Raw genomic sequence first — 56,516 nt, forward strand, 5'->3', positions numbered from 1 at the left:
ACGATCTCCGTGAGGCTGCTCTCTCTGCACTCGACCGGGTCGAAATCCCAGATGTGTTCACGTATTTATGTCCGTGAGTATCAGGAGGTACGTCGAGAGCGCCTCGGTCGACGGCAGCGAGACCGACGACTCGAGCAGTATCGGCGCGAGGCGCCTGATGCCGCTGACCGCGAGCGCGACGACCGCGGCGACGACGGGGGGGAGGGCTGCCGTGCGCATGCCCGAGAGGCGACGCCGAGTTCACTTATAAAATCCGATTCGAGGGGGTATCGGGCCCGACGAAGCTCATAAGCCTCGGCTTCGCGTACCGCTCGGCGTGCAGGTCGTCGGCTACGAGACGGATGTCGCGCGCGACTCGGCCGAGCCGGGGGCGGACGGCGCTCAGACGGTCGAGACGAGCGGCCCGATCGGCGGCGGACTCTACGTCGCGAGCGGCGGGAGCGTCGAGTACGTGGACGCGAGCCCGGGCACCGAACTCGCGTTCGGGCTCGGCGAGCGCCGCTGCGCGGGAACGGTCCACGATGGCGACCACGTCGCCTGCGACGCCGCGGACGCACCGTACTGCGACGACCACTCGGGGGTCTGGGTGTGTGCCCGGTGTACCGGGACGTGTCTGAAAGACGAGATGGACTGCCACGAGACGCACGCGATGTACCTCGCGGCGTTCGCGCCGGACGTACTGAAGATCGGCGTCACCCGCGAGTGGCGGCTCGGGACCCGCCTCCGGGAGCAGGGCGCGGACCGCGCGGCCCACATCCGGACGTTCCCGAACGGCCGGATCGCGCGCGAGGTCGAGGCGGAACTGGCCGCTGGGGACAACCTCGTCGACCGCGTCCGCGTCCCGACGAAGCTCGACGGGTTCGGGCGCGCGGTCGACGAGGCGGCGTGGGAGGCGCTCCTCGACCGGTTCGACCCGATCGCGCGGTTCGACTTCGACTACGGGCTCGGCCTCGACGACCGGCCCGTCGCCGAGACGATGGCGGCGGGGACCGTCCGCGGCTGGAAGGGGCGGGTGATCGTACTCGACCGCGGCGGCTCCACGTACGCCGTCGACGCGCGCGACCTCGTCGGCTACGAGCTGACCGACGCCGTCCCGGAGCGCGAACTCCAGTCCAGCCTCGGGGCGTTCGGCGGATGACGGGCGGCGCTCTCGCGGTCCTCTTCGGCGACCCGTTCGCGGTGATGAACACGGTCGGGCTCGTCGCGTTCGCGCTGGTCGGCGCGAGCAAGGCGGTCCGCGAGGAGTTCGACCTCTTCGGCGTCGCCGTCGTCGGGCTGGCGATGGCGTTCGCCGGCGGCGTCACCCGCGACCTCCTCGTCGCGCGCGTCCCCCTCGCGCTGCGCTCGCCGACGGAGATACTCCTAGGGCTGATCGGCGTCGCCCTCGCCGTCGGGCTGAGCGCGTGGCTCGCCTCGCCCGACGAGCACCCGGTGACGGTCGTCGCGGACGCGGTCGGGCTCGCCGCGTTCGCCACCGCCGGCGCCATCGTCGCGACGGACGCCGGGGTGTCCGCGTTCGGCGTCGTCGCCGTCGCGACGATAAACGCCGTCGGCGGCGGCGCGCTCGCCGACATCCTCCTCGACCGCTCGCCGTTCATCCTCTTCGAAGACTTCTACGCGAGCTGCGCCGTGTTGGGCGGCGCGACGTACTGGGCCGTCGGCACGCTCGGCGGGCCCGCGGGACTGGCCGCTGCGGCGTGCGCGGCGGTGACGGTCGGCCTCCGACTCGTCGCCGTCGCCCGCGGCTGGCGGCTCCCGACAGCGAAGCGGTTCGGCGATCGCTTCGCCGACTGATCGATTCGGGGGGCGGGCCGCACAACGGGCCGAGCCCGAAGCGATCCGCCCCCTCAGCGTCCGAGCCCGTCGACCGAGACGACGCGGCGGACGCCGAGGTACGCCGCCGCGGCGATGGCGGCGTACGCAACCACGAGGACGCCCGTCGTCGCGCTCGCGCTGTCGATCGCCAATCTGGCGACCGCGTTCGCGGGGCCGCCCGCCATCGCCGTCGCGCCGCCGAACAGCACGAGGACCGCGACCGAGTAGAGCAGCTGCGCCGCCCGCCGGTCGGGCGCGACCGCCGCGATGCCCACCGCGACGGCGACGACCAGCGTCGTCAGCGCGGTCATCAGCGCCAAGATCGGGCCGACGTTCGCGACCGCGGTGCCGTTCGCCTCCAACAGCAGGAGCCACAGCAGCGCCTGCGCGGGGGCGATCCCGATCGCCGCGGCCGCCTTCCCGTCGACGATCTCGGCGAGCGTCACGGGCGCGACCCGGAGCAGCTCCATGGTCCCTTGATCCAACTCCTCGGTGATCGAGTCGACGACGAGCGAGCCCGAGATGAACACCGGGAGGAAGACTAAGAGCGGGATCAACACGGTGTAAGTGAATGTGAAGTACGGGCTAGTGTCGCTCCGGTCGGGCAGGGGCAGCGGCGACTCCTCTAGGTACGAGGCGCGGCGCTCACGCTCGTTCAGCTCGTAGGTTCGCAGCAGCTCGCGCAGCTGTACCACGATCACGGTCGTCTCAACGGTGGCGTCCGGGGCGGTGACGGCGGCGGACACCCGTCCCGACTCCGTGCGAGTCGCGACCACCACCGCGTCGGCCGCGTTCCGCTCGAAGGCGCTTCGCGCGGCGTCAGCGTCGTCGTAGGGCGTGACCGAGGCGCCGGGGACCTCGCTCGCGGCGCGCTCTAGGTCGTCGACCGCGTCGCCCGCGGCCGCGACTTCGATCTGCGCGCCGTCGAGCGCGCCCGGGTCGTACATCGAGACGAGCCCGACGACGAGGAACGACGAGAACGCGGCGATGAACAGCTGGATCCCGATCGCCAACAGGATCGTCTTCTCGGCGCGGAGCCCCGCGAGCTCCCGGCCGGCGATCGTCACGCGGCTATCCAAGGCTCACCACCCCGACGTTGTACGCGGCGTGCCCCAGCGTGGCCAGCGTCAGCGCCAGGGCGTAGGCGGTCCGGCCCCTCCTCGCGCCGAGGCTGGCCGCGCTCGTCGCGGTCACGTGGAGGACGAGCGGGGCGAAGAACAGCGCCACGAGCGCGATCGGCGGCAGCCCGGAGAGCCCGGCCACGTCGGCGAACGCGGCGCGGCCGAGGAAGAGCTCGGTGAGCCCGACCGCTTGGACGACCGCCGTGGCCTTCTCCGCGAGGAAGAAGCCGGTCCCGGACGCGACGCCGACTGCGAGCGCGACGCGGTCGCTCCGCTCGAAGACGCCGCGCTCGAACCCGGCGTACAGGGCGACGCTCTTCGCGACCTCCTCGATGAACGCGATCGTCACGAGCAACACCGGGATCGACACGGTGACTGGCAGCGCGAACAGCACCGCGACGGCCAGAAGCTCCGCGACGAACACGAAGGGAATCGTACAGGCGGTGAGGAACGCGACCGAACCGAGCGCGCGGAGCCGCTCGCGGTCGAAGAGCGCGCCCCCGACGCCGCCGGGTCCGCCGCCGGTCCGCACCGCCGAGAGCCGGACCGCGAGCGCGTCGAGGAATTTCCGCGTCACGGGCTTCTGGGAGAACATGTCCTCCTCGCGGTAGACGCCGAGCCCGAGGCCGAAAAGCAGAGTCGCCCCGACCGCCATCGGCGCGGTCGAAAAGAGAACTTGGCCCGCCGACACCGCCTCGCCCTGAAGGTCGAAGACAACGAGGGTCAGTGGCGAGACGAGCGCGACGGGCGTCACGTTCGTGAAGATGGCCGGGACGAACGCGTAGGTCGTCAGGAGGACGCTCACGCCAACCGTGACGAAGGTGAGTTCCTTGAACGACCGCGCGAACATCGCGCCGACGAAGGTGGCCCCGAGGAACGTCGCCGCGACGGGCGCCACCGCCACCACGGAGAGCGGTCCGCCGCCGATCACGAGCGCGATGAGGGTCGTGACGACCGCGGCGGCCGCCGCGTACGGAAGCGTCTTGCCCGCGACGATCTCCGCCGGCGCGAGCGGCGTGACGAGCAGTGGTTCTCCGCGACGGTTCGTCCGCTCGTCGAGGATAGAGGAGCCGTACGCCTGTATCAGGAAGTTCATCGGTACGAGGAAGGCGAACGCCAAGAGCAGCGAGGTGAACGGGAACGGCGGCGTGATCGAGGCGGGCGAACCGGTCGTGTCCGCGCCGAACGCCCCGCCGCCGATCGACGGGATCGCGAAGCCGCCCTCCCCGTCCGATCCCGTCTCGCCGCCATCAGAGCCCGGGTCGGCGGTTCCGCCCGCTCCCGAGTCGGGAGCGGACCCGCCGCCGGACTCCCCGTCGGTCGACGCGTCTCCGGAGGAACCGTCGCCCGAGTCGGCCCCACCGGAGTCGCCGGCGGAGTCCGCGTCCGACCCGGAACCGCTCGTCTCCGTGCCGTCGCCCTCCGTTCCGCCGTCGGCCGCGGTGCCGCCGTCGTCCCCGTCGCTCGCGCTGCCGCCGCCCGGATCGCCCGTCCGACTGCCGTCGCTCCCGCCGAGCGTCGCGCCGTCGTCGAACCCGGTCGTCCTGCCGACGTACCGGAGCGTAACGGTGACCGGGAACGCCGCGGTCCGGTTCGGCTCGGCGCGCAGCAGCCGCTCGTTGTGCGCCTCGACCGCCTCGCGAACCGACGCGGCGGCCGCCTCGCCCTTCCGCGTGTCGGTCGCGCGGACGACGACCGAGTCGACGTCCGCCGGATCGATCGCCCCGTCGTCGACGGAACCGGGCCGCACCACGGTCACCACCACCGCGTCGGCGGAGTCGCCGAGCGACGCGGTCTCGGCCGGGACCGGTCGCAGCGACGCTTCCTCCTCGATCGCCTCCGCGTACGGCGAGCCGGCGTCGACGCCGACCCGGTACACGTCTTGGTCGACGTCGAGGCCGGCGACGCCGGTGGCCACGCCGACCCCGACGACGCCGCCGGCGACGAGAAGCAGGGCGACGCCCGCGGCGAGCGTCCGGCGGTCGACGCCGCCGGACGCCCGCGCCGACTCCCACTTGGCGACGCGAAGCACTCGGCGGCCGGCGACGGCGAGCCGTCGACCGAGGCGACGCAGCCGGTCGGTCACTCGGTGGCCTCCGTCGCGGTCGCCGCCGTCTCCCGCTCTGTTCCGTCGGTCGATCGGTCGTTTTCCGGCCCGTCAGGCTCTTGCCCGTCGACCTCGCCGTCGTCGAGCCCGTCGCCGGTGTAGCGGCCGGGCATCGGCCGGCCGACGATGTCGAGGAACACGTCCTCCAAGCTCGGCTCGCGGCTCCGGATGTCGACGACCTCGCCGCCGGCGTCGGCGGCGGCCTCGCGGACGGCCGCGACCGCGTCCATGCTCGGGACCGCCGTGCGGTACCGGTCGCCGACCTCCTCGGGCGTCGCGTCGAGGTCGTCGAGGGGCGGCGTCGCGGTCGGCTCGACGTCAGTGAACACGCGGTAGGTCGTCTCGCCGTGTCGCTCGCGGATCCCGTCGACGCTCCCGCGGGCGACGATCCGCCCCTCGTTCATCACCACGACGCGGTCGCAGACCGACTCGACGTGGTAGAGGTTGTGCGCGGAGAAGACGACGGTCTTCCCCGTCTCGCGGAGTTCGCGGGTGAACGCCAGCACAGAGTTGGTCGTCACCGGGTCGAGCCCGGACGCGGGCTCGTCGTACACCAGCACGTCCGGGTCGTTGACCAGCGAGCGCGCGATTGCGACCTTGCGTTTCATTCCCTTCGAGACGTCGCCGAGGCGACGCTCCCGGTGGTCGAGTTCCAGCCGGTCGAGCGCGGCCTCGATCCGCTCGTCGGCGACCTCTCGGGGCACGTCGTAGAGGTCGGCGAAGAAGCGGAGGTACGACCGCGCGGTCATCTCCTCGTACAGCGGCGAATCCTCGGGCAGGAACCCGAGGTGGCGACGCATCTCGGGGTCCGAGGCGTCGAACCCGGCGACGGTCACCTCGCCGTCGGTCGGTTCGACGAGACCGGCGATCACCTTCAGCGTCGTCGTCTTGCCGGCCCCGTTCGGGCCGACGATCCCGAACACCTCGCCGTCGTCGACGGAGAAGTCGCTGTCGACGACGGCCGCGAAGTCACCGTAGGTCTTCCGCAGCCCCGACACCTCGATCATGCCTGCGCCTCCGCCGGCGCGTGGGTTAAAGCCACGCCCGCGGTTATCGGCCCCGAGAACGCGGCGACGGCGAGGACACCGGAGGGCGAGCGAGCGCGACGAACGACGGTCGGCCGAGCCCCCGACTCCGTTCGGTAGTCGATCGCTCCGTCCGGTAGTCCGTCACTCCGTGTAAGGTTTCTCGACGTTCCCGTCGCCGCTGATGTACGCGTTCATCCGACGGGTGATCCCGTCGAACAGCGTACTGAGCGGCGAGAGGACGCGCTCGACGAGTCGGATCGGCGACGAAGGCCGGGACGGGCCGGCCCGACGAGAGAAAACGGTCGACTCGCGCTACTCTTCTTCCTCTTCCTCGACCGGTCCTCGCCCTCGTTCCCAGACCGCGTCCGCGGAGGTGTCGTTCGGTGCTGTGTGCGAGACGTCTTTCATGGTGTCGCGATTGCTTGCCATATTGACTCCCAATACCCCGGACCTCTGTATTAACCCTTCGTGGAAAGAGATAATGAGTCCTCATACCATATAAGGTATTAATATGGCTCTGTGCCACGATAGCGCAAAAAGTGGACGAATTGCGTATTGCCTCTGTTTTATGCCCCAGGTATCGGATGTGCGTTCGGATCTGAGCGGAGGATCACAGCGATGAGGGACGCCGCCGCCGGAGGACGCGACGTGTTGGGAGATTCCGATCGCGACAGCGAAACCGCGGTGGTCCGAGAGGGGACGACGCTCGCGGTCGGCCGCGACATCGACGCCCCGCCTGAGCGGACCGCGACGGCGCTCCGCGACACGCGACGGTGGCCCGACTGGAGCCCGTCCGTGGGGGGCGTGGAGAGCACCGATCGGTACGTCGAGACCGGGACGACCGGACGGGTCCGGGTCGCGGACGCTTGGGTTCCGTTCCGGGTGACGGCCGCGACGCGCCTCCGCTGGGACTGGCGGGTCGCCGGGGTTCCGGCCACGGGCCACCGGGTCGACCGCTATCCGGAGGATCCGGGTCGGTGTCGAGCGGTGATCGAAGTCCCGCTCGTCGCGGCCCCGTACGTCCCCGTCTGCCGACGCGCGCTCGACAAGTTCGCGGCGCTCGTCGAGGGAAGGTGATCCGGGCGGCGCCCGTGCCTCAGTTCTCGTAACCCGCTTCGAAGGGGTCGATGACCTCGCCGCCGGGCTCGTCCTCGTCGCGGGTGACTCCCGGCCCTCGCGTCGCGAGTTCGAAGACGAGCCCGTCGGGGTCGGTGAAGTAGACGCTCTTGAAGTAGGTCCGGTCTTTCACCTCGGAGACGCGGACATCGTGGGCCTCGAGGTGTTCCCTCCACTCGCGGAGCGTCGCCTCGTCCTCGACGCCGAACGCGAAGTGGTGGCTCGCGCCCGGGCCGGGCGTCCCCTGCGAGTTCGGGTACTCGAAGTAGGTGACGTTGGTGCCCGGCTCGCCCTCCGGAGTCGACGAGAAGTAGTAGTGCGGCGTCCCGGGGTCGTCGTAGTTCTGCGTCCGCTTGACCGTGTGCCAGCCGAGCACGTCCTCGTAGAACGCCGCGGTCTCCTCGATGTCGGTACAGATGTTCGTGACGTGGTGGAGTCCCGTCGTCGGCGGCGCGTCGGTCATGGTCCGCGTGATCGGTCGTCGGGAGAGTAGTTAGTCGTACTGGGGGTTCGAAACGCGGATACGCCAGTCGCCGGACGATTCGGTTGGGGGTCGGCTCGGTCAGTCGGTTCGAACGGCGCTCAGAACAGCCCGACGCCGACCGCGTACGGCCACGCGGCCCCGCCGACGGCGAGCAACGCCAGCGCGGCGCCGGCGCCGTAGACGTTCTTCAGGAAGCTCGTCATCTCATTCTGCCGCTCTTCGGGGTCGTCCACCGACCAGAAGTCGTGCATCGTCACGGCGGAGACGAGGAGGAAGAACGCGAGCGAGCCCCCGGAGAGGACCGGGAACGCGCCCGCGGCGACGGCGAGTCCGCCGAGGACGAGGACGGCGCCCGAGGCGATCACCGAGAACTGCGGCGCGGGGAGGCCCTTGAACTCGGCGTAGCCGGCCATCGTCTCGAGGTCGGTGAAGTGGTTGAGCCCCATGAACGCGAGCGTCGCGCCGAACAGGATCCGGCCGAGCAGGAAGAGTTCGCCCGCGAGGGGTGTGTCGAACTGGAGCGGTAACGTCGCGGTTTCAGCTAACATCGTGTAACCTGCTATACGGACGTAACCTATTTATCGTTTCCCGGACAATAGAGTTAGTAGGTAACACCGATGTCATCACAGGACCTTTCCGCGGCGGAGTCGGCGGAGACGGCGGATTCGGGGGCTGAAGCGGCTGGCGAGGCGACGGCGCCCGAGACCCCATGCCCCGTCATCGACTCCATCGAACAGATCGGCTCGCAGTGGCGGCTCGTCGTCCTCCACGAGCTGTTGAACGGCGAGGCGCGGTTCAACGAGCTCAAGCGCGAGACCGACGCGAACGCCCGGACGCTCTCGCGCGTGCTCGACGACCTCCAAGAGACGGGCTTCGTCGACCGCCGGTTAGAGGAGGACGCGCCGGTGGCGACGTACTACAGCCTGACCGCGAAAGGCGAGTCGCTCGCCCCCGTCTTCGAGGAGATCGACGAGTGGGCCCAGGAGTGGCTCGCCGAGTGCGACGCGTAAGCGTGCGTTAGCAGGAGTGGATTTCGTTTATAAACAGACATCCGTTCCCAGGCTGTTTGTTTATAAACTACCAACAGCGAATCGTCGATGAAGGCCTCCAAAGCCCCAGCCGCGAGGGCGGCGCACGCTCGCTGCGCTCCTCGGTCGCTCGCTGCGCTCCTCGGTCGCTCGCTCCCTGCGGTGCTTGCGTCGCCTGCGCTGCCCTCGCGACTGCCCCTTTGAGTCCCGCCCCGTACAGCACCGCAGCCTCACACCTCCCCAGCCTCGTCGGCCGGCCTCCGCTTCGCTCCGGCCCGCCGACTCCCTCGCGCGTGCTCCTCGCGTCCGTTGGACGCTCGGAGGCACGCGCCACCGCCTCACAAATCGATGAGCGGCGCTGGCAGGCACATCGGTTTGTAAATCGTGCCGCCGCGTCGCGCAGCCGCTGCGTCGCTCTCACACGTACTTTCGCGCGAACGCGTACAGGTCCGGGATGATGTACGCTACCCCGCCCACCGCGAGAGCGATCACGAGCGGGACCCCCCATGGGGTGTACCCGTCGAGTCGTATCGACCACCTGAGCAGCCCGGCGGCCTCCACGAGCGGCGGCACGAGGTACACGCTCGCACCGACCGCCGCGGCCGCCGGCGCGTGGACCGCCGAGACCCGATAGCCGTAGGCGCTGCCGGCGATGAGGGCGAGGCCGAGAGCGATCACGAAGGCGGCGTAGATGAGCGCGCCGAACCCGCCGAGCGGACCCGGTCCGTAGAGCGTGAACTCGTAGACGCGCTCGTCCGCGAACACGTAGTACAGGCCTCCCTCCTCGGGAGCCTCCTCGATGTCGATCCCGGTGTCTCCCGGAGCGACGTCCAATCCCGAGGGAACCGGTTTCGAGATCGAGACGCTGCCGTCGTCGGAGTCCGCCGCCACCGTGAAGAAGCGCTGTCCCCGTTCGGAGAGGTCCTCGTATTCGAAGGCGAACCCCTCGCAGTCGGCGAACGCGACGCTGACGTCTCCGGAGTCGGCGTCGTCCGTCGGGAAGAAACACGCCAGTTCGCCGCCGTCCCTGACGAAGTTCCAAGCCCCCGACCGGAACTCGGACGGGAGGTCGTCGACGGCGACCTCGTCGCGATCGCCGGCAGCCTTGACGGAGGCTTCACCGCGATCAGAGCCGGCGTCGACGACGTCCCGCGCCGCCCCGGAGAGGTCCGCGTAGCGGTGGACTTCGCTGTCCGTTCGATCCACCGAGTACGTAACCGGGGCCGGGTCCGTCGCGCCCGCGACAGCGCCGGTGACGACCCCGACTCCGACGACGAACAGGCAGAGGGCCGCGAGGAGTTCGGGTGACGGGCGATTCATCACCTGTTCCGATCCTCCGACGGCGTATGTGTTTTGTGTGACCTCGATTCGGCGACGGCGCTCCCGGCGCGGGCGGAAAGTGCTTCGCCGCCGAAACGCACACCATTCTCCGGCGCGTACGTGACGCCGTGTACGCCGGACTGAAGAACACTCCCTGTTGCCTGTGCGGCCGGGACGACACCCACACCCGGATCGCCGTGCCGCCGCGGGCGCTCCGGCTCATGGAGAACGGCGAGCCGATCGCGTGGCGCGACGTGGTCGGCACCGTGACGCTCCGCTTCTGCGCCGACGACTGGGACCTCGTGAGCGACCTCGCCGTCGAGATGGACGCGCACCCGCTCTCGCGGTGTAACGCGGCGCACGTCTCCCTCGACCTCCGCGAGGACCACGAGGCGCTGCTGTCGGCGACGAAGGCCGAGACGGACCAGACGGAACTGGAGACGCGACTGGCATCCGAGGCCGAGGCGACGCTCGACGCGGTCGACGATCCCTACACAGAGGAGCGCGACGTGGTCGAGGCGATCGTGGTGTTGCGCGCGCTAGAGGAGCTCGGCGTCCGGGAGCCCCCCGGCGACGCCGCCGCGCTGGCGCGCGACGACTGAGACGGTCGGGCGGCGCCGACGCCCGCTCACCGCCTGACCTCGAACCCGTCTTCCCCCTCCGGCGCGCCGTACTCGGCGTCCACGTCGCCGACCTCGGCGGCCCGGCTCCCGGTCTCACACCACGCCACCATGTCGCGAACGGCTCCCTCCGGACCCTCGAAGACGGCCTCGACCCGGCCGTCGTCGAGGTTCCGCACCCAGCCGTCGACGCCCTTCTCGCGGGCGGCGTCGCGGGTGCTCGCCCGGTAGTAGACGCCTTGGACGCGGCCCGAGACGAACACGTGCGCTCGAACGCGGTCGGTCATCGGTCGGTGGTGCGGCGCGCTGCCTGTTAAACGACCCGCCCGCGACCGACCGGCCGCCGACCGACCCGCGCCCGCAACCGACGCCTACTAACTCCCGCGCGCCGACGTGGGCGACATGGACCTGTTCGGAACCGCCGGGATCCGCGGCGGCGTCGAGGACCGCGTCACCCCGTCGCTCGCGCTCGCAGTCGGGCGGGCCGTGGGCGCCGAGATCCGATCGCGTACCGACGATTCGACCGCCGCGTCGACGCCCGAGCCGACGGTCGTCCTCGCCCGCGACGGGCGGGTGACCGGCCCGGCGCTCGCGGCCGCGATGGAGGCCGGTCTCTCCGCCGGCGGCGTCGCCGTCCGCCGCGCCGGGCAGCTCCCGACCCCGGCGCTCGCGTACGCCTCGCGGGGGCGCTACGGCGTGATGCTCACCGCGTCCCACAATCCGCCGACGGACAACGGGATCAAGCTGTTCCGCGACGGGACGGAGTTCGACCGCGACGCGGAGCGCGCCGTCGAGTCGCGGGTCGCCGACGAGGAGCCGGTCGCTCCGTGGGACGAGTGGACCGAGCCGACTCGAACCGACCCGCTCGGCGACTACCTCGCCGCCGTCCGCGAGTACGCCGCGGGGTTCGGCGCGCCCCTCGACGGGCTCCGGGTCGCGGTCGACTGCGGAAACGGGATGAGCGCGCCCGCGACGCCGACCGTCCTCCGCGAACTCGGCGCCGACGTGGTCACGCTCAACGGGAACGTCGACGGCCACTTCCCCGGCCGCGGGAGCAAGCCGACCCCGGAGACGCTCGCCGACCTGCGCGCGTTCGTCGCCGACGCCAACGAGGGCGTCGAGGACCCCGGACGGCCGACCGACGACGGGAGGGGAGCGGGAGGCGACGGCGACGCGGACGAGACCGAGGGGTTCGCCTTCGGTATCGGTCACGACGGCGACGCCGACCGGATCGTGATCGTCGACGCGGACGGCGAGGTCGTCCACGAGGACACGGTGCTCGCGGTGCTCGCGGAGCGGTACACCCGCGCGAGCGACGCCGCTGACCCCGTCGTCGTGACGACGCCGAACGCCTCCGGTCGGATCGACGAACGCGTCCGCGACGCCGGCGGGCGCGTCGAGCGCGTCCGGCTCGGCGCGCTCCACGAGGGGATCGCCGCGGTCCGGGAGGACGCCAGCGCGGCCGGCGCCCTCGGCGAGGCCGGCACGGTCGGCGAGGCGGGCGCCGCGGGAGAGGTGGGCGCTGACACGCGCGTCGTCTTCGCGGCCGAACCGTGGAAGCACATCCACGTCGCGTTCGGCGGCTGGATCGACGGCGTGACCTCCGCGGCGGTGCTCGCGCGCCTCGTCGCCGACGAGGGGCTCGACGCGCTCCGCGGCCCGGTGACCGAGCGCCCGTACCGAAAGGTGAGCGTGGCCTGTCCCGACGACGCGAAGGAGCCGGCGATGGACCGGTTGGCGACGGCGTTGCCGGACGCGTTCCCCGACGCCGCGGTGGACACCGACCACGGCGTCCGCCTGGAGTTCGACGACGCCTCGTGGACGCTGGTTCGGCCCTCCGGCACCGAGCCGTACGTCCGCGTGTACGCCGAGAGCGACGACGTCGACGCCCTCGTCGCCGAGGTCGAAGCCGTGGTCGAGGACGCGGTCGCGGACGCGTAGGGCCGGCCGGTCCGACCGCCGACGCCCCGTCGCGGACGCGTCGGCGACCCCGCGTCACCCCGTTCGGAACCGTGAGAGATTCGGGTTCGTGGATCAGACGGCGGCGATCGGGCGACTGATACCCCGGAATCGGGCCGCTTCTCTCCACGAACGTGCCACCTCGACACCGCGAGAACGACGAATTTATGCCGCGTTCCGACGGGGGTACGAGTGAGATGGCATCCGACTTCGATCGGCGGCGGTTCATCAAGGCGGCAAGCGCAGCGGGCCTCGTCGGCCTCGCCGGGTGTAGCGGCGGCCCGAGCGGTGACGGGGGCGACGGGGGCGACGGCGACGTGCCGGCGCGGATCGGCATCGTCTATTCCGACGGCGGACTGGGGGACAACTCGTTCAACGACGCGGCCCAGCAGGGGATCTTCCAGGCGGAAGAGGAGTTCGGCATCGCGTACGACGAGTCGGAGCCCGACGGCGCCGGCGAGTTCGAGCAGTTCCAGCAGCAGTACGCCGGCTCGACCGACCCGGCCTACGACCTGGTCTGTACGATCGGGTTCAATCAGGGCGACTCGCTCTCGCAGACCGCGCCCGAGTACCCCGACCAGGACTTCATGATCGTCGACACCGTCGTCGACGAACCGAACGTCGCGAACTACCTGTTCCGCGAGCACGAGGGCTCGTTCCTGATGGGCGTGCTCGCCGGCCGCCTGACCGAGACCGAGTTCTCGGCCGGCGCCGGCGAGACGGACCCGGACTCGACGACCGTCGGGTTCGTCGGCGGCGTCGACAGCCCCGTCATCCGCCGGTTCCAGGCCGGGTTCGAGGCCGGCGTCGACTACGCGACCGACGACGTCGACGTCACCACGAGCTACGTCGGCAGCTACGCCGACCCCACCGGCGGGCAGGAGGCGGCGCTGTCGATGTACCAGAGCGGCGCGGACGTCGTCTACCACGCCTCGGGCGCGACGGGCGTCGGCGTGTTCCAAGCCGCACAGGAGGAGGGGCGGTTCGCCTTCGGCGTCGACCAGGACCAGTCGGTCTCCAACGAGTCGTTCTCGGACGTCATCCTGGCGTCGATGGTGAAACGCGTCGACACCGCGGTGTACGAGTCGATATCGAACGTCATCGACGACAATCACCAGGGCGGGTCGACCACCGCGCTCGGCTTGGAGTCCAACGGCGTCGAGTGCGTCTACGGGCAGGAGATCGGCGACCAGGTCCCAGACGAGATCGCGACCGCCGTGGCCGACGCGCGCGACGAGATCATCGCCGGGAACATCGAGGTCCCGGAGACGACGAGCAACTGAACGCGGCGCCGCCGACTCGGAACCGAACCTCGCCGGCGGAATTTTTGTTTCCGGTCGGGCGACGGAGTGTCCCTCGTTCCGGTCGGACGACGAACAGGACCGGGCGCAGTAGCTCAGAATCCGGGCGCTTTTAGGCTCCGGCGCGGAGTTACGGGTGAATGAACCCGGCGGTCCACTTGGACGGTATCACGAAGCGATTCCCCGGGGTCGTCGCGAACGACGACGTCGATCTCGCGGTGGAGCGCGGGAGCGTCCACGCCCTCCTCGGCGAGAACGGGGCCGGCAAGACCACGCTGATGAACGTCCTGTACGGTCTCTACCGACCGACCGAGGGGACCGTCCGGCTCGACGGCGAGCCGCGGTCGTTCGACTCGCCGCGGGACGCGATCGACGCGGGCGTCGGCATGATCCACCAACACTTCATGCTCGTCGACCCGATGACGGTGTGGGAGAACGTCGTCTTAGGCAACGAGCCGACGACTTGGGGCGGACTCCGCGTCGACAGGGAGGCGGCGCGGGAGGCCGTCGTCGAACTGAGCGAGCGGTACGGCTTCGACGTGGACCCGGACGCGACGATCGCGGACATCTCGGTCGGAGAGCAGCAGCGCGTCGAGATCCTGAAGGCGCTGTACCGCGGCGCCGAGGTGCTCATCATGGACGAGCCGACCGCGGTGCTGACGCCGCAGGAGGTCGAGGAGCTGTACGGCGTCTTCGAAGAGCTCACCGAACAGGGGAAGACGATCATCTTCATCTCGCACAAGCTCGGCGAGGCGCTGTCGGCGGCCGACGACATCACCGTCCTCCGCGACGGGGTCAACGTGGGCACCGTCGCCGCGGCCGACGTGACGCGCGAGGAGCTCGCGGAGATGATGGTCGGCCGGGAGGTGCTGATGGACCCCGCCACGTCGCCCCGAGAGACGGGCGAGCGCGTGCTGGAGGTGACCGACCTGTGCGTCGAGGACGACCGGGGCGTCGAGGCGGTCTCGGACCTGTCCTTCGAGCTCCGGGGCGGGGAGATCCTGGGGATCGCGGGCGTCGACGGCAACGGACAGTCACAGCTCGCCGAGGCGATCACGGGTCTGCGCGAGACGGCGTCCGGGGAGATCCGCTACCGCGGCGAGTCGATGGTCGGGCAGACCCGCCGCGACCGGATCGACCGCGGGATGGCGTTCATCCCCGAAGACCGACAGGAGCGCGGCCTGGTGATGTCATACGACCTCACCGAAAACGGGGTTCTAGGGAGCCAACACGACCCGCCGTTCGCGCGCGGCGGACGGCTCGATTGGGGCGCGGCGCAGGACCACGCCGAGTCCGTCATCGAGCAGTACGACGTCCGGCCGCCGGACGCCGACGCGGAGGCCGAGTCGCTGTCGGGAGGGAACCAGCAGAAGTTCATCGTCGGGCGGGAGTTCGAGCGCGACCCTGAGCTGGTCGTCGCCGCCCACCCCACCCGCGGCGTCGACATCGGCTCCACGGAGTTCCTCCACGACCGGCTGCTCGAACTGCGCGCCGAGGGGAAGGCGGTCCTGCTCGTCTCCTCGAAGCTCGACGAGGTACAGGGGCTCTCCGACCGGCTCGCGGTGATTCACGAAGGAGAGTTCACCGGAGTCGTCGACCCCGCGACCGTGACCGAAGAGGAGATCGGGCTGCTGATGGCGGGCGAGTCGCTCGACGACGACTCGGTCGAACGGGCGGCGATCCACGACGCCGGCGGCGCGCCGGACGAGGTCGACGGCGGGGCGGCCGACGACGAGGGGGTGGACGCGTGAGCGATTCGGCGCCCGACGGGGACCGTACGGAGTCCCTCCTCGCCCGCGTGGTCGCCCCCTTCGTCGACCGGAGCGTCGCCGAGCGGCTCGTCATCAGCGTCGCCGCGATCCTCCTCTCGATCGTCGTCGGCTTCGCGCTCGTGCTCGTCTCCGGCCGGATCGCGCAGTGTTCGACCGCGGCGTGGACGATGCCGCTCACCGGGATCGGCTTCTGTTACGACCCGATCGAGGTGTACGTCGTGCTGTTCAACGGCGCGCTCGGGTACCCGTTCGCCGTCGGCGACCCCGGGCTGTTCAACCCCGCGTGGACGCCGTTCAACCTCTCGTTCGGTCTGACGCTCTCGGAGACGACGCTCCTGATCTTCACCGGGCTCTCCGTCGCCGTCGCCTTCCGCGCCGGCCTGTTCAACATCGGCACGCAGGGGCAGCTCGTCGTCGGGGCGCTCTCGACCGCCCTCTCGGTCCTCGCGCTCGCGCCCCTGCTCCCGGCCGGCCCGGTCGCCGGTGCCGTGCTGATCGTCGTCGGGACCGCGGCGGGCGCGGTCGGCGGCGGACTCTGGGGCGCGATACCCGGCGCGCTCAAGGCGTACGCCGACGCCAACGAGGTGATCACGACGATCATGCTCAACTTCGTCGCCGCGAACGTCGCGTACGTGCTCGTGTTGGAGGTGTTCCGCGCCGAGGGCTCCTCGGTGGTCGCCACCCGCTACGTCCCAGAATACGCGCAGTTCCCGTCGGTGCTATTCCCCCCGTCCACCGACTTCGCGCTGCTCGCGCTGGCAGGGGGCATCGCCTTCATCGGCGCGCTCTACTACTTCGTCGAGCACACGTCGCTCGGGTACGACCTCCGGACGAGTGGCGTCCAGGCGGCCGCGGCCGAGTACGGCGGTGTGAACGCGAAGCTCACGACCGTGCGGGCGATGACGTTGTCCGGCGCGCTCGGCGGTATCGGCGGCGCGGTGTGGGTGCTGATGTCCGAGGGGCGGTGGATGGCCTCGATCCCGGACCTCGGCTTCGACGGGATCACCGTCTCGATCCTGGCCGGGAACAACCCGATCGGCGTGCTGCCGGCGGCGTTCCTCTTCGGGGTCCTGAAGGGCGGCGCCTTGGAGATCGGCTTCCGGACCGACGTTCCCACGGAGCTCGTCGCCGTGCTGCGCGGGCTCATCATCCTGTTCGTCGCGATGCCGGAGTTCTTCCGGATGATCGGTCGATACACCGGCGTCGGGGGGACTGCCGGCGGCCCGGGCGGCGCGGCGTCGGCGGAGTCAGATGCCTCCGCCGGCGGCGACGGGGGTGAAGCCGATGCGTAACCCGCTCTCGCCGGCGTCGCTCCTCGAAGGCGCGAGCGAGTCGGGGTACGTCCGTTCGCTTATCGCCGGCACCGTCGGAGTGCTCGCGCTGCTCGGCGTGTCCGGGCTCGCGTTCCCCGACTCCGTGGCGGGCGACCTCGCGGGCATCGTCTTCTCGACGAGTACCGCCACGTCGACGGCGCGGCTCGCGGCGCCCATCGTGCTCGCCGGACTCGGCGGCATCTTCGCCGAGAAGTCCGGCGTCATCAACATTGGCCTAGAGGGGCTCCTCATCATCTCGGCGTTCGTGTCGGTGTACGCCGCGTCGGTCGTCGGCGTGGGCAACGCCGTCCTCGGCGTCCCGGCGCTCGCGATCGCGTTCCTCGCCGGCATCGCGGCGTCGACGTTCCTGTCGGCGGTGTTCGCGGTGGTCTGTATCGAGTTCAAGGCCGACCAGATCATCGCCGGGCTGGCCGTCTGGCTCATCGCGTTGGGGCTCGCGCCGTTCCTGTCGACCGTGTTCTTCGGCGGCGTCAACACGTCGAACCTCGGCGTGAGCGTCGGGTGGCAGTACTCGGCGACGATGGTGGTTTTCGCGACCGCCGGCTCGTGGTGGCTGTTGAACAAGACCGCGTTCGGCAAACACCTCCGCGCGGCGGGCGAGAACCCGAAGGCGCTCGACACGGTCGGCGTCTCCGTCTCGAAGGTGCGCTACGCCGGGGTGCTGCTCTCGGGCGTCCTCTCCGGAGTGGGCGGCTCGGCGCTGGCGCTGTCCATCGGGCAGTTCGTCGGCTCCGGCGAGACGATGGTCCAGGGCAAGGGATTCATCGCCATCGTCGCGTACCTGTTCGGCAACTACAATCCGCTCGGGACGCTCGGCGCGGGCGCGCTGTTCGCCGGCCTCGACGCGATACAGATCCGGCTCCAGCAGCTCGGGTACGCGATCCCGGACACGCTGGTCCAGACCATCCCGTACGTCGTCGTGATCGTCGTCCTCACGCTGGTCGGCCGGACGCAGATCCCCGAGGCCGCGGGCGAACACTACGAGACCGAGGAGTAGCTCGCGCCCGCTGACGACCTCCCGGGTCCGGACGGTCAGTCCGACGCCTCGGTCTCCTCGGTCGGCGAGGGCAGTCGCAGGTCGGCGAACGCCTCGGTGTCGCCGATCCCCGTGACGATCTTGACCTCGTCGGTGATCGGGACGCCGACGCAGGAGAGGCGGGCGTTCGCCCCGCGGATCTGCTCGTCGGAGAGGATCGACTGCCCCGGCATCGCCACGTCGCCCTTCACCACGACCACGGCGCAGTTGGAGCAGGCGCCGCCGCGGCAGGCGTACGGCCACGACCGGCCGCCGCGCTCCGCCGCTTCCAGGATCGACTCGCCGGGCTCGACGAGGAAGCGGCCGTACTCCGGGAGGTCGAGGTCGGCGTCCGCGGCCTTCTCGAAGAGGTCCTCATCGTCGAGCGACCAGCCGTGCTCGGTCAGCGCGTCGCGGTCGAGGTGATAGACGGTAGACGGCGACCCGGTGCGGACCGGTTCGACCGACCCCTCCGCGTACCGCCGAACCACGTCGGCCGCCTCGCCGACCGGCTCGTCGCCGAGGTCGTCGAACCAATCGCGGACCGTCGCGGGCGCGAGGTTCGACTCCGCGGCGACCGCCCCGATGTCGACCCCTTCGAGCCGGGCGACCGTCGAGACGAGCCCCGGCGAGTCGAGGGCCGTGATCGTCTCCTCGACCCACTCCTCGGAGCGGTCGTACCACGAAGCGAGTTCGGCCGTGCCGATACCTCGGTCGTACGCGACGGCGGTCATCAGCGCCGCGGTCGCCTCCGCCGACCGGACCTCCGAGAGCCACGCCCGGAGCCGGTCGGCGTCGACCCGTTCGAGTTGCCCCATGTCCGTATCGTTCGTTTCGAGGCCGTTAAACGACGAGCCTGAACAGTTAGGCTCCGGACGCGCCCCGGCTCGCCCCGGCCATCGCGAAATTCGTCGGCGCGCGGCCGACCGAAACGGGAGCAAAGAGTTTTGCCCGGCGCACGACACGGTCCGGTAATGGATATCGACGAGTACGACGTCGTCGTGGCGGGGGCCGGGACCGCCGGCTGCTACGCCGCCGCGACGATCGCGAACGAGGGGCTCGACGTCGTCATCGTGGAGCGGAAGGACGCCGAGGAGGCCGGCCACATCGCCTGCGGCGACGCCCTGAAGGGCGCCGACGCCTTCCCCGAAGCGATCCCGAAGGACCGACTCGAACCCGCGTTCACGAACACCGGCGTCGACCACGGTCGCTTCGAGATCCCGCAGGAGGACACGGTCCTAGAGATCCCCGTCCCCGGTGAGCTCGCCGTCATCGATCGCTGGGAGTACGGCCGCCAGCTCATCTCCGGGGCCGAGGACGCGGGCGTCGACTTCCACTACGACACCGTCATCAACGACGTGAGACAGGACGAGAGCGGCCGCGTCACCGGTATCCACGCGGTGCGGAAGGGCGACCCGCGGACGTACGAGGCGGACGTCGTGATCGACGGTGCCGGGTCGCTCTCGCTGCTCCAGGACAAGGCGGACTTCGAGGGGACGACCTTCGACACGAACGTCCGGTACTCGCAGTTCTGCTCGGCGTACCGCGAGATCGTCGACGTGCCGGAGCCGGTCGAGTGGGACGACGCGCTGGTGTTCAAGGCGACCGACCGCGCGGCGGGCTACCTCTGGTACTTCCCGCGGACCGCGAGGGAGATCAACGCCGGCCTCGGCTTCCAGATGACGGAGGAGCCGATGAAGCTCGTCGAGTCGCTGAAGAAGGACCTCCGCGACCGCCCCGAGTTCGAGGGCGCGGAGGTCCGCGACAAACTGGGCGCCGCCCTGCCCACCCGACGCCCCTACGACTCGGCGGTCGCGCCGGGGTACATGGCGGTCGGCGACGCGGCGGGTCACGTGAACCCGACGACCGGAGGGGGAATCGCCGGCGCGGCGTACGCGGGCAAGTACGCCGGCGAGCAGGCCGTGAAGGCCGTCTCGGACGACGACGTGAGCGAGGAGAACCTCTGGCGGTACAACACCCGCGTGATGGACCACTTCGGCGGCCGGTACGCCGGCCTCGACGTGTACAACGTCCTCGCGACTTCGGTCGACGTGGACAACCTCATGGGGCTGCTCGCGTCGCTGCCGGGCGAGAAGCTCGCGGAGGCGCTGTACGAGGGGTCGACCTCGATGTCCTTCGGGCTGAAGCTGAAGGCCGCGGTCAAGTCGTTCGGCTACTGGGGGACGATCCGGAACTTCTACCAGACGAAGTCGCTGGCGGACGAGCTGATCGGCCACTACGAGGAGTACCCGACGAGCCCCGCCGCGATGGCGAACTGGACCCGCCAGCGCGACGACATCATGGACCGCGTCTACGAGACGACCGGCGCCGACGCGAAGTACTGAGGCCGTGAGCGGCTACCGGCTCACTACCGTCGAGACGGTGCGCGAGCAGGGCTCGTGGGCGTTCACGGCTCGTGAGGGCGACGAGGACCGCGAGGTGTTCCTCGTGCCGTGCGCGGACGAGTCGGATGAGCGCGACGACGAGGACCCACCGGTGCGTGCGTGGATCAACCGCTGTACCCACGAGGACCAGCGGCTTCACCGCGAGGCGGTGGGCGCCGTCACCCGCGGCGGCTCCGTCGTCTGCCCGAAGCACGGCTCGGCGTTCGACGCGTGCGACGGCGGCTGCGACAACGGCGAGGCGGCGGGCACGACGCTCCGATCGGTGGACGTGACCGTCCGCGACGGCGCGGTGTTCCTGACCGACGACGACCTCAGCTACCTCCGCGAGGGGTTGCCGGACGAGGACGACGACGACGGCGCGGGGCCGTCGTCGAGCTCGCACCTCACCTTCTGAACGGGGCGAGATTCGGCGGACTGGCGACGTCTACGGCTGCGCCTCCGCGACTCGCCGGATCGCGCCGGCGATCACGTCGATGCCGAGCGACAGGTCGTCCTCGACCACGTCGAAGTCGGTGGTGTGGTGCCCGCCCGGGTGGTCGGTTCCGACGCCGAGGTAGCAGGCGAGCCCGCCCTGATCTTGGACGCGGTTCATCAGGTACGTAGCGTCCTCGGAGCCGCCGAGGTCGTCGCTGTCGACGATGTTCGTGACGCCCTCGACGTCGCCCGCGGACTCCCGGACGAGGGCGGCGAGCGCGTCGTCGCTCGTCGCGCTGGGCGCCTCGCCGAGCGTCGACACCTCGACCTCGCAGTCGTGCATCGCCGCGGCGGAGTCGAGGATGCGGTCGGCGTGGTCGGACATGTACTCGGCGAGCTCCGTCGTCTGTCCGCGGAGCTCGCCCTCGATGTGCGACTCCTCGGGGATGATGTTTGTCGCGGTGCCGCCGCCGACGAGCCCAGCGTTCACGCGCGTGGGGCCGTCGGCATGCCGCGGGATGGCGTAGAGGTTCTGGACCGCCGCCGCCATCGCCTGAACCGAGTTCCGACCCTGCTCGGGGCGCGCGCCGGCGTGCGCGGGCTCGCCGGAGAAGTCCGCGAGGAAGTGCCGCACCGCGAGGAACCCCTCGACGCCGCAGACGACCTCGCCGGACGGGTGATCGAGGCCGACGTGGACCGCGTAGAGGTAGTCGACGTCGTCGAGGTGGCCCGACTCGGCCATCGGCTTCCCGCCGGCGACCTGCTCCTCGCCCGGCTGGAAGAACACCTTGAGCGTGCCGGAGAAGTCGGAGTCGAGGACGGCGTCGAGCGCGCCGAGCCCCATCGTCGCGTGGGCGTCGTGGCCGCAGGCGTGCATGAACCCCTCGTGCTCGGAGCGGAACCCCTCGGCGGCCGGGACGTGCTCGGCCGACTCAGACTCCGTGATCGGGAGCGCGTCGATGTCGACCCGCAGGCCGATCACGGGGCCGTCGCCGCGCTCGACGACCGCGACGCAGCCGGTGTAGCCGCCCGAGAGCCGGTCGAGGATATCCGGGTCAGCGCCCGCCTCGCGCGCCTGCTCCTCCCACTCCGAAAGCTCCTCGTCGTCGGGGACGTTCAGTCGCTCGTCGGTCGCCAGCGCGTCCGGGCCGACGTGGAGCTCCGTCAGGTCCCGCTCGCGGAGGGCCTCGACGATGCGGGCGGTGGTGTAGAACTCGCGCCACGCGGGCTCGGGGTGGCGGTGGAGGTCGCGGCGGAACGCGCGGTACTCGTCGTCTTCGAGAACGCTCATACCCGTGGGTGGCCCGGGGACAGGTTAAAACGTCGGCTGCCGGAGAGCGACGGGGACCGCATCGGAGCCGACCGCGGGCGGCTCACTCCTCGGCCGTCCCCATCCGCTCAGAGTAGTCCCACGCGTGGATCCGCTCCGGTTCGATCCGGATCTCGACCTCCTCGCGCTCGGATCGCAGGAGCCGGTCGGCGGTCGGGTTGTCCGTGCCGCCGAGGTACTTCGTCAGGAGCGACCGCAGGAGCCGCTTCCCATCGTCGGGTCGGACCGTCGCTCGGCCGCGGCCGCGGACCCCCTTGTACGGCGGGTCGTTCGTCGACACGTCGAAAGAGACGCTGTCGTCGTGGTCGACGAACTCGACCAGATCGGCGTTCGCGCTCGTCGCACAGCGGATCGCGCCGGGCGGCCGCGCCGCGCCGTCGCCGTCGTCTCCACCGTCGGCGCTCCCCCCGTCCGGGTCCCACGCGAACCACAGCGAGACGATCCACGGACGGTCGCCCGGGGTACGGCAGCCGAGGCGGACCGGGACGGACGCGGCGGCGAGGAACTCGTCGACGCGGTCGCGGTCCCACGGGCCGGTCGGGTCCATACCGATCCCACGCCCGCGCCCCGCCTAACAGTTGCGCCGCCCGGACTCGATCGAGGTCGGCGGCCGAACCACTCGGAGCCCGGCGGCTCCGGAACACAAGAGAATTGACGGTCCCCCCGCGAGAGGTGGTATGACCGACTACTTCGAGGTCCACGAGCGCGACGGCGCCGCCCGGCTCGGGGAGGTCCGCCTCGCCGAGCCCATGTCCACGCCGGCGCTGGCGGACCCGTTCCTCGACGACGGCGGAAGTCTTTGGGCCGGTGACCGCGAGGTCCCAGACGGCGACGAGACCGCGCTGACGGTGCTTCCCCACAGGGCGTTCCCCGCGGGGACCCGCGACGAGGTGCGCGAGTCGTTCGCGGTCGACCACCCTGGCGTCGCGTTCCCCTCGGCCGCGGTCGTCGACAGTCGGAGCGCCCGCGACCTCGGCGCCGACGCGTACCTGCTCTCGGACGCGCAGGGGTTCGTCGGCCACGGCGAGGCGTTCCGGGACGCGATCCTCCGCGCGAAGTCGGCGCTGCCGCCGGACGCCGCGCTCGGCCTCTCCGGCGTCGCGACCCCGCGGAACGTCGCGCTCCTCGCGTACGCCGGCGCCGACCTCGTCGACGCGACGCGCGCCCGGACGAAGGGGACGCAGGGGATGTACCTCACCGCCGACGCGGAACACTTCCTCGAAGACTTGGAGGAGCTCCCCTGCGCCTGCCCGGCCTGCGCGAAACCCCGAAGCGAGTTCACCCGGGACGACTGCGCCGACCACAACGCCAACGCGCTGCGGGCCGAGCTTCGGCGGGTCCGCGAGCGGATCCGGAGCGGCCGCCTGCGCGATTACATCGAGGCGCAGGCCCGCCACGAGGGGTGGCTCACGGCCGCGTTCCGCGAGTTCGACGACCAGTGGGGGTACTTGGAGGAGCGGACGCCGCTCATGCGCGACGCGGAGGTGACGGCGGCGTCGGCGGAGACGCTCGACCGCGTCGAGATCCGTCGGTTCGCCGACCGCGTCACGAGCCGCTACCGGAACCGGTTCACCGACCAGCCGCTCGTGTTGGTCCCCTGCTCGGCGACGAAGCCGTACAGCGACTCCCAGAGTCACCGCCAGTTCCACGACGCGATCAAGTGGCGCGGCCACACCGTCTCGATTACCTCCCCTATCGGCGTGGTGCCGCAGGAGCTCGAGACGACCTACCCCGCTCAACACTACGACTCGGTCGTCACGGGCGACTGGAGCGAAGACGAGATCGAGTTCGTCGCGGAGGTCCTCCGGCGGTATCTCGAACGCAACGACTACTCGCGCGTCGTCGCGCACGTCCCCGAGGACGGGTACCGCGAGATCTGCGAGCGCGTGGAGAGCGACCCCGCGATCGACGCCGACTTCGAGTACACCTGCGTCGACCACCCGACGACCGACGAGTCGCTCGGCGAACTGAACGCCGCCCTCCAGGGCGAGCCGGCGTACAGCAAGCGGGAGCGCGAGCACAACACGGTTCGCGCTATCGCCGATTACCTGCTCGGCGACGGCGCGGGCGACGACCTGTTCGGCGGTCTCGGCGCGAGCGGCGGAGGCGACCGATACGGCGGCGAGGCCGACGTCCGCACCACCGGCCGCTACCCCAAGCTCCAGGTGTGGGGCGACGAGCCCGACGCCGGCCGCGAGGGCGAGCCGGGCGAACAGCTCGCGACGATGGTCCCGCAGTACGGCACGCTCTCGTTCACCCTCGCCGGCGCGCGCCGCTGGGTCGAGAGCGACGCGCCGACGAAGCGGGTGGAGATCGATCAGTTCGTCCCGCGTGGCTCCGTGCTCGCGCCGGGCGTCGTCGACGCGGACGACGATATTCGGGTCGGCGACGAGGTCGTCATCGAGGGGCCGAAGGCGTTCGCGGTCGGCCGCGCGGCGATGTCTGGCCCAGAAATGGCGGGATCGACCCGCGGCGTCGCCGTCGAGGTGCGGCACGGAGAGGAGAAGTAACTGGACGGCTCCGGTGAACTCCTCGGCGGACGATCGCCTTCAGTTGTCGCGCCGGACCCGGAGCCCGTTTCGATGTCGGCCCGCTACGACTCGGGAGCGCTCCGCGAGAAGTTCCCCGAACTATCGGCGTTGCGAGCGCTTCACTCGTCGGCCTCGGATCCCTCCGCGCCGCCGAGTTCGGACAGTTCGGTTTCCAATTCCTCGGAGTCTTCGAGGAGCAACCCCGTCCCGCCCGCGGCGATCATACCGACGCCGATCGCACGGAGCTGCCGGAGGTACGCCGGCTTCGCTTCGAGTTCCGACGCGTTGTCGAAGTTCTTCCCGATCATCTTTTTGCTGAGCCTGACGCTCGCCCGCGGGAAGAGCGCGGTGACGACCCCTTGGACGAGTATCATTGCGGACCCGAATAGACGGCCTTTCTCACAGCCTTTCATACACGGTAGTACGTCTCGCCGCCGGATAACTATTGCCCCTAACACGCAATACCACCCCGTCAGTTTTCTTCAGATGCGCATTTCCAGCAACTTCCTCCGTATATATTGTGGACTATTTACAACACTATGTTTATCCGTAGGGCGCCTGTATACGACCTATGATGAGAGACGCTGAGGCGGCGGACCGATGTTGTGGAACCGCCGTCGCTGCGACCGCGAAGCAGCGCCCGACAGACTCGCCGCTCGGAGCCGACACCCCGTCGCGCGTCGGGCCGTCCCCGGACGGGAGGTCGGCATGACCGCACGGAATCCGATAGCCGCTCGGACGCTCGCCGTCCGCGGGGCCGGGACGTTCCTGATCGGGGTCGCCGTCAATCTCGCTCTCGGGTGGATCGCGTTGACCGGGGGTCTCGTGGCGTCGACGGAGTTCTTCCGGTACCCCCCGATCGTCGTCTGGACGCTGTTGGGAACGATCGGTGCGGCCGTTATCTACGGGGCGCTCACGCGTTTCTCCGCGACGCCGGACCGGACGTTCGTCCGCGTCGCCGTCGCCGCGCTCGTCTTGTCGTTCGTCCCCGATGTCGGCCTGCTCGTCGCCGTCGAGGGCGTGACGACGAGCGAGGCCGTCGCGCTGATGGCGCTTCACGTCCCGCCGGCGATCACCGCGATGATCGCGCTCCCGAACACTCCGTTCGGGCGTTAGCCAGCTTCCGGAGTTTACACCTTCGCGAGGCCGGCCGAACCCGCACTCCTCAGTCGTCGGCGGTCGCCTCGGGTCGGTACGCCTCGCTAATCTTCTTCCACTTCCCCGACCGGAACCGGAGGTAGTTGATCGCGGCGGGGATCGTCGTCTCGGCCATGAACGCGAAGTAGAGTCCCCACAGCCCGATCGCCGGGAGCGCCACCTCGGGGACCGTGAGGCCGACGAGCGGGAGGTCGATCGCGGGTGTCGCGTCGTGTGCGCCGACGTACGCGAGCGGGATCGACACGCAGAACATCCCGAGGAACTGGCTCGCGAAGGGGATCTTCGTGTCGCCGGCGGCGTCGAGGGGGCCGGCCGCCCCGCCGGAGACGCCTTGGAAGATCACCGCGGCGCAGGCCGCGTACACGAGGTTGACGGCGATCGGTATCTCCGGGCTGTCGGGCGACTCGGCGAACAGCGAGACGATGTCGGTGGCGAAGACGGCGATCAGCACCGCGGAGACGGCGTACGTCGCCACCGAGAAGCGGATGATGTCGCGGGCGTACGCCTCCGCTTCGTCCGGGCGCTCGACGCCGAGCTCCTGCCCGACGAGGCTGGAGGAGGCGAGGCCGAACCCCCAGCCGGGCGTGTTCATGATCCCCCAGATGCGGCGGGCGATGACGAACGCGGCCACGGTGTTTTCCCCGAACACGTCGAGGATGGCGAGCATCGGGAACTCGGCGGCCGTCCACACGAGGTTGCGCGCCCCGACCGGGACGCCGATCTCGACGAGGTCGCGGAGCATGCCGGGGTTCAGGTACGAGCCGGTCGGGTCGATCGCGACCGGGAACTCGCCGATGAGGGGGGCGCTCCCGCGCACGAGGCCGACGGTGAAGCCGCCGACCGCGAGCACGTTCGAGAGGACGGTGCCGACCGCGGCCCCCTCGACGCCCCAGCCGAACCCGAAGATGAACAGCGCGCTGAGGGCGATGTTCGCGACCGCGCCGCCGGCCCGGACCTGCATCGCGGTGTAGGCGTCGTCGCAGCCGACGAGGATGCGGCTCCCGACGAGGTTGAGCGCGGCGAACGGGACGCCGAGGCCGACGACGCGGAGGTAGTCCGCGCCGTAGGCGATCGCCGCCTCGTTGCTGCTCAACACGTCGATGAGCGCGGGGGCGAACAGCCAGAACGCCGCGCTGACCGGCAGCGTGATCGCCACCGCGAGGAGGACGCTGGAGCGCACCGCGTCCCCCAGTTCGCCGAACGCCTCGGCGCTGTACCGCTGGGAGACCAAGGCGATCGTGCCGCCGGCGACGCCGCCGCCGAACGCGAACGCGAGCCCCCAGTAGGGCCCCGCGAAGCCGACGCCGGCGACGGCGCTCGTGCCGACCGCGACGCCGACCATCGCGACGTCGACCGCGTTCTTCGACATCCGGGCGATCCCGGTGACGATCCGGGGCCACGCGAGGTCGGTGGTCCGCACCACCCGGTGACGGTCGATCAGCCCGGCCCTCGCGAGGGCGAAGCCGATGTAGAGGATCAGCGCGCGGAAGGGGTTCGGCAGCCGAGAGATCAGCTCGCGGAGGGAGTTCGGAAGGCGAGACACGGCAGATGCCCGCCTTTTCCGCTGGCGGCTAAAGGAGTTTCGTCACGCGGCAGGCGGTTCCGGATCGAGCGGGGGTCGCGGGCCGAGCCGTCGCCCGATCAGGCGCCCGAGACGAGGTAGACGGCCGCGGCGGCGAAGACGATCCCGAGCCCCTTCCGAGCCGTGAACGACTCGCCGAGGAAGAGGAAGCCGATCACCGACGAGAAGACGAGGAACATCGCGAAGATGGGCGTCACGACGCTCACCGGACCCGCGGAGAGCGAACGGTACAGTGCGAGGATCCCGATACCGAGGAACACGCCCGCGGCGAGCACGTGCGCCAGCTTCGGCGAGGCGAGGTGGCCGGTGAACTCCTGTCCGGTGTACGCGATCACGCCGAGCGCCATGGCGACGAGCAGCGTGTTCGAGACGACGACGGCGACGTCGCTCGGGATCGCGTTCGGACCGGTCGTGGCGACGCGCATCAGCGGCGAGACGAGCGCGTACGCACCCATGGCGAGCAGCGCGTACGGGAGGTAGGTCGTGGCCGTAGCGTCCATACCACGGGGTCACCGCCCGGAGGCAAGTGCCTATCGACCCGCGTTCGGCGGCGGCCCCAGCGGGGCCGACTCGTCGGCCGACCGCGAGTCGTCGGGAACGTCGCCTTCCCGGTCGGCGTCCGAACCGCCCCGGTCGTGAACCGGGACGCAGACCGTCACCGCCGTCCCCCTCGGCTCGCGCTCCGCGAACGATATCCGGCCGCCGAGGTGGTCGACGCCCCACTTGACGATCCACAGGCCGATCCCGCTCCCGTGGCGCAGCGGCGTCTCGGTGCCGCGGTCCAACACGTCGTACTCCGCGGGGTCGATGCCGGGACCGTCGTCCGCGACGGTGACCTCGACCCAGCCGTCCTCGACGAGGGCGTCGATCCGGGCCCACGGCTCGTCCGCGTCGTTGTGTCGGACCGCGTTCGAACAGAGGTTCTCCAAGACGACCCGCAGCACCACCGACACCGAGACGGACGGCACCGTTCCGACCTCGATCCGCGCGTCGGGATCGATCTCCCGCGCGTCGGCGACGGCCTCGTCGACCACGTCCGGCAGCGGCGCCGACCCGGACTCCTCGGTCGGGGCGAACAGCTCGCCGGCGGTCCGGGTGCGCTCGCTGCGTTCGAGCATCCGCCCGGCGCTCTCCTCGATGACCGAGAGCGCGCGTTCGTCCGTCGGGTCGGTCCGGAGCCGCGCGGCGTACCCCTGAATGAGGTTGGTCTCCGTCCGCACGTCGTGACGGAACACGCGGTTGAGCACGTTGAGCCGCTGCTGTTGGCCGAGGTACGCGCCGACGTCGTGGAAGGGTATCACTCGGGCGGTGGTGCGGTCGTGGTCGTCGGTCACGTCCCTGACAGTCGCCTCGTACGGTCGCCGCCCGTCGCGGCCGACGATCGGGACCGCTCGCGGCGCGTCACCCTCGGCGCCGTCTGGCTCGCTGACCGTCTCGTACTTCGGGACGACCGCGTCGGCGGGCTCGCCGATCGCCGCGCGCCGGTCGACGCCGAACGTCTCGGCCGCGCTTTCGTTCAGGTCGACGACGAGCCCCTCGGTGCCGACGACGAAGACGGGGTCGTGGAGCTGCTCGAAGACGAGCTGTGGCGCGCGCGGCGGCGCGGCGCGGGCGCGAGCGTCAGCAGTCGGAACCGCGACAGCGCGAGGAGGTATGCCACCCCCGAGACCACGAACACCAGCGGGGTCGGATCGAGCCCCGGGATCGGAATCGCGCCGGAGAGGTAGGCGACGCTCCCGGCCCACGGCGCCGCGGTCCCGACGAGCAGCGCCGCGCTCTGCCCGCGGAACGGGCGCGCGTCGTCGCGGATCAGCTGGATAAGTGGGACCGAACCGACGGCGCCGAGGAGGTAGGTGTACCCCGCGATGACGTAGTACAGCGGACCGGGGACGACGTCGAGGAACGTTCCGACCGCGGTCTCGCGCACGAATCGACCGACCGTGAGGAGGTTCCCCGGGTCGTCCGCGGCGGCGACCGCGACGGTGGCGACGGGCACGACCGACACCAGCGCAACGGAGAACGGCGTCACGTAGCGGTCGTAGCCGGTGTACGCCAGCGCGAAGAAGAGCCAGCCGACCGGGATGGCCACGACGCCGACCCACTGGACGTCGTACCACAGCGCCTTCGCCGGCAGCGTGGTCGCCTCCAGTTCGAAGACGAGGAACGTCGCCCACCAGACCTGCCCGGCGAGCAACACCGCGAGCCACGTCGCGCCCGGCTCCGGTCGCTCCCGCCACGCGAGGATCGCCGCCGCCAGACCGACCGTCACGGCGACGAGGAGAGCGACGGAGAGCGGGCTCAACGCGGCCATGCCGTTTTTTACACAGATCGGATTTATAACTCATCGGGTCTGTTCACCTAATTGAAAATTCCGGCGTCACCCGGCCGAACCTACCGGTGGGCGCCGCCTCACCCGCCGAGCGCGAGGAGCGCGACGCCGGCGACGAACGCGCGGTGAACAGCGCGCCCGCGTCGAACGCGGCGACCCGTCCGAGGGACCCCGCGGCGGGGGTGGTTGCGCGCGGACGAGACTGCGCTGCCGTGCCGTCTGGCGTCGACGGCCTGATCGGTTCGTTTGCCATGGAGACGTCCGCCGCAGGTCGGCGACGGACGTGCGTCGTGGGGTATCGATCTACACTTACCCACGCCGTGAGGCGTTAACAAAACGCGAGCGCTCGCGGTATCAGCGGGCTCGGTCGAACGACGCGGGCACCTTCGGGGTTCAGTACGCTTTTGACACGAGCGGCCGATAACTCGCGTATGGACGGAACCTTCGATCACGTGATGATCCGCGTCGAGGACTTAGAGGAGAGCCTCGACTGGTACCAGACCCACCTGAACTACGAGGAGAAGGGCCGCTGGGAGGCCGACACCTTCACCAACGTCTTCCTCGGTCCCGAGGACGTTCACGAGGACGGCGCGCTCCTCGAACTCACGTACAACCACGACGGCCGGAGCTACGAGCTCGGCGACGCGTGGGGTCACATCGCGGTTCGCGTCCCCGAGGACGCGCTCCAGGAGTCGTACGACCAGCTGATGTCGGAGGGCGTCGACGACTACCGCGACCCCGAGTCCTGCGGGAACCGCTACGCGTTCGTGAAGGACCCGGACGGCCACGAGATCGAGATCGTCAAGCGCGACCACGGCGCGAAGTGGAGCATCGACCACACGATGGTCCGCGTCGAGGACGCCGACGAGGCGCTCGGCTACTGGACCCGCAAGTTCGAGTACACCGAGTACCCCGGCCGCTGGGAGGCCGACACCTTCTCGAACTACTTCGTGGCGCCCGAGGACGCACCGGAGGAGGCGATGAAGCTCGAACTCACCTACAACTACGACGGCCGGGAGTACACGATGGGCGACGCGTGGGGCCACGTCGCGGTCCGCGTCGACGACCTCGACGACGCGTGGGACGCGCTGATGACCCGCGAGGCCCCTGACTACCGCGACCCCGCCTCCTGTGACCACAACTACGCGTTCACGAAGGACCAGGACGGCCACGAGGTCGAACTGGTCACGCGGGACTGAGTCCGCCGCCGTCCGACTCCGTTTCTCCTCCGCGGTCGCCGTCAGTCTGCCGACTCGACCCCGGTGATATCGAAGCGCGCCCCCCCGGCCTCGCTCTCGACGGCCCGCACCGACCAGCCGTGCGCGTCGGCCACCTGCTCGACGATCCGCAACCCGAATCCGGTCCCCGACTGCGATGTGGAGTAGCCGGCGTCGAACACCGTCCCGCGCAGGTCCGGGTCGATCCCCGGGCCGTCGTCGGCCACGTAGAAACCGTCCGGCAGCGATCCGACCGTGACGGTCAGGTCCTCGCCGCCGTGTTCTATCGCGTTCCGGATCAGGTTCTCTAACAGCTGTTTGAGTCGCCCCTCGTCCGCGACCACCGTCCCCTCGACTTCGGTGCGCAGCGTCGCGTCGCTGGTGTCGACGGTCCGCCAGCAGGCGCCGACGACCCGTGCGATGTCGACCGGCTCGGCGTCGGTCACGGGGTCGCCCTCGCGCGCGAGCGTGAGGAGGTCGTCGATCAGCGCGGTCATCCGGTCGTGGGCGCGCTCGACCGCCGCCAGGTGTTCGCTGTCACACTCCTCGCGAGCGAGTTCGGTCCGGCCCCGCGCGACTTCGAGCGGGTTCCGGAGGTCGTGTGACACGACGCCGGCGAACTCCTCTAGTCGGTCGTTCTGCCGCTCCAACTCCGCAGTCCGATCCGCGAGGCGACGGGTGCGCGCCTCGGCCTGGAACGCCGTCTCGGCCGCGGTCGCCAGGATTCCGGCGAGGTACTCGTCGACGCTGCCGAGCATGCCCGGCTCCGTCTCGCCGATCGATATCGTCCCGAACTCGCCGATCGGAACGATGAGCAGGCTCCGGAGCGGCGTGTCGACGTCGAGCGCGTCGGTCGTCCGGATGTCGTCGAACTTCCGGAGCTCGCCCGCCTCGAACGCCGCCCAGTTGAGGCTCCCGCCGTCCGGCGTGAACGTCTCCCGCTCGGGCAACACCTCCGTCGCGCGGTCGGAGACGGCGACCGGGACCAGCCCGCCGGCCGCCTCGTCGTAGAGCCGGACGGTAACGATCGAGAACTCCAGGACGTCGGTGGCGGCCGCGACGGCCTGCTCGGCGATCGCTTCCCGCGACTCCGCGCGGACGAGCGTCCGCGTGGCGCCGTGGAGCCGCTCGACGCGGCTCTCGCGCTCGATCCGGTCGAGCGCCGCTTCGAGGTGGTCGGTGAGGATCTCCGCCACGAGGACGTCGGTGTCGGTGAACTCGTGCGGGTCCGGGGAGGAGACGACGAACAGCCCGTGGTCGCCGATCGGGCCCAACACGAGGCTCTCCGCCGGCGAGGGCTCGTCCAACCGATCGGACGACGAGAGCTCGTCGATGACGACCGACCCCTCGCCGCGGAAGGCGCCCCACGCCAGCGCCGCGCGCGATCCTGCCGGCGCGTCGCGGTCGTACGACGGCTGCTCCTCGAACAGCATCGGCACAGAGTCGCCGAGCGCGGCCGGCTGGAGGCTCTCGCCGTCCTCCGAGAGCAGGTGGATCCCGCTCAACCCGGCGTCGATCAGGTCGTCGACCGCCTCGACCGCCAGCTCGGCCGCCTCGTCGGTGGTTCGCGTGTAGTTGAGCTCCCGCGTCCACTCCCGGAGGCTCGCGAGCGTCCGCTCGCGCTCCTTCCGCTCGGAGATGTCGCGCGTGGTGACGACGTACCCCTCGATGCCGTCCGTCTCGATCCGGTCGCTGCCGACGGACTCGAGCCAGCGGTAGCCGCCGTCGGTCGTTCGGAACCGGTACTCGGCGGTCGGGGGGTCCCCGTCGCCCTCGAGCGCGCCGAGCGCCTCACTCACGGCATCTCGATCCTCCGGGTGGATGTACTCCAGCGCCCGCTCGCCGAGGAGGTCCGACGGCGCGTAGCCGATCACGCTTTCGCACGACGGACTCAGGTACCGGAATCGCCAGTCGCTCGACAGCACCGTGACCACGTCGCCGGCGTGTTCGATGAACGCCCGGTGTCGCTCGCGCTCGCTGTCGTCGCGGACCACGCCGACGAACCGCCGCTCGCCGTCCGCGGTGAACTCACCGTACGAGATGGAGACGGGGACCTCGTGGCCGTCGCGGTGGAGCGCGTTGAACCGGACGTCTGACCAGTCGACGCTCCGCTCGCCGTCGGCGAGATACCGATCGACCGCCTCGAGGTGGTCGTCGCGGTGTCGTTCCGGTATCAGCGTCGTGAGCGGTTCACCCTCCAGATCGGCCGGTTCGTACCCGAACATCGGCTCGACGGCGGCGTTCGCGAACCGGATCACGCCGTCGGTGTCGACCGACAGGATCGCGTCCGACGCCCCTTTTGCGACCGCGCGGAACTGTCCGACGGCCTGCTCGGCCTCCCGCTCGGCCCGCCGCTGCTCGACGGCCTCGACGATCCGGTCCGCCAGCCGCTCGCACTGCTCCGTGTCGCCGGACTTCCGCATGTAGTCGGTGACGCCCGCGGATATCGCCTCGCTCGCGACCGCCTCGCTCCCCCCTCCGGTGAACAGGATGAAGGGAAGGTCCGGGTCGCGCTCACGGACCTCGTCGAGGAGATCGAGGCCGTCTCGACCGGACAACTCGTAGTCGGAGACGATACACTCCACGTCGCGCTCCGACAGCGTCTCGAGTCCGGCGGCCGCGTCGGGCGCCGTCTCGACCGCGATCCGGTCTCGCTCCTCCCGTAAGAACGACGCGACGACCGCACGCAGGTCCAGGTCGTCGTCGACGAGCAGGACCGGGATGCGGTCGGTCATACACTCGGATTACTTACCATTCGGGTATAACGGTTTTGCCCCGCAGGCGTCGAGCGGTCGGCTCCGTCCGAGCGGTCAGCGGTCGCCGGCCGCGATCGCCCGGGGCTCCCGAACCGGTCCGTCAGCCCGCCGCTCGCGGCTCACTCGTCTTCGGCCGGGGTCTCACCGGCGGCCGGACGGAAGGCGACCAGCCGCTCGCCGTCGGTGGCCCGCTCGCCGATATCGACCGTCACCGCGTCGCCGATCGCGACCGCCGGGGCGGCGTCGTCTCCGTCTCGCTCCGCGTCGCCGTCGCGGACCACGCCGGTGAGCCGCGTCGGGCCGAAGTCGACCACCGCGGTCGCGTACGGCGCGTCGTCGGCGAAGCGCGGCGAGGGGACGTGGACGACGCTGTACGTCTCGACGGTCCCCGTCTCGTCGAGGGGCTCCCGCGAGAGTTCGGGGGAGCCGCACTCGGGACACACCCGCCGCGGGGGAAGGGAACCGTGCCCCTCCGGGCAGACGACCGCGAACCCGTCCCCGTCTGCGAGCGCGTCGAGCCACTCGGCGTACTCTCGGTCCGTCGGCGACGAGGCGTCCGCCGCGTCCGCGCCGTCGTCGCTCATTCCGCCACCTCCAGCACGTGGACGACCGCGCTCGCGACGGTCCCGCCCGCATTGTGCGCGACGCCGACCTCGGCGTCCGGAACGTGGTCGCTGTTGGGGTGGTCGCCCCGCAGTAGGCGGGTCAGCTCCGCGATCTGCGAGCCGCCGGTCGCGCCGACCGGGTGGCCCTTCGCCTTCAGGCCGCCGGAGAGGTTCACCGGGAGGTCGCCGTCGGCGGTCGTGACGCCCTCTCGGGCCGCCGCGATCCCCTCACCCGGCTCGAACAGTCCGAGCGACTCCAGCGCCAGCACTTCGGCGATGGTGAAGCAGTCGTGGACCTCCGCGACGTCGACCGTGTCGGCACCGATGTCGGCGTCGGCGTAGGCCGCGTCGGCCGCGTCGTCCGCGGCGGGCGTCCGCGCGAGGCTGTCGCGGTCGCCGAGCGCCATCCGGTCGGTCCCCTGTCCGGTCCCCGTCACCGCGACCGGCGCGTCGAGGTCCCGGTCGGCCGCGTACTCCTCGGAGACGAGCACGAGCGCGCTCGCGCCGTCGGTGATCGGACAGGCGTCGTACAGGTGGAGCGGCTCCGCGACCGGCGGGGCGTCCATCGCCTCGTCGACGGACACCTCCTTCCGGTACTGGGCGTACTCGTTCGGCACCGCGTTGGCGTGGTTCTTCGACGCGACGTGCGCGAGGTCCTCGCGGGTCCCGCCGTAGGCGTCGAAGTACGCGTTCGCCATGAGCGCGTACGCGCCGGGGAACGTCACGCCCGACCGGACCTCGAATAGGTCGTCGGCGGCGATGGCGAGCCCCTCCGTCACCTCGTCGGTCGGGAGGTTCGTCATCCGTTCCATTCCGCCCGCGAGGACCACGTCGACGTCGCCGGCCGCCACCGTCCGGACCGCCTCGCGGACCGCGACCCCGGCCGACGCGCAGGCCGACTCGTAGCGCGTCGCCGGGCAGCGGACCCCGGCGGCCTCGGCCATCAGCGGCGCTTGGTGGCCCTGGTGCTCGGCGAGCGAGCCCATGAAGTTCCCGTAGTTCAGCTCCTCGACGTCGGACCGAGCCACTGCGGCGTCCTCGAACGCCCGGAGCGCGGCCTCCGCGAACAGATCGCGGCCGGTCCGTTCAGGGTGGCTGCCGAAGGGTGTGAGCCCGACACCGGCGACGCGTACCTCAGACATACACGAACGATGATCGGGGATGCGGTTTAGCTCTGCCGGAAGCGGGAGTCCCGGTCGGCGGACGGCGGAGCAGCGCGTGGGCGAGGAAGAGAAAAATTGCCGGACTGCGTCGAGGGTCTGCCCGCGCTCAGCCGATGTACCGGAGGTCGTCGTCCGGCACCGCCGGCCCCTCCTGCATCTCGCGGATCTTGCCGACGACCTCCTCCATCTCCTCGGCGCGGTCCTCGAGGCTCTCGTAGTCGACGCGCAGATCGAGGACGGCTTCGAGGACCTCCAGCACGGCCCGCGCGCTCTTCGGGTCGACGAGGTAGCCGCTCGTCTCGCCCATCAGGCACGTGGCGTCGAAGCCGCGGCGACCGCCGAGCCCCAGCACGAGGCCGGAGACGCCGACGATGCCGCCGGCCGGTTCGTCCGCGCGGAACTCGACGCCCGCGTCCTCCAGGTCGGCGGTGAGGTCGCCGTCGGAGACCGCGCCGAGGACGGTGTACTCCTCGACGAGTTCGCCGGTCGGGACGCCCCCGAGGGCGAACGCGCGCTCGGCGCCGAACTCCGCGGCGACGTCGAGGAACGTCGAGGTGAGCCGGTAGTGGCCCGCGTTCGACCCGGCTTGGTGGTCGCCGGTCAGCACGAGCAGGTCGGCGCCGTCCGTCTCGACGGCGTGGAACTCCGCGCAGGTCAGCTCCGCGACCCCCTCGTCGTCGACGCTCACCTGCGGGGGGAACTCCGTGGCGTACACCCGGCGGACCAACTCCCCGTCGAACTCCTCTAAGATGTGTTCGGCCGCCAGCTTCCCCACGTGGCCGACGCCCGGCAGCCCCTCGATCAACACCGGGTCGTCCAGCTCCGGCGTCGCGACCTCGTCGATCTCGATGTCCTCCATGTCCCGTCCGTCCGGGCGGCGGTCACAAGAGCGTGGCTATTCGCGCGTCGGTACCGTCCTCGCGACCGACCGAGGGGTCACTCCGTCCGTCGTCGCGCCCGCCGCCGGTACTCGCCGTACGGGTCCTCCGGCCCGAACGGGGCCGGCGCGCTGTTCTCGGTGGGACCGTCGCACTCCGGGCAGCGGTCGCCGAGCGCGTACACCGGTCGGTCGTGGACGCGCTCCCAGTTCGCGCAGACGCGGATATCTGATTTCACGGATAGAAGGGTCGTGTTACGGGAAAACGGTCGTGTCCTCGGCCGATCGGCGCTACTCGTCGTCTTCGCGGCGCTCGCGGTGGAACTCGCCGGCGCCGCCGGCGGCCTCGATCGACTCGCGGGCGCGCTCGGCGGCGGCCTCGAGCTGCGACTCCGCCGTCTTGTAGTTCGGCGCGCGGACCTTGATCCGGTACTCTGGTGAGCCGACGTAGCCGACGTCGAGGTCGACACCGTCCGGGATCTCGCCGTTCCCCTCAGCCGCCGCGAGGGCGTCGCGCACGTCGTCGACGCCGTCGGGGGCCGCGGACTCGAGGTCGACGTACCCGGTCACGTCGACGTACGGGACGGAGACGTTGTTGCGGGCGGCCGTGACGATCGCGTCGACGGTGTCGCCGTCGACGTCGACGTCGTCGAGCGCCTCGTCGCCGCTGATCGCGGCCGCCTCGAAGGCGTCGTAGAGGCTCTCGTACTCCGCGAGGAGGGCGTTCGCGACCGTCGTGTAGCGGTCGTCGTCGACGTCCTCGCCGAGCGCGATCAGCATCCAGTTGTCGGCCTTCTGGGCGTTCTTCCAGTCTTGGATCGTCTCCTTGCGCTGGTGTTCGTTGACGTCTTTGATCGAGAGGTCGATCTGGTTCGACGACTCGTCGATCTCCAACACCTTCGCCACGACCGTCTGTCCCTCGCGGACGTGGTCGCGGACGTTCTTGATCCAGCCGGAGGCGACCTCGCTGATGTGGCAGAGGCCGCGCTTGTCCTCGTACTCGTCGAGGTCGACGAACACGCCGAAGTCGGCTATCTCGTCGACTTCGCCAACCACTAGTTCGCCGGGGTCGGGCCAGCCGCTGTACTTCATGACGGAGATGCGAGGCGGTTACCGCGCCTCAACGGTTTCGACGATCTCGCCGTGAAGCTCGGCCTCACCGCCGGTCGGGGTCGCGAGGGTCGTGCCGCAGACCGCACACGACACCGTGGAGGAGGCCTTGCCGAAGACGACCTGTTCGTTCTCGCAGTCGCCGCAGGCGACGCGGTGGAAGTCTCCCGCCATGCTTACTCCTGGAACGTGAGACGGCCGGCGCGCCATCCCTCGCGCATGTGAGCCTTCCCGCAGTCGCCGCAGCGGTACTTCAGGTGGGTCTTCTTCGTCGGCTTGTCGCCACCGGGCACCTTCGAGTACCCGCCGGCGTTGCCGATGGTCGCGAGCGCGCGGCGTCGCTGCCGAGCGTCGCGTTTCATTCCGGTCGCGCGACCCGATCGAACCTTCTCCACCTCGTGCTCGTGGTGGGAGTCACAGTGGGGGCAGTACGTGTTGAAGCGGCGTGGCATTTCCATGGATATCGACCTTGAAACGCGGTTCGTCGCCGACGCTTAAAACGGGTTTGGTCTGGGGCGCCGGCGAGACGCCGCCCCTGACCGAGCGTTCGATGCGCCGCTCAGTCCGCCCACTCTGCCACCGCGCGCACCGGCGACCCGTCGGCGCCGCGAAGGCGGAGCGGGAAGGCGTACAGCCGAAACCGCGACGGGAGGCCGTCGAGCGCGCGGAGGTTCTCGACGATCGGGAGCGAGTCGCCCAAGAGCGCGTCGTGAGCGGGGGTCCCGTCCGGCTCGTTCCGTTCGGACGACCGCGCGTCGGCCGCGCCGCTCGCCGCCGGCGTCGGATCCGGTCCGAAGGTGTCGAGGCCGACCCCGACGCCCGCGGCCCGACAGCGCTCGACGGCCGCCGCAGTGAGGTACGGGTGGTCGCGGTACCGGTCGCTCCCCCAGTGAGACGCCCAGCCGGTGCGGAGGACGAGGAGGTCGACGCCGGGGTCGAGGTCGCTCGGCTCGGGCAGCACCTCGGGCGGAATCGCCGCTCGCGGTTGCAGCGGTCGAAGGTCGACGAGGCGCGCGTCGAAGGCGAACCGACCGACCGGCTGGTCGTCGATCGCCTCCCCCTCGGGGAGCGTGTGACGAGGCGCGTCGACGTGGGTTCCCGCGTGGGTGCCGGTCCGGAGTTCGCTCGTCGCGTACCCGTCGGCCTCGTGGGTCGCGTCGGGCGCGAGCGTCACGTCGGGGTCGCCCGGGTACGTCGGCATCCCCGTCTCGGTCGGTCGCGAGAGGTCGCGGAACACGGTCGGCGGTCGGACCGCGGCGCGGTTAAGTCGGTCGCCGTCAGTGCCCCCGACACGACGGGGTCGGCCCGCCGTCGTCCGCGGGGTTCCGCGGCCCGAACGTATTTCCTGCGCCCGCCGCTGGGTGGTTCCATGTCGGAACTGCCGCTCGACGCCTACTACGACCTGACCCAGATCGGCGAGGTCGCCGTCTCACCGGCGGGCGACCGCGTCGCCTTCACCGCGACCGAGTACGACCAGGCCGCCGACGAGGCGGTCTCCTCGCTGTTCGTCGTCCCGACCGACGGCTCCCGCGAGCCCCACCGCCTGACGAGCGCGTCGGGCGCCGCCTCGCCGACGTGGGGACCCGACGGCGACCGCCTCGCGTTCGTGGCCGCCCGCGATCGCGACGCCGAGAAGCGGGTCGGCTGGCGGGACCGCGACGATGAGGACGCGGGCGACGCGGAGGGCGACGCGAGCGAGGACGACGCGGACGACGAATCGGCCGACGGTGAGGGCGAGGACCACCTCGGCGGCGACGACGGGCCCAAGCCGCAGGTGTGGATCTTCGACCTCGCCCTCGGCGGCGACGCGCGACAGGTGACCGAGCGCGACGAGGGCGTCGCCGGGTTCGACTGGTCGCCCGACGGCGACCGAGTGGTGATCGAGTCGCGCGACCCGACCGACGAGGAGTCCGAGTACCTCGACCAGGTCCGCGAGGAGGGCGGCCCGATCGAGACGACCCGCCTTCAGCACAAGGTGAACGGCGCCGGGTGGACCGACGACGTGACGCGGTACCTCTTCGTCGTCGACCTCGACGACCCCGAGACCGACCCCCGGCGGCTCGACGACGCGCACGGCGGCGGCGCGTTCGAGGACGTCGCCGGCATGGACCCGACGTGGGGGCCGGGCGACCGGATCGCGTTCACCTCCTGTCGGCTCGACCGCCCCGACGACACCACCGTCCGCGATCTCTACGCGGTGTCGGCCGACGGGGGCGACGCGGAGCGGCTCACGGGCGGCGACCTCGCCCACGGCGCGCCCGCGTGGCACCCGGACGGCGACCGGATCGCGACGACCGCGAGCGACCCGGACGACCCGCCCGCGCCGGCGGTGGTGTACCTCGTCGACGCCGCCGAGCGGGAAGGCGACGACCCGGATGCCGACGACCGCGACGCCCCGACCTCGGTCACTGCCGCTCTCGACCGGACGATCGCCCGCGGCGGCGGGGTCGAGTGGGTCGACGGGTCGATCTACACCCGGATCGCCGACGAGAGCCACACCCGGTTGGTCCGTGTCGAGACCGACGGCAGCGCGGAGCGCGTCTTCGAGGCGCAGGGCCGCGACCGGGCCATGGTCGGGTTCGACGTCGCCGACTACGGGGCGACCGCGGTGACGGTCCTTTCTGAGCCGGAGTCCGGGACCGACCTGTACGCGGTCGACGTCACCGACCTCGACGCGGCCGCCGAACCCGACTCCCTTCGCCGCCTCACGAGCGTCAACGAGTCGCTGACCGACGAGTTCCCGATGCCGGAGGCCCGCCGCGTCGAGTGGGAGTCTGACGGCTGGACGCTCGACGGCGTGCTCTACCACGGCCCCGACGTGGATCCGGACGACGGCGACCACCCGCTGGTGGTGGCGATCCACGGCGGCCCGATGTCGTACGACGAGCCGGTGTTCAGCTTCGGCCACGCCGCCCTGACGAGCCGAGGGTACCTCGTGTTCCGGCCGAACTACCGCGGCGGTACCTCCCGCGGCCGGGAGTTCACCGCGGAACTGAGCGGAAAGTGGGGCACCGCAGAGGTCGACGACATCGCGGCGGGCGTCGAGTCGCTCGCGGACCGCGGGTGGGTCGACCCGGACCGCGTGTTCGGCCACGGCTTCTCGTACGGCGGCATCGCGCAGGGGTTCCTCGTCACGCAGGAGCCGGACCTGTTCACCGCCGCGGCGCCGGAGCACGGCATCTACGACCTCCGTTCGGCGTTCGGCACGGACGACACCCACGTCTGGCTGGAGGCGGAGTTCGGGCTCCCGTGGGAGGACCCCGAGGCGTACGCGTCGTCGACGGCAATGTTGGACGCCGGGAACATCGAGACCCCGCTGCTCGTGATGGCCGGCGGCGAGGACTGGCGGTGTCCGCCCTCCCAGTCGGAGCAGCTGTACGTCGCCGCCCGCAAGCAGGGGGTCGACGCGGAGCTGGTCGTCTACCCCGACGAGCATCACAACATCGGTGACCCGGACCGCGCGATCCACCGGCTAGAGAAGATTCTCGGCTGGTACGAGACGCACGACTCGGCGATCGAGGCGGCGGACTGAATCGCGGCGGCTCCCTCCGGCGGAACCGCTCTTAGTGTTCGACGAACTCGACGAGGACGCCGCCGGTGGACCGCGGGTGGCAGAACGCGACCTCGTGGCCCCACGCCCCCGGGCGCGGTTCCTCGTCGACGAGGTCGATACCGAGGTCGCGCGCGTGGCCGAGCGCCGCCGGCAGGTCGTCGACCGCGAGCCCGACGTGGTGAACTCCCGGCCCCTCGCGGTCGAGATACTCCGCGATCGTCCCGCCAGCGTCCGGTTCGAGCAGCTCGAAGTACCCACCGCCGTCAAGTTCGAGAAAGACGATCCGCATGTCGTCGAACGTCTCCTCGTGGGCGACCGGGGCGTCGAGCAGGCCGCCGAACAGGTCGGCTAAGTCGGTCGCGTCGCGGGTCGCGACGCCGACGTGGTCGAAGCGCATACGGTTCAGTTCCGGCGGCGTCGACTTATAATGACCGCGCGGTTCCCGGTCGCCCTGCCCCTATCCCAAGGTTTGGGTGCGTCCCTGCCGTACCCCGCATCATCACCCAGCCGTGAGCGACTCAGAGACAGGCGGCTCGACGGAGCAGATGACCTCGCGGAACATCCTCGGGTCGCTGCTCAAAAGCGGGCTCCACGAGATGAACCGCGAACGGTCCGGGCTCCTCCTCTCGGGACTGTCCGCCGGGCTCGACATCGGGTTCGGACCGCTGATGATGGCAGTCGTGTTGACGCTTTCTCCGGGGACCTTCGGCGATCTGACGACGGAGCTCCTGTTGGCGTCAGTCTACTCCGTCGGCTTCATGTTCGTGATACTAGGGCGCTCGGAGCTCTTCACCGAACACACGACGCTGGCGGTCATCCCGGTGATCGATCGGCAGGCCTCGGTCCGCCAGCTTGGCCGGCTCTGGGGACTGGTGTACGCGGGGAACATCGTCGGCGGGCTGCTGTTCACGCTGCTCGTGACGCTGCTGATGCCGGAACTCGGCGTCGTCGACCCGACTTCCTTCGAGACGATCGCGTTGAAGCTGGTCGACCACGACCTCCCGTGGCTGTTCGTCGGCGGCGTCTTCGCCGGGTGGCTCATGGGGCTGCTGGCGTGGCTCGTCGCGGCGGCGCAGGACACGACCGCTCGGATCCTCCTCGTGTTGATAGTCACCGGAACGATCGGTCTGCTCCACCTCCCGCACTCGATCGCGGGCAACGTCGAGGTACTGTTCGGGCTGATCGTCTCCTCGGCGATCACTCCGATGGACTACGTCGCGTTCCTCGCGCTGGCGACGGTCGGGAACGCCGTCGGCGGCGCGGTGTTCGTCGCGCTGCTGAAGTACGGTCACGTCGTCCGCGGCGCGGACTGAAAACGCCCGGACAGGGGCGACCGCGGATCGTCTCCGACCTCACCGCCCCGGCTTGTACTCCCCGAACTCGTCGCGGAGCACGTCCGATATCTCCTGGACCGTCGCGTACGCCTTCACGGCGTCGACGACGTGCGGCATCACGTTCTCCGTCCCCTGTGCGGCCTCGCGCAGTCCGGCGAGCGCCTCGTCGACCGCGTCGTCGTCGCGCTCGTCTTTGACCCCCTTCAGGCGGTCCCGCTGGTTCTGCTCCTGATCGGGGTCGACCTCTTCTAAGTCCATCTCGGGCTCCTCGTCGACCTCGAACTCGTTGACGCCGACGATGATCCGTTCGCCCTCCTCGATCTCCTGCTGGCGCTCGAAGGCCACGTCCTGAATCTGGCGCTGGACCCAGCCGCTCTCGACGGCCTCCAGCATGCCGCCGCGTCGGTCGACCTCCTCGAGGATCTCGAACGCCTCCTCCTCGATCCCGTCGGTGAGGTCCTCGACGTAGTACGAGCCGGCGAGCGGGTCGATCGTGTCGGCGGCGCCCGACTCGTGCGCGAGGATCTGCTGGGTGCGGAGCGCGGTGCGGACGGACTTCTCCGTCGGCAGCGCGAGCGCCTCGTCCTTCCCGTTCGTGTGGAGGCTCTGGGTGCCGCCGAGGACCGCGGCCAGCGCCTGATAGGAGACGCGGACGACGTTGTTCTCGATCTGCTGGGCGGTGAGCGTCGAGCCGCCGGTCTGGGTGTGGAACTTCAGCTGCTTCGACTTGGGGTTCTCCGCGCCGAACCGCTCGTCCATGATCTTCGCCCACATCCGGCGGGCGGCGCGGAACTTCGCGGCCTCCTCGAAGATGTTGTTGTGGGCGTTGAAGAAGAAGGAGAGCTGCGGGGCGAACTCGTCGACGTCGAGCCCGGCGTCGAGGGCCGCCTCGACGTACTCGATCCCGTCGCCGAGGGTGAAGGCGATCTCTTGGGCCGCGGTCGACCCCGCCTCGCGGATGTGGTACCCCGAGATGGATATCGTGTTGAACTTCGGGGTCTCCGCCGCGCAGAACTCGAAGATGTCCGTGATCAGCCGCATCGACTCCTTCGGCGGGTAGATGTAGAGGTTCCGCGCGATGTACTCCTTCATGATGTCGTTCTGGATCGTCCCGCGGAGCTGCTCGCGCGGGACGCCCTGCTTGTCCCCCATCGCGACGTACATTGCGAGCAGCACCGCGGCGGGCGCGTTGATCGTCATCGACGTGGACACCTCGTCGAGGGGGATCGAGTCGAAGACGGTCTCGAAGTCGTCGAGGGTGTCGATGGCGACGCCGGAGCGCCCGACCTCCCCCTCGGCCATCGCGGCGTCGGAGTCGTACCCCATCTGCGTCGGGAGGTCGAACGCCATCGACAGCCCCGACGAGCCCTCGTCGATGAGGTAGCGGAACCGCTCGTTCGTCTCCGCCGCGGTGCCCATCCCGGCGTACTGGCGCATCGTCCAGAGCCGCCCGCGGTGCATCGTCGAGTAGACGCCGCGGGTGTACGGCTCCTCTCCGGGGTAACCGAGGTCCTCGCGGTAGTCCAGGTCGACGTCCGCCGGCGTGTACAGCGGATCGACCTCCTGCCCGCCGGTGTCGGTGGTGAACGTCTCCTCGCGCTCGCCGAACCGGTCGACCGTCTCGCCGTAGGTGCCCGCCTCCCACGACTCCTTGCCCTCCCGGATCTCGGCGAGTTCCTCAGGGTCGTACATTACTAAATCGGTCGACCGAACGGGACTTAACAGTTTTCAGGGACGGGCGGGCGCGGGCCGCGCGACCGGCGGCGCCACGGCACCCCGTCCTCGCGGGGGCGATTTAAGTATCCCGCGTTCGACACGGCCGCATGGACGTACTCACGGACCCCGCGCGCCGCTTCCTCGCCGCGACCGCGCCGGACCACACCGCGGTCCAAGCGGAGATGGCCGACCTCGCCGACGAGTGGGGGTTCCCGATCATCGGTCCCGAGGCGGGGGCGGTCCTCCGGCTGCTCGCGCGGCTGACGGACGCCGACCGCGTCTTCGAGTTCGGCTCCGGCTTCGGCTACTCGGCAACGTGGTTCCTCCGCGGCGGCGCCGAGAGCGTGGTCTGTACCGAGTTCGACGCCGACGAGACCGAGCGCGGCGTCGCGTTCGCCGCCGACCACGGCTACGCCGACGGCGTCACCTTCGAGGTCGGCGACGCGATGGAGACGGTCGACCGCTACGACGGGCCCTTCGACGTGGTCCTCATCGACCACCAGAAGGGCCGGTACGCCGACGCCTACCGGACCGTCCTGCCGAAAGTCCGGTCCGGGGGCGTGATCGTCGCCGACAACATCGCCCGGGGGCCCATCGACTTCGAGACCCTCGTCGCACACTTCGAGGCGGGCGAGCCGCTGCCGGACGACGCCGTCGACGGAGCGACGCGCGGCATCGGCGAGTACGTGGGGACCGTCCGCTCCGACGACGCGGTGGAGACGGCGATCCTCCCCGTCGGCTCCGGAATCGCCGTTTCGACGGTCGTTCGATGAGATCGAACGGAACGGTCATCATATCGAGTTACATATATTACTCCGGGTGTGCGGACCGTACGGGACCGACGGGACGGCGGGGCGAACGCGCCGTCACCGGTTCGCGTACTCGTCGGCGCCGGCGCTGCTCCCCGCTGGCTCCGGTATCTCCGTTTCGGCGGTTATTCGGTGAAACCGAACGAAACGGTTATCATGTCGAATAGAAAACATCAGTCCGGATGAGCGGAGCGAACAGAGCCGACGGGACGGCCGGAGCGAAAGCGGCGTCGCCGGTCCGCGTGCTCGTCGTCGACGGGGGACTGGGATTCGCAGAGGCGGCCGCCTCGCGGCTCGAGTCGCGCGACGACCGGATCGAGGTGCGAACGGCGGTCGACGCCGACGCGGCGCTCGACGCACTGTCCGCGGCGACGTTCGACTGCGTGGTGTCCGGCTACGAACTGGCGGAGACCGACGGGGTCGACCTGCTCGAAACGGTCCGTGACAGACACGGCGACGTGCCCTTCGTCCTGTTCACCGGATCGGGGTCCGAAGCGGTCGCCAGTGAGGCGATCTCCGCCGGGGTCGACGAGTACGTCAGGCGGAGCGAGCCCGCCGACCAGTACGCGCGGCTCGCGGGCGCGGTGACCGAACTCGTCTCGGAGACGCGGGACGACCGTCGGCTCGCCACGCACTTGGAGCACACCAGCGACGCCTTCTGCGAACTCGACGCCGAGTGGCGGCTGACGTACCTCAACGGCTGTCTCTTACCCACAAATCGAGTCGTTGTTGCGGTCAATAAATCCGACCGAAGCCTCGATATCTACAGATTTAACACTTCTATGGGACGATTTTGCTGATCTCGCTTACCACATTCAGCAACCCCCACTGTCGATATCACCGTCCGAATCACTCCTCACCTCGATCTTCCGAGAATAGATTGGGTTCGACAGCGTCTGAAACGTCTGTTTGGGACTCAGTGAACTTGTGGGTAAGAGACAGACCTCAACGGGCGGGCGGCCGAGTTCATCGAGCGCGACCCGGATGAGGTGCTCGGCGAGCGGATCTGGGACCTGTTCCCGGAGATCGTCGGCACCGACACCGAGACGGCGCTGCGCGAGGTCGCCGAGACCGGCGAGGGGAAGCGGTTCGAATACCACGTCGACCGGCTCGGCGCGGACCTCGTGGTGAACGCGTACCCGGCCCCCGGCGGGCGGGCGCTGTACTTCCGCGACGTGACCGAGCGGCGAGAGCGGGAGCGAGAGCTCCGCGAGCTCTCCGAGCGCCTTCAGCTGGCCGTGGAAGGCGCCGACATTGGCGTCTGGGACTGGAACGTCCGGACGGACGAGGTCCGGTTCGACGAGCGGTGGGCGGCGATACTGGGGCACGAGCGCGACGAGTTGGCGTTCGAGCTCGGCACTTGGGAAGAGCGGGTTCACCCCGACGACATCGACGCCGCGTGGAGCGCCATCGAGGCTCACTTCGCCGGCGAGTCGGACCTCTACCAGTCGGACTACCGGATGCGGACGGAGTCCGGCGACTGGAAGTGGATCCGCGACCGCGGTCGTGTCGTCGAGTGGACCGACGACGGCGAGCCCCGGCGGGCCGTCGGGATCCACATCGACGTCACCGACGAGAAGGAGCGCGAACGCGACCTCGAACGGTACCGGCGGATCGTCGACGAGCTGCCCGAGTCCGTCTGTACATACGACGCGAACGGCCGGTTCGCCCTCGTCAACGACCACCTCGCCGAGGTGTACGACGCCGCTCCGGAGGGGCTCGCCGGCGAGTCGAGTCGCCTCGTCGAGCGTGTTCGAGCGGCGAGCGACGGGGACCCGTGGCGGGCGCTCGTCGAGGGTGACCGCGACTCGCTGACCGGGACGACGGAAGTCGACTTGCCGACGAAGTCGGACGCCATCGTCGACTACGACTTCAGCCGGCTGGTCATCGACGGCGAGCTCGACGGCGTCCTCGGCATCTCTCGGGACGTGACCGAGCAGCGACGGCGTCAGCGCCGGCTCGAACGCACCTCGGCGCGCCTCGAAGCGCTGTTCGAGGGGTCTCCCGACATGATCGACATCCACGACGAGGGGGGAGAGATCGTCGACGCCAACCGGGAGATGACCCGAGAGCTGGGGTACGACCGCGACGAGGTCGTCGGGATGGACGTATGGGAGGTCGACGCGGAGCTGGAGCCCGACGAGGGGATACGGCTCTGGCAGGGGTTGGAGATGGACGAGACGGTGCGGCTGGAGACGACGTTCACCCGCGCGGACGGGTCGACGTTCCCCGTCGAGGTCCACGTGCGACGCATCGACGTTCAGGGGGAAGACCGGTTCCTCGCGAGCAGCCGGGACATCTCCGAGCGGAAGGCGTACGAGCGCCGGATCGAACGGGAGAACGAGCGGCTCGACGAGTTTGCGAGCATCGTCTCACACGACCTCCGGAACCCCCTCAACGTCCTCTCGGGGTACCTGCGTCTCGCCCGCGAGACCGGGGACGACTCGTACTTCGACCGGTGCGAGCGCGCGCTCGACGAGATGGAGCGACTCATCGAGGACGTCCTGACGCTCGCCAAACAGGGCGAGGCGGTCGGCTCGTTCGAGCCCGTCCACCTGGGCGAGCTGGCCGCCCGGTACAGCGACGACGCGTTCGGGTCGGCCGAGGGCGAGGACCCCTTCGGCGGCGACGAGACGGAGGGAGAGCCTCGCGTCACGGTCGCGGTCGAGGCCGACGGCGAGATCTGCGCCGACTCCGGGCGGGTCGGCCAGCTGCTCGGGAACCTGTTCCGCAACGCCGACGAACACGGCGGGGACCGCGTCGTCGTCGGCGACCTCCCGGACGGGTTCTACGTCGCGGACGACGGCCCCGGGATCGACGCGGACCGCCGCGACGAGGTGTTCGAGAGCGGCTACACGACTTCGGAGACCGGCACCGGGTTCGGGCTCTCCATCGTCCAGCGCATCGCCGAGGCGCACGGCTGGGAGGTCGCGGTGACGGAGGGGGAACGCGGCGGCGCTCGGTTCGAGTTCACCGGCGTCGACCGGCCGGAGTCGCCCGCGGAGACCGCCGAGTCGTCGGGCTGAGCGTACGGCGCGGGAAAGAGAAGACCGCGTCGACCCGGCTAGAACGCGCCGGTGTAGACGCTGACGTCGGCGTTCAGCTCCTCGCGGAGAGCGCTGTGAACGTGGCAGATACCCTCGGCGCGCTCGGCGATGTCCGCGGCGGTCTCGTCGTCGAGGTCGGCCTCGACGTGGACGTCGAAGGCGATCGACTCGAGGTCGTCGTGGTCGTCCAGCTCGGCGCTGGCGTCGATCTGGATCTGCCCGAGCTCCTCCTCGCCGCGCTGGTTGCCGCCGACGCGGAACGCCGGGAGGTAACAGGAGGCGTACGTGGCGACGAGCGTCGCGTTCGGGTTCGGTCCCGTCTCGTCGGTCGCGTCGATCTGGAGGTCGAACTCGCCGACCTGACTCGTGCTGGCGTATCCGGACTCGGAAACTGTGGATGTCTCGATGTCTGCCATAGTCGTCTCGCAGTTCGGACTCGCGGGGATAAAAGTTACCGCCATCGGCACGCCGACACCGCCGCGACCCGTCGCCGAGGGCGGCGGACCGGCCTCAGTCGTCTTCTGACGCGTCGGACCCCAGTCCCGTCGCCCCCCGGAGGTCGGCCTCGATCGCCTCCAGCGTCCGGCCGTTCGTCTCGGGCACGACGCGGTAGGTGAAAAGCAGCGCGACGAGGCTACACGCGCCGAACAGCCAGAACGTCATCGGCGTGCCGATCCCGTCGAGCAGCACGGGGAACGAGAGCGCCACCACGAGGTTCGCGAGCCAGTTGGCGACGGTCACCAACCCCATCGCGCTCCCCCGGACGGCGAGCGGATAGATCTCGGAGATCAGCAGCCAGAACACCGGACCGAGCCCGATGGCGAAGAACGCGACGAACGAGACCAGCGTCAGCGTCGCCAGCCACCCCATTCCGCCGGTCGGGTCCGCGAACTGGAAGACAAGGCCGGCGACGGTGAGCGACCCGATCATCCCACCGGTCCCGACGAGCAGGAGGGGCCGCCGCCCGACGCGGTCGACGAGGAGGATCGCGACGACGGTCATGACGACGTTGACCGTCCCGATGGCGACCGAGGCGAGGATCGACTGCGAGCTGCCGAGCGCGGTCGACTCCAGTATCGTCGGCGCGTAGTACATCACGGCGTTGATCCCGGTGACCTGTTGGAAGACTGCGAGCCCGAGGCCGACGATCAGCGCCGGGCGCATCCACGGGCTGAGCAGGTCGCGGACCCCGTTCCCGGACTGGGCCTCGACGGTCGCTTCGATCTCCGACAGCTCCGACTCGATATCCCCGTCGCGCGTGCGACGGAGGACGGCGCGAGCCTCGTCGGTCCGGCCCCGCTCGTAGAGCCACCGCGGGCTCTCCGGCATCCGGGACATCCCCGCGGCGAGCACGAGGGCGGGGACCATCCCCGCGCCGAGCATGATCCGCCACGATCCGGAGCCGGAGAAGGCGTAGTTGACGAAGTACGACGAGAGGATCCCCACGGTGACCATCAGCTGGTTCAGCGAGGTGAGCCCCCCGCGGACGGCGGGGGGCGCAATCTCGGAGATGTACAGCGGGCCGACGATCGACGCGAACCCGATGGCGATCCCGTCGATCATCCGCCCCGCGACGAGCACCTCGACGGTGGGCGCGACCGCCATGAGGAACGAGCCGAGGAAGAACACCCCGGCCGACAGCAGGATAAAGCGCTTGCGGCCGATTCGGTCGGACAGCTGCCCGCCGACGGCCGCGCCGGCCGCCGCGCCGACCATCGCGCCGCTGACCACGATCCCCTCCACCAAGGGACTCAGCTCAAAGGCGGTGTCGATGAAGAGGATGGCTCCGGAGATGATCCCCGTGTCGAACCCGAACAGGAGTCCGTTGAGCGCCGCGAGCGCGGAGACGATGTACACGAACCGTCCCCCGTCTCCGCGTATCGCGGCCCGCATATCGGCGGTTGACATGGTGTACCGATCCGGCGCTAATCATCTTTTATTTAGAAGACTTCTGATTTATTATTAATTTACGTATATTCAATATATTTCTGTCAGCGGAGCGCGACGAAATCTACCACTGGGACGGCTTATATTTATTCGGATCCGAATAGTATCTTATCACCGGTCCGCCCGGCAGTCGGGACTCGACGCGTGACAGTGGTACGCCGAACGCGGGCTCGAAACGGTGCCTCGCGCGGCCCTCGCGCTCCGCGGACGCGTCGTCGTTTCGCGAAAAGAGCCCGGTCGGAGCCCCGTCGCCGTGGGCACGAGACGCCCCTCGCGCTACTCCAGCGTGTACGTCTCGTCGCCGTCCAGGACGACGGGCTCGGCGGCGGCCCCCGCCGCCTTCACCTCGCTGACGAACTCCTGCGTCTCGATCTCGATCGGGCCGAACGAGTCGTAGTGCATCGGGAAGACGACGTCGGCGCCGACCCAGTCGGCGGCGATTCCCGCGCCGGCGGGCCCCATGGTGAAGTGGTCGCCGGCGGGCAAGGCGGCGGCGTCCGGCTCGAGGTACGGCGCGATCACGTCGACCATCTCGGACATCAGGCCCGTGTCGCCGGCGTGATAGAAGGTGGTACAGTCCGGGTCGGACTCCTGGGTCGGCTTCTTGTCGCCCACGACGAAGCCGGTCGGCATGCCGCCGGCGTAGTCCGGGTCGTTCTCGATGCCGTTCGAGTGGTCCGCCCGGACCATCGTCACCCACGCGTCGCCGCACTCGACGGTGCCGCCGATGTTCATCCCCCCGGCCGGCACGGTGTTCGCGAGGCCGAAGTTCTCTTGGACGTAGGCGGTCAGCTCCGGGGTGGCGACCACGGTGGCGTCCTCGAACTCGGCCGCGTCGGCGATGTGGTCCGCGTGGCCGTGGGTCAAGAGCAGGTAATCGGGGTCGAGGTCCGCGGGATCGACGTCGGTCTTCGGGTTGTCGAAGAACGGGTCGATGAGCAGCTCCGTGTCGTCGACGACGACGTGCCACGTGGAGTGGCCGTGCCAGGTGAGTTCCATGGTCCGTTCGATGCGTCTCGGCGAACGGTAATAAAACTCGACGCTGCGGATCCCAATCGGCGCGCGATAGAGAGCGGGGCCACGGCGAACCGGTCCGCACCGCGACCGGCGGTGTCTGTTCGTCTCGTCTTCGCAGTTTTTCCGCAGACTGATCAGTTCGAGCGGCGGCCTGCGCAATATCTTCCCGCGAATACAGCCTTAACAATCGGATCGTCCTACGACGCCCGTGACAGTGGAGCCTCGACATGGCGGGTGAGCCGACCGACGAACGCGTCGAGGACGGCTCGAATGACGGCCGATATCGTCACCTCATCGAACACGTTCAGGACGCAGTCGTTGAGTTCACGCTCGCCGACGGAGAGCCAACGGTCAGCGACGTCAATCGGGCGTTCGTCGACGTCTTCGGCTACGAGGCCGACGACATTCGCGGCGAGTCGCTCAACGAGTGGGTCGTCCCCGACTGGAAGCTCGCGGAGGCGAGGGAGTTGGACACGAACACCGCCTCCGGCGCGATCAACTACCAGCAGGTGACCCGTGAGACCGCGACCGGCCTCCGCGAGTTCCTCTACCGGGGGATCCCGTACGCGACCGGCGACGCGGACGACGACACCCCCGACGGCGGCTTCGCGGTCTACACCGACCTCACGGAGGTGTCCAGAAACGAGCGGCGGCTGGAGGTGTTGAACCGGATCCTCCGGCACAACCTCCGTAACAACGCAAACGTCGTCGCCGGCCACACGACGCGGTTGCTGGCCCAACTGGAGGATCGACGCGGCGAGACGGTCGACGTGGCGGCCACGATCGAGCGCGCCGCCCACGAGCTCGAACAGCTGGCCGACGAGGCCAACCACATCCGTCAGGTCCTCGAACATCCGACCGACGAGGTGGCCGACATCGACCCCGAACCGACGGTGCGCGCCGTCGTCGACGACCACCGAGAGCGGACGCCGAGCGCCGACATCGAGATCGAGACCGGCGAGACGGGTCGGGTGATGGCCGACAGCCGGCTCCGGTACGCGGTCGACAGCCTCGTCGACAACGCGATCGAGCACAATCCGAGCCCGGAGCCCCGGGTCCGTCTCCGGATAACGAGCGCGGAGGGCCTCTCGGGCGCGGCGTCCGGGGAGTGGGTCGTGATCCACGTCGAGGACGACGGCCCCCAGATCCCGGCCGACGAGCGGGACGTGATCCGCGACGGATCGGCGATAACGCCGACGCACCACGGAAGCGGGCTCGGGCTCTGGCTCGCTGAGCTGACCGTCGAGACGTTCGGCGGAGAGCTCTCGTTCGGCGCGAGCGACCTCGGCGGGAACGACGTGTCGATCCGGCTCCGCCGGCGGTGAGGAGAGGAGTTAACACGCCTCCGCGCGAACCGACTGTCGATGCCCTCCAAGCGGACCGACGCCCCGCCGCCGACCGACCGGTGTCACGAGTGTGCTCAGGCGGTTCCGGCCGGGGCGAGCTTCTGCCCCGACTGCGGCGCCGACCTCGATGGCCCCGCCGCGTACTGCGCCGAGTGCGGCGAGGCGTTCGACGAGGACGACCGGTTCTGCTCGAACTGCGGCGCGTCGCGGTCGGGCGACGGGTCCGCCCCGGCCGCGTCAGAGAGCCGGACCGACGCGGCCGAGCGCCCGAGCGATGCGGAACGCGCCTCCCGCTCGGAGCCGTCCCCGGGCGAGAGCGAGCGCGCCTTCAGGCGCCGCGTTCAGGACCACCTCGACGCCGGGTGGGACGTGGAGCGGGACGACGGCGACCGCGTCGTCCTCGTCGACAGGGGAATCGGCTCCGTCGGCGTCCACATCCTCCTGTTCATCTTCACCAGCGGCATCGGCAACCTGCTGTACGGCTGGTGGCACTACTCCAAGCTGGCCGAACGGCGCCGACTCGTCCGCGGCGACGAGACGACCGCGCGCGCCCCGTCGAGCGTCGACGGTGGCGGCGGTCGGGTCGAGACCGCCTCCGCGTACGTCCTGACCGCGCTGCTGCTGCTGATCGGCGGCTGGATCGCGTTCCTCTCGGTCGAGTCTGGCTCCCCGCCGGCCGCGCTGATCGGCCTCGCGTTCGCGGGGCTCGGCCTCGGCGTCGCTCCGCCAGTCCGCCGACGGCTCGACCGCCGCCACGGGATCACGCGGTTCGGTCGGCAGCGGACGGTCGACCACCGGATCGTCCGACCGCCCGAGTCCGTCGACGATCCCTGCGTGGTCTGCGGCCAAGAGTTCGACCGCGGACTCGTCAGGCGGCGCCGCGACGAGACGCTCGTCGCCGGCGTCCCCGTCCGCACCCACTCAGTCCGCCACAACCACTACTGCGTCGACTGCGCGCGCTCGGAGGTGTTCGGCGACCGCGTCGACTCGCCGTCGCTCGGCGGCCTCGCGGACGAGAGGGCCGCGGTCGACGACGAGGCCGCGGACGGCGGCGCGGGCCGTCCCGCGGACGACGCCGTGGGCGACGGTTCGAGCGCGGAGTCAGCGACTGACTCGGTCCGCGAGTCGGCTGACTCCGCCGAGTGAGTCGGGGCCTCTCCGCCGCGGTCGTCGCTTCCTTCGATGGGTCGTCGCTTGCCCCTCCGCGAACGCTTTTCGGGCGGCCGCCCGTTCGGCCTCGTATGTACCACGTACGGTTCCGCGATCCGGCCGGATCGATCCGCGACGGCGAGTACGACCCGGCGACCGACACGGTCGCCTTCGGCGGCGAGGCGTACGCGCTCTCGGACCCCGCGATCGACGTGCTCGCGCCGAGCGAGCCCTCGAAGATCGTCTGTATCGGCCGCAACTACGCCGACCACGCGGAAGAGCTCGGGAACGACGTGCCCGACCGCCCGCTGCTCTTCCTCAAGCCGCCGAACGCGGTGGCGAGCCACGGCGACACCGTGACCGTCCCGGCCGGCAAAGACCGGATCGACTGGGAGGCGGAGTTCGCGGTCGTGATCGGCGAGCAGTGTAAGGCGGTCGACGCCGCCGACGCCATGGAGGTCGTCGCGGGGTTCACCTGTATGAACGACGTGTCGAACCGCGACGACCAGAACCGCGAGCAGAACTGGGTGCGCGGGAAGGCGTTCGACGGCGCCGCGCCGCTCGGCCCGGTCCTCGCGACGCCCGACGAGGTTCCCGCCGACGCGAGCGTCGAGCTCCGCGTCAACGGCGAGACGAAGCAGTCGAGCGACCGCGAGCACATGATCTTCGACGTGCCGACGCTGATCGAGGAGATCACGACGTACCTCACGCTCGAGCCCGGCGACGTCATCGCCACTGGCACGCCGGAGGGGGTCGGCGCCCTCTCTGACGGGGACACGGTGGAGATCGAGATCGAGGGCGTCGGCACGCTCGAACACGACGTTCGCGTCCCCTGAACGCCCGGACCGACCGACCTGTCCGGCCGTTCCTGTAGCTCGGTACCACACCTCGTTTCCGGTGAACGCTTATATGCCAGCCCCCGGAGTCGGAGGTATGGAGACCAGTTCGTTCGTCGCCGAACCTTGACGGCACCGTCGCGGCGCGATCCGACGCCGGCCGGCCCCGTCGGACGCGGGACAACCGGTCCGAATCAGATCGACCGATCGGACGCGCCGCCGAGACCGCACGCGGAGCGGAGACGCTCCCCTCTCCGGGCCGACGCGAGCGCCCGACCGAATGTCACGAGACGACGACGCGACGAACGAACGCGACGAATCGAGCGGACCGAGCACAACCGAGACCGACGCCGCACACAGCGATGCGACCCGAGCGATAGTCGCGGCGCGGTCCGAGGACGACCCGCCAGACACAACGGAGATCCGCGAGCTGGCCGCTGCGGCCGGCTACGCGGTGGTCGGCGAGGTCACCCAGCGACGGCGCGAGGACCCGACCTACGACCTCGGGCGCGGGAAGGCGGAGGAGCTGATGCGGCTCGCGGCCGACGCCGACGCCGAGGCCGTCATCTACGACGGCAGCCTGTCGCCGGGACAGACGTTCTCACTCGGCGACCTGCTGCCGACCGGGACCGCGGTCGTCGACCGCCCGCGATTGGCCTTGGAGCTGTTCGCCGACGCCGCCGACTCGCGGGCCGCCGACCGACAGCTGGAGCTGGCGCGGCTCCGCTACGAGCTGCCGAGACTCCGGGAGGCGGTCGCCCGCGACGCGAGCGAGGACGTGCGCCTCCGGCCGGAGGGCGACAGCCGCGTCCTCGACGTCGAGAAGCGGATCGAGTCGGCCGAGCGCGCGCTCGACGAGATCGCCGACGACCGCGCGGCGCGCAGGGCGGAGCGCCGCGACGCCGGGTTCGACCTGATCGCCCTCGCGGGCTACACCAACGCCGGGAAGTCGACGCTGGCGCGGCGGCTCGCGGACGAGGTCGACGACCCCGATTTCGGTGCCGAGGCCTCGGATCGGCCCGCAGCGCGCGCCGACACGGCCGCGGGGGACCCGGCGGACGACGCCGGTGCGCTCGCGGTCGCCGACCGCCCGTTCGAGACGCTCTCGACGACCACGCGTCGCGCGACCGTCGCCGGACGGCGCACCCTGCTCACGGACACCGTCGGGTTCCTCGACGGGCTGCCGCACGAGGCGGTGCGCTCGTTCCGCGCCACCATCGACGCGGTCCGGGCCGCCGACTGCGCGCTGCTCGTCGTGGACGCGAGCGACGACCCCGCGGCCCTCCGTCGGAAGCTCAGCGCGTCGCTGTCGGCGATCGAAGCGACCGACGGCCCGGTCGTCCCCGTCCTGTCGAAGGTCGACGAGGTCGATGCCGACGGGCTCGCGTCCGCCGTCGAGGCGTACGAAACCGTCGTCGCCGAACTCGGCCCGCGGGACGCGCCCGTCGCCGACGCGCTCCGGTCGCCGGTTCCGGTGAGCGTCCGGGACGAGTCGGGGCTCGGCGACCTCGCGGACGCGGTGGCGGACGCGCTGCCGACGGCGACGGCGACCGTCGAGGTCCAGAACGGCGGGGACGCGCAGGCCGCGCTCTCGTGGGCGTACGACCGAGCGGTGGTCGCGGGCGTCGAGTACGGCGGCGAGACGATGGCCGTCGACCTGGCGGGACGGCCCGACGTCGTCGCCGAGGCGGAGCGGCGGCTGCGCGGCGCGGGTTCGCCCCCGTGAGCGCTCCCGACACCGACCCGGGAGCGCCGTGACCGGCGTCCGTCAAGACCACCCTTAAGCCCGACCGCCCCCGACCTCCGGGCATGCGACCACGGGATCTCTCCGATCACTCGCCGTACGTGCCCGGGCGGGGCGTCGAGGAGGTCGCCCGCGAGCGCGGGATCGACCCCGACGACCTCATCAAGCTCTCCTCGAACGAGAACCCGCACGGCCCGAGCCCGGCGGCCGTTGAGGCCATTCGCGACCACGCCGACCGCGTGAACCAGTACCCGAAGTCCTCGCACACGGACCTCACCGCGAAGATCGCCGAGAAGTGGGGCGTCGACGACGAGCAGGTGTGGGTCTCGCCCGGCGCCGACGGCTCGATCGACTACCTCTCTCGGGCCGCGCTGGAGCCGGGCGACGAGGTGTTGGTGCCGAGCCCCGGCTTCGCGTACTACGCGATGTCCTCGCGGTACCACCACGGCGAGGTGACCGAGTACGAGCTCTCGACCGCCGACGGCTTCGCGCAGGACGCGGAGACGGTGCTGTCCGCCTAC

53 protein-coding genes and 1 pseudogene (1 of these 54 running past the window's edge) are annotated in these 56,516 nt (G+C 70.4%); 25 read left to right on the forward strand and 29 right to left on the reverse strand.

Going from position 1 to position 56,516, the window contains the following annotated elements:
• Positions 1–57: 57 nt before the first annotated feature.
• On the reverse strand, positions 58–219 hold the full coding sequence (locus Z052_RS20185) for a hypothetical protein (RefSeq protein ID WP_158228675.1): 162 nt from the start codon (positions 217–219) through the stop codon (positions 58–60).
• Positions 220–316: 97 nt separating this feature from the next.
• Between Z052_RS20185 and Z052_RS08065 the strand changes: the two genes are divergently transcribed.
• Both Z052_RS08065 and Z052_RS08070 read left to right on the forward strand, forming a co-directional pair.
• Entirely contained in the window at positions 317–1,138 is an 822-nt protein-coding gene (locus Z052_RS08065) for a DUF2797 domain-containing protein (protein ID WP_176454909.1), read from the forward strand.
• Entirely contained in the window at positions 1,135–1,794 is a 660-nt protein-coding gene (locus Z052_RS08070) for a trimeric intracellular cation channel family protein (protein ID WP_049929659.1), read from the forward strand. The genes Z052_RS08065 and Z052_RS08070 overlap by 4 nt, the downstream gene beginning before the upstream one ends.
• A gap of 53 nt (positions 1,795–1,847) precedes the next feature.
• Here the strand turns inward: Z052_RS08070 and Z052_RS08075 are convergent, their stop codons facing one another.
• The 3 genes from Z052_RS08075 to Z052_RS08085 are packed head-to-tail and all read right to left on the reverse strand — an operon-like array spanning position 1,848 to position 6,050.
• Positions 1,848–2,894 carry an ABC transporter permease gene (locus Z052_RS08075; RefSeq protein ID WP_094494654.1) on the reverse strand — a complete coding sequence of 349 codons (1,047 nt, stop codon included), beginning with the start codon at positions 2,892–2,894 and terminating at the stop codon, positions 1,848–1,850.
• Entirely contained in the window at positions 2,887–5,022 is a 2,136-nt protein-coding gene (locus tag Z052_RS08080) for a PrsW family intramembrane metalloprotease (RefSeq protein ID WP_094519364.1), read from the reverse strand. The genes Z052_RS08075 and Z052_RS08080 overlap by 8 nt, the downstream gene beginning before the upstream one ends.
• Positions 5,019–6,050 (reverse strand): ABC transporter ATP-binding protein, encoded by a 1,032-nt coding sequence (locus tag Z052_RS08085; RefSeq protein ID WP_089307692.1) that lies wholly within the window; start codon positions 6,048–6,050, stop codon positions 5,019–5,021. The genes Z052_RS08080 and Z052_RS08085 overlap by 4 nt, the downstream gene beginning before the upstream one ends.
• Before the next feature lie 639 nt (positions 6,051–6,689).
• Between Z052_RS08085 and Z052_RS08090 the strand changes: the two genes are divergently transcribed.
• The gene (locus Z052_RS08090) at positions 6,690–7,148 is read left to right on the forward strand and encodes an SRPBCC family protein (protein WP_094519363.1); all 459 of its coding nucleotides are present in this window, start codon (positions 6,690–6,692) and stop codon (positions 7,146–7,148) included.
• A 19-nt stretch (positions 7,149–7,167) separates the two neighbouring features.
• Here the strand turns inward: Z052_RS08090 and Z052_RS08095 are convergent, their stop codons facing one another.
• Positions 7,168–7,650, reverse strand: a complete 483-nt coding sequence (locus Z052_RS08095) for a VOC family protein (RefSeq protein WP_086216626.1) — start codon at positions 7,648–7,650, stop codon at positions 7,168–7,170.
• Between the two features lie 119 nt (positions 7,651–7,769).
• Positions 7,770–8,219 (reverse strand): DoxX family protein, encoded by a 450-nt coding sequence (locus tag Z052_RS08100; protein WP_094519362.1) that lies wholly within the window; start codon positions 8,217–8,219, stop codon positions 7,770–7,772.
• Positions 8,220–8,288: 69 nt separating this feature from the next.
• Between Z052_RS08100 and Z052_RS08105 the strand changes: the two genes are divergently transcribed.
• Complete coding sequence (locus Z052_RS08105; RefSeq protein ID WP_089307691.1) at positions 8,289–8,681, forward strand: helix-turn-helix domain-containing protein; 393 nt, start codon at positions 8,289–8,291, stop codon at positions 8,679–8,681.
• 435 nt (positions 8,682–9,116) lie between these two features.
• Here Z052_RS08105 and Z052_RS08110 read toward each other — a convergent pair whose 3' ends face one another.
• Positions 9,117–10,019, reverse strand: coding sequence for a hypothetical protein (locus Z052_RS08110; protein ID WP_049929651.1), 903 nt, complete (start codon positions 10,017–10,019; stop codon positions 9,117–9,119).
• A gap of 128 nt (positions 10,020–10,147) precedes the next feature.
• Here Z052_RS08110 and Z052_RS08115 point away from each other — a divergent pair, with 128 nt between their 5' ends.
• Entirely contained in the window at positions 10,148–10,621 is a 474-nt protein-coding gene (locus tag Z052_RS08115) for a hypothetical protein (RefSeq protein ID WP_086215896.1), read from the forward strand.
• Positions 10,622–10,647: 26 nt separating this feature from the next.
• Here Z052_RS08115 and Z052_RS08120 read toward each other — a convergent pair whose 3' ends face one another.
• A complete protein-coding gene (locus tag Z052_RS08120) occupies positions 10,648–10,926 on the reverse strand; it encodes an acylphosphatase (protein ID WP_049929649.1) in 279 nt (92 codons plus the stop codon).
• Positions 10,927–11,041: 115 nt separating this feature from the next.
• On the opposite strand from Z052_RS08120, the gene Z052_RS08125 reads away from it, so the two are divergent.
• The 5 genes from Z052_RS08125 (at position 11,042) to Z052_RS08145 (ending at position 18,002) form a co-directional block, all read left to right on the forward strand.
• Complete coding sequence (locus Z052_RS08125) at positions 11,042–12,580, forward strand: phosphomannomutase (protein WP_094519361.1); 1,539 nt, start codon at positions 11,042–11,044, stop codon at positions 12,578–12,580.
• 215 nt (positions 12,581–12,795) lie between these two features.
• Positions 12,796–13,881, forward strand: a complete 1,086-nt coding sequence (locus tag Z052_RS08130) for a BMP family protein (protein WP_086215894.1) — start codon at positions 12,796–12,798, stop codon at positions 13,879–13,881.
• A 158-nt stretch (positions 13,882–14,039) separates the two neighbouring features.
• Positions 14,040–15,650 carry an ABC transporter ATP-binding protein gene (locus tag Z052_RS08135; protein WP_094553492.1) on the forward strand — a complete coding sequence of 537 codons (1,611 nt, stop codon included), beginning with the start codon at positions 14,040–14,042 and terminating at the stop codon, positions 15,648–15,650.
• Positions 15,647–16,963, forward strand: a complete 1,317-nt coding sequence (locus Z052_RS08140; protein WP_049929645.1) for an ABC transporter permease — start codon at positions 15,647–15,649, stop codon at positions 16,961–16,963. Before Z052_RS08135 ends, Z052_RS08140 begins: the two co-directional genes overlap by 4 nt.
• Positions 16,956–18,002, forward strand: coding sequence for an ABC transporter permease (locus Z052_RS08145; protein WP_099288958.1), 1,047 nt, complete (start codon positions 16,956–16,958; stop codon positions 18,000–18,002). The genes Z052_RS08140 and Z052_RS08145 overlap by 8 nt, the downstream gene beginning before the upstream one ends.
• Positions 18,003–18,037: 35 nt before the next feature.
• Here the strand turns inward: Z052_RS08145 and fer are convergent, their stop codons facing one another.
• Entirely contained in the window at positions 18,038–18,838 is an 801-nt protein-coding gene (gene fer / locus Z052_RS21225) for a ferredoxin Fer (RefSeq protein WP_094519360.1), read from the reverse strand.
• A 156-nt stretch (positions 18,839–18,994) separates the two neighbouring features.
• Between fer and Z052_RS08155 the strand changes: the two genes are divergently transcribed.
• Positions 18,995–20,365, forward strand: a complete 1,371-nt coding sequence (locus tag Z052_RS08155) for a geranylgeranyl reductase family protein (RefSeq protein WP_099288959.1) — start codon at positions 18,995–18,997, stop codon at positions 20,363–20,365.
• 4 nt (positions 20,366–20,369) lie between these two features.
• A complete protein-coding gene (locus tag Z052_RS08160; RefSeq protein ID WP_049929641.1) occupies positions 20,370–20,819 on the forward strand; it encodes a Rieske 2Fe-2S domain-containing protein in 450 nt (149 codons plus the stop codon).
• Between the two features lie 30 nt (positions 20,820–20,849).
• On the opposite strand, the gene Z052_RS08165 is transcribed toward Z052_RS08160, so the two are convergent.
• Together Z052_RS08165 and Z052_RS08170 are read right to left on the reverse strand one after the other, a co-directional pair.
• Complete coding sequence (locus Z052_RS08165) at positions 20,850–22,130, reverse strand: amidohydrolase (RefSeq protein ID WP_094520300.1); 1,281 nt, start codon at positions 22,128–22,130, stop codon at positions 20,850–20,852.
• Between the two features lie 82 nt (positions 22,131–22,212).
• Positions 22,213–22,716 (reverse strand): hypothetical protein, encoded by a 504-nt coding sequence (locus Z052_RS08170; RefSeq protein ID WP_049929639.1) that lies wholly within the window; start codon positions 22,714–22,716, stop codon positions 22,213–22,215.
• A gap of 130 nt (positions 22,717–22,846) precedes the next feature.
• On the opposite strand from Z052_RS08170, the gene arcS reads away from it, so the two are divergent.
• Complete coding sequence (gene arcS / locus Z052_RS08175) at positions 22,847–24,679, forward strand: archaeosine synthase subunit alpha (RefSeq protein WP_099288960.1); 1,833 nt, start codon at positions 22,847–22,849, stop codon at positions 24,677–24,679.
• Positions 24,680–24,819: 140 nt separating this feature from the next.
• Here the strand turns inward: arcS and Z052_RS08180 are convergent, their stop codons facing one another.
• Positions 24,820–25,113: a hypothetical protein gene (locus tag Z052_RS08180; RefSeq protein ID WP_049929637.1), complete on the reverse strand. Its 294-nt coding sequence runs from the start codon at positions 25,111–25,113 to the stop codon at positions 24,820–24,822.
• A gap of 295 nt (positions 25,114–25,408) precedes the next feature.
• Between Z052_RS08180 and Z052_RS08185 the strand changes: the two genes are divergently transcribed.
• Positions 25,409–25,816: a DUF6069 family protein gene (locus Z052_RS08185; protein ID WP_129452380.1), complete on the forward strand. Its 408-nt coding sequence runs from the start codon at positions 25,409–25,411 to the stop codon at positions 25,814–25,816.
• A 49-nt stretch (positions 25,817–25,865) separates the two neighbouring features.
• Here Z052_RS08185 and Z052_RS08190 read toward each other — a convergent pair whose 3' ends face one another.
• From Z052_RS08190 to Z052_RS08200, 3 genes and pseudogenes are all read right to left on the reverse strand, one after another.
• Complete coding sequence (locus Z052_RS08190; RefSeq protein WP_049929635.1) at positions 25,866–27,401, reverse strand: MATE family efflux transporter; 1,536 nt, start codon at positions 27,399–27,401, stop codon at positions 25,866–25,868.
• A gap of 98 nt (positions 27,402–27,499) precedes the next feature.
• Positions 27,500–27,940: an EamA family transporter gene (locus tag Z052_RS08195; protein ID WP_049929634.1), complete on the reverse strand. Its 441-nt coding sequence runs from the start codon at positions 27,938–27,940 to the stop codon at positions 27,500–27,502.
• Between the two features lie 30 nt (positions 27,941–27,970).
• Positions 27,971–29,751 (reverse strand): annotated as a pseudogene (locus tag Z052_RS08200) (histidine kinase N-terminal 7TM domain-containing protein).
• A gap of 449 nt (positions 29,752–30,200) precedes the next feature.
• Between Z052_RS08200 and Z052_RS08210 the strand changes: the two are divergent.
• Entirely contained in the window at positions 30,201–30,968 is a 768-nt protein-coding gene (locus tag Z052_RS08210) for a VOC family protein (RefSeq protein WP_049929632.1), read from the forward strand.
• A 41-nt stretch (positions 30,969–31,009) separates the two neighbouring features.
• Here the strand turns inward: Z052_RS08210 and Z052_RS08215 are convergent, their stop codons facing one another.
• From Z052_RS08215 to Z052_RS08255, 9 genes are all read right to left on the reverse strand, one after another.
• Positions 31,010–33,721: a PAS domain S-box protein gene (locus Z052_RS08215; protein ID WP_049929631.1), complete on the reverse strand. Its 2,712-nt coding sequence runs from the start codon at positions 33,719–33,721 to the stop codon at positions 31,010–31,012.
• 140 nt (positions 33,722–33,861) lie between these two features.
• Positions 33,862–34,326 (reverse strand): Zn-ribbon domain-containing OB-fold protein, encoded by a 465-nt coding sequence (locus Z052_RS08220; protein ID WP_049929630.1) that lies wholly within the window; start codon positions 34,324–34,326, stop codon positions 33,862–33,864.
• Positions 34,323–35,489 carry a thiolase domain-containing protein gene (locus Z052_RS08225; RefSeq protein WP_094521162.1) on the reverse strand — a complete coding sequence of 389 codons (1,167 nt, stop codon included), beginning with the start codon at positions 35,487–35,489 and terminating at the stop codon, positions 34,323–34,325. The genes Z052_RS08220 and Z052_RS08225 overlap by 4 nt, the downstream gene beginning before the upstream one ends.
• Positions 35,490–35,616: 127 nt before the next feature.
• On the reverse strand, positions 35,617–36,369 hold the full coding sequence (locus Z052_RS08230; protein ID WP_049929628.1) for a proteasome assembly chaperone family protein: 753 nt from the start codon (positions 36,367–36,369) through the stop codon (positions 35,617–35,619).
• A gap of 77 nt (positions 36,370–36,446) precedes the next feature.
• Entirely contained in the window at positions 36,447–36,626 is a 180-nt protein-coding gene (locus Z052_RS08235) for an RNA-protein complex protein Nop10 (protein WP_049929627.1), read from the reverse strand.
• A gap of 52 nt (positions 36,627–36,678) precedes the next feature.
• Entirely contained in the window at positions 36,679–37,479 is an 801-nt protein-coding gene (locus Z052_RS08240; RefSeq protein WP_099288961.1) for a translation initiation factor IF-2 subunit alpha, read from the reverse strand.
• A gap of 18 nt (positions 37,480–37,497) precedes the next feature.
• A complete protein-coding gene (locus Z052_RS08245) occupies positions 37,498–37,671 on the reverse strand; it encodes a 30S ribosomal protein S27e (RefSeq protein WP_004595868.1) in 174 nt (57 codons plus the stop codon).
• A gap of 2 nt (positions 37,672–37,673) precedes the next feature.
• Positions 37,674–37,955: a 50S ribosomal protein L44e gene (locus Z052_RS08250; RefSeq protein ID WP_004595867.1), complete on the reverse strand. Its 282-nt coding sequence runs from the start codon at positions 37,953–37,955 to the stop codon at positions 37,674–37,676.
• A gap of 101 nt (positions 37,956–38,056) precedes the next feature.
• Positions 38,057–38,734 (reverse strand): cyclase family protein, encoded by a 678-nt coding sequence (locus Z052_RS08255; protein WP_080508532.1) that lies wholly within the window; start codon positions 38,732–38,734, stop codon positions 38,057–38,059.
• A gap of 132 nt (positions 38,735–38,866) precedes the next feature.
• Between Z052_RS08255 and Z052_RS08260 the strand changes: the two genes are divergently transcribed.
• A complete protein-coding gene (locus tag Z052_RS08260) occupies positions 38,867–41,029 on the forward strand; it encodes a S9 family peptidase (RefSeq protein WP_099288962.1) in 2,163 nt (720 codons plus the stop codon).
• Positions 41,030–41,060: 31 nt separating this feature from the next.
• On the opposite strand, the gene mce is transcribed toward Z052_RS08260, so the two are convergent.
• Positions 41,061–41,447 carry a methylmalonyl-CoA epimerase gene (mce, locus tag Z052_RS08265; protein ID WP_094519800.1) on the reverse strand — a complete coding sequence of 129 codons (387 nt, stop codon included), beginning with the start codon at positions 41,445–41,447 and terminating at the stop codon, positions 41,061–41,063.
• A gap of 112 nt (positions 41,448–41,559) precedes the next feature.
• Between mce and Z052_RS08270 the strand changes: the two genes are divergently transcribed.
• Positions 41,560–42,363, forward strand: a complete 804-nt coding sequence (locus tag Z052_RS08270; RefSeq protein WP_049929623.1) for a formate/nitrite transporter family protein — start codon at positions 41,560–41,562, stop codon at positions 42,361–42,363.
• A gap of 39 nt (positions 42,364–42,402) precedes the next feature.
• On the opposite strand, the gene Z052_RS08275 is transcribed toward Z052_RS08270, so the two are convergent.
• Positions 42,403–44,076: a methylmalonyl-CoA mutase gene (locus Z052_RS08275; protein WP_049929622.1), complete on the reverse strand. Its 1,674-nt coding sequence runs from the start codon at positions 44,074–44,076 to the stop codon at positions 42,403–42,405.
• Positions 44,077–44,207: 131 nt separating this feature from the next.
• On the opposite strand from Z052_RS08275, the gene Z052_RS08280 reads away from it, so the two are divergent.
• The 3 genes from Z052_RS08280 (at position 44,208) to Z052_RS08290 (ending at position 47,935) form a co-directional block, all read left to right on the forward strand.
• On the forward strand, positions 44,208–44,873 hold the full coding sequence (locus Z052_RS08280) for an O-methyltransferase (RefSeq protein WP_094519799.1): 666 nt from the start codon (positions 44,208–44,210) through the stop codon (positions 44,871–44,873).
• A gap of 218 nt (positions 44,874–45,091) precedes the next feature.
• Positions 45,092–45,709, forward strand: a complete 618-nt coding sequence (locus Z052_RS08285) for a response regulator (RefSeq protein ID WP_099288963.1) — start codon at positions 45,092–45,094, stop codon at positions 45,707–45,709.
• Between the two features lie 189 nt (positions 45,710–45,898).
• Positions 45,899–47,935, forward strand: coding sequence for a PAS domain S-box protein (locus Z052_RS08290; protein ID WP_394338385.1), 2,037 nt, complete (start codon positions 45,899–45,901; stop codon positions 47,933–47,935).
• A 38-nt stretch (positions 47,936–47,973) separates the two neighbouring features.
• On the opposite strand, the gene Z052_RS08295 is transcribed toward Z052_RS08290, so the two are convergent.
• From Z052_RS08295 to Z052_RS08305, 3 genes are all read right to left on the reverse strand, one after another.
• Complete coding sequence (locus tag Z052_RS08295) at positions 47,974–48,372, reverse strand: OsmC family protein (protein WP_094519797.1); 399 nt, start codon at positions 48,370–48,372, stop codon at positions 47,974–47,976.
• Positions 48,373–48,466: 94 nt separating this feature from the next.
• Positions 48,467–49,864: a sugar porter family MFS transporter gene (locus Z052_RS08300; RefSeq protein ID WP_086215872.1), complete on the reverse strand. Its 1,398-nt coding sequence runs from the start codon at positions 49,862–49,864 to the stop codon at positions 48,467–48,469.
• A 315-nt stretch (positions 49,865–50,179) separates the two neighbouring features.
• Positions 50,180–50,902 carry a metal-dependent hydrolase gene (locus Z052_RS08305; protein ID WP_094519796.1) on the reverse strand — a complete coding sequence of 241 codons (723 nt, stop codon included), beginning with the start codon at positions 50,900–50,902 and terminating at the stop codon, positions 50,180–50,182.
• A gap of 245 nt (positions 50,903–51,147) precedes the next feature.
• On the opposite strand from Z052_RS08305, the gene Z052_RS08310 reads away from it, so the two are divergent.
• From Z052_RS08310 to hisC, 5 genes are all read left to right on the forward strand, one after another.
• On the forward strand, positions 51,148–52,245 hold the full coding sequence (locus Z052_RS08310) for a sensor histidine kinase (protein WP_086215870.1): 1,098 nt from the start codon (positions 51,148–51,150) through the stop codon (positions 52,243–52,245).
• 39 nt (positions 52,246–52,284) lie between these two features.
• Positions 52,285–53,412 carry a zinc ribbon domain-containing protein gene (locus Z052_RS08315; protein WP_094519795.1) on the forward strand — a complete coding sequence of 376 codons (1,128 nt, stop codon included), beginning with the start codon at positions 52,285–52,287 and terminating at the stop codon, positions 53,410–53,412.
• Positions 53,413–53,507: 95 nt separating this feature from the next.
• Positions 53,508–54,251 carry a fumarylacetoacetate hydrolase family protein gene (locus tag Z052_RS08320; protein ID WP_086215868.1) on the forward strand — a complete coding sequence of 248 codons (744 nt, stop codon included), beginning with the start codon at positions 53,508–53,510 and terminating at the stop codon, positions 54,249–54,251.
• 280 nt (positions 54,252–54,531) lie between these two features.
• Positions 54,532–55,977: a GTPase gene (locus Z052_RS08325; protein WP_094519794.1), complete on the forward strand. Its 1,446-nt coding sequence runs from the start codon at positions 54,532–54,534 to the stop codon at positions 55,975–55,977.
• Between the two features lie 83 nt (positions 55,978–56,060).
• Positions 56,061–56,516, forward strand: partial view of a histidinol-phosphate transaminase gene (gene hisC, locus Z052_RS08330; protein ID WP_089307673.1) — the 5' end (the start) only. It continues 639 nt past the right edge of the window; 456 of the gene's 1,095 nt are visible here — the first part of the coding sequence; its start codon is at positions 56,061–56,063; its stop codon lies off the right edge, out of view.

This window comes from Halorubrum sp. C191 (assembly GCF_002727095.1).
Classification (GTDB): Archaea; Halobacteriota; Halobacteria; order Halobacteriales; family Haloferacaceae; genus Halorubrum; species Halorubrum ezzemoulense.

Excerpts from the sequence above, each read along its gene's own strand:
- Z052_RS20185 (WP_158228675.1), bottom strand. The coding sequence starts at position 219 with ATGCGCACGGCAGCCCTCCCCCCCGTCGTCGCCGCGGTCGTCGCGCTC.
- Z052_RS08070 (WP_049929659.1), top strand. The coding sequence starts at position 1,135 with ATGACGGGCGGCGCTCTCGCGGTCCTCTTCGGCGACCCGTTCGCGGTG.
- Z052_RS08085 (WP_089307692.1), bottom strand. The coding sequence starts at position 6,050 with ATGATCGAGGTGTCGGGGCTGCGGAAGACCTACGGTGACTTCGCGGCC.
- Z052_RS08090 (WP_094519363.1), top strand. The coding sequence starts at position 6,690 with ATGAGGGACGCCGCCGCCGGAGGACGCGACGTGTTGGGAGATTCCGAT.
- Z052_RS08095 (WP_086216626.1), bottom strand. The coding sequence starts at position 7,650 with ATGACCGACGCGCCGCCGACGACGGGACTCCACCACGTCACGAACATC.
- Z052_RS08100 (WP_094519362.1), bottom strand. The coding sequence starts at position 8,219 with ATGTTAGCTGAAACCGCGACGTTACCGCTCCAGTTCGACACACCCCTC.
- Z052_RS08105 (WP_089307691.1), top strand. The coding sequence starts at position 8,289 with ATGTCATCACAGGACCTTTCCGCGGCGGAGTCGGCGGAGACGGCGGAT.
- Z052_RS08110 (WP_049929651.1), bottom strand. The coding sequence starts at position 10,019 with ATGAATCGCCCGTCACCCGAACTCCTCGCGGCCCTCTGCCTGTTCGTC.
- Z052_RS08120 (WP_049929649.1), bottom strand. The coding sequence starts at position 10,926 with ATGACCGACCGCGTTCGAGCGCACGTGTTCGTCTCGGGCCGCGTCCAA.
- Z052_RS08125 (WP_094519361.1), top strand. The coding sequence starts at position 11,042 with ATGGACCTGTTCGGAACCGCCGGGATCCGCGGCGGCGTCGAGGACCGC.
- Z052_RS08130 (WP_086215894.1), top strand. The coding sequence starts at position 12,796 with ATGGCATCCGACTTCGATCGGCGGCGGTTCATCAAGGCGGCAAGCGCA.
- Z052_RS08135 (WP_094553492.1), top strand. The coding sequence starts at position 14,040 with ATGAACCCGGCGGTCCACTTGGACGGTATCACGAAGCGATTCCCCGGG.
- Z052_RS08145 (WP_099288958.1), top strand. The coding sequence starts at position 16,956 with ATGCGTAACCCGCTCTCGCCGGCGTCGCTCCTCGAAGGCGCGAGCGAG.
- fer (WP_094519360.1), bottom strand. The coding sequence starts at position 18,838 with ATGGGGCAACTCGAACGGGTCGACGCCGACCGGCTCCGGGCGTGGCTC.
- Z052_RS08155 (WP_099288959.1), top strand. The coding sequence starts at position 18,995 with ATGGATATCGACGAGTACGACGTCGTCGTGGCGGGGGCCGGGACCGCC.
- Z052_RS08165 (WP_094520300.1), bottom strand. The coding sequence starts at position 22,130 with ATGAGCGTTCTCGAAGACGACGAGTACCGCGCGTTCCGCCGCGACCTC.
- Z052_RS08170 (WP_049929639.1), bottom strand. The coding sequence starts at position 22,716 with ATGGACCCGACCGGCCCGTGGGACCGCGACCGCGTCGACGAGTTCCTC.
- arcS (WP_099288960.1), top strand. The coding sequence starts at position 22,847 with ATGACCGACTACTTCGAGGTCCACGAGCGCGACGGCGCCGCCCGGCTC.
- Z052_RS08180 (WP_049929637.1), bottom strand. The coding sequence starts at position 25,113 with ATGAAAGGCTGTGAGAAAGGCCGTCTATTCGGGTCCGCAATGATACTC.
- Z052_RS08185 (WP_129452380.1), top strand. The coding sequence starts at position 25,409 with ATGACCGCACGGAATCCGATAGCCGCTCGGACGCTCGCCGTCCGCGGG.
- Z052_RS08195 (WP_049929634.1), bottom strand. The coding sequence starts at position 27,940 with ATGGACGCTACGGCCACGACCTACCTCCCGTACGCGCTGCTCGCCATG.
- Z052_RS08210 (WP_049929632.1), top strand. The coding sequence starts at position 30,201 with ATGGACGGAACCTTCGATCACGTGATGATCCGCGTCGAGGACTTAGAG.
- Z052_RS08215 (WP_049929631.1), bottom strand. The coding sequence starts at position 33,721 with ATGACCGACCGCATCCCGGTCCTGCTCGTCGACGACGACCTGGACCTG.
- Z052_RS08220 (WP_049929630.1), bottom strand. The coding sequence starts at position 34,326 with ATGAGCGACGACGGCGCGGACGCGGCGGACGCCTCGTCGCCGACGGAC.
- Z052_RS08225 (WP_094521162.1), bottom strand. The coding sequence starts at position 35,489 with ATGTCTGAGGTACGCGTCGCCGGTGTCGGGCTCACACCCTTCGGCAGC.
- Z052_RS08230 (WP_049929628.1), bottom strand. The coding sequence starts at position 36,369 with ATGGAGGACATCGAGATCGACGAGGTCGCGACGCCGGAGCTGGACGAC.
- Z052_RS08240 (WP_099288961.1), bottom strand. The coding sequence starts at position 37,479 with ATGAAGTACAGCGGCTGGCCCGACCCCGGCGAACTAGTGGTTGGCGAA.
- Z052_RS08245 (WP_004595868.1), bottom strand. The coding sequence starts at position 37,671 with ATGGCGGGAGACTTCCACCGCGTCGCCTGCGGCGACTGCGAGAACGAA.
- Z052_RS08250 (WP_004595867.1), bottom strand. The coding sequence starts at position 37,955 with ATGGAAATGCCACGCCGCTTCAACACGTACTGCCCCCACTGTGACTCC.
- Z052_RS08260 (WP_099288962.1), top strand. The coding sequence starts at position 38,867 with ATGTCGGAACTGCCGCTCGACGCCTACTACGACCTGACCCAGATCGGC.
- mce (WP_094519800.1), bottom strand. The coding sequence starts at position 41,447 with ATGCGCTTCGACCACGTCGGCGTCGCGACCCGCGACGCGACCGACTTA.
- Z052_RS08275 (WP_049929622.1), bottom strand. The coding sequence starts at position 44,076 with ATGTACGACCCTGAGGAACTCGCCGAGATCCGGGAGGGCAAGGAGTCG.
- Z052_RS08280 (WP_094519799.1), top strand. The coding sequence starts at position 44,208 with ATGGACGTACTCACGGACCCCGCGCGCCGCTTCCTCGCCGCGACCGCG.
- Z052_RS08285 (WP_099288963.1), top strand. The coding sequence starts at position 45,092 with ATGAGCGGAGCGAACAGAGCCGACGGGACGGCCGGAGCGAAAGCGGCG.
- Z052_RS08295 (WP_094519797.1), bottom strand. The coding sequence starts at position 48,372 with ATGGCAGACATCGAGACATCCACAGTTTCCGAGTCCGGATACGCCAGC.
- Z052_RS08300 (WP_086215872.1), bottom strand. The coding sequence starts at position 49,864 with ATGTCAACCGCCGATATGCGGGCCGCGATACGCGGAGACGGGGGACGG.
- Z052_RS08305 (WP_094519796.1), bottom strand. The coding sequence starts at position 50,902 with ATGGAACTCACCTGGCACGGCCACTCCACGTGGCACGTCGTCGTCGAC.
- Z052_RS08310 (WP_086215870.1), top strand. The coding sequence starts at position 51,148 with ATGGCGGGTGAGCCGACCGACGAACGCGTCGAGGACGGCTCGAATGAC.
- Z052_RS08315 (WP_094519795.1), top strand. The coding sequence starts at position 52,285 with ATGCCCTCCAAGCGGACCGACGCCCCGCCGCCGACCGACCGGTGTCAC.
- Z052_RS08320 (WP_086215868.1), top strand. The coding sequence starts at position 53,508 with ATGTACCACGTACGGTTCCGCGATCCGGCCGGATCGATCCGCGACGGC.
- Z052_RS08325 (WP_094519794.1), top strand. The coding sequence starts at position 54,532 with ATGTCACGAGACGACGACGCGACGAACGAACGCGACGAATCGAGCGGA.